We start from the raw sequence: 56855 nt of genomic DNA on the forward strand, positions 1-56855 counted from the left end.
CGAGGAGACGAAAGCCAGTTCCAGCCGCGGATGGGCGGCCACCAGCTTGATCAGCTCGGCGCCGGTATGGCCGCGGGCACCGACGATGCCAAGGGTAAAGGTCGAATCGTTCATGCGTGGCTGTCCAGGCGGTACTGCAGGTGGCGCCTCACGCCCTGCCATTCCGCGTCGATGATGGAGAAGATGACGGTGTCGCGCGGCGTGCCGTCGGCATGCCGCTTGTGGTTGCGCAGCACGCCATCCTGCTTGGCGCCGAGGCGGGCGATGGCAGTGCGCGAGGTGGCGTTGAACCAGCTGGTTTCCAGCACCACGCTGATGCAGCCCAGCGTTTCGAAGGCGTGCTGCAGCAGCAACAGCTTGGCTTCGGTGTTGGCACCGGTACGCTGCACGCGCGGCGCATACCAGGTGTAGCCGAGGCTGAGTTTCGGCACACCGGCATCCATGTCATAGAAACGGGTACTGCCAACGATTCCGCCAGCCGCATCACGGATCACGAACGGCAGCACCTTGCCTTCGCTCTGCGCCTGCAGCGCGGCCCGCACATAGGTCTCGGCCTGTTCCGGCGACGGCACCTGGGTGTACCAGAGCTGGTCCAGGCCGCTGCCTTCAAGCGCATCGCGCAGGCCGGGCACGTGTTCCATCTGCAGCGCCTGCAGGGTTACGTGCTGGCCGCGCAGGGTGGGAACCGTGTTCCAGGCATCGAGGTTGCTCATTGCTCAGCCCTGCAGGCTCGGGGTGCGCTGCGCGCAATGATCGACATAGGTCTTGATCCGGTCGATGCCATCGGCGCCGAACCAGAATACCTTCCAGTGGTCCTGCTTGTAGCAGCCGTCGGATTCGGCGTAGTAGAAGTGATTGATCGGGTTGCCATGGCGCGAGCGCCAGAACAGCTGCGGCGTCTCTTCCAGCATCACGTTCCAGACCGCACGGCCCAGGCCCTCGCCCTGCGCGTCGTCGAGCACGGCGAACTTGTCCAGGTACACGCCCTCTGCCTCGTCGGTGAGGATGACCGCGGTGCGGTAGTTCTCGCTGACGTAGGCACGCAACAGCTTGGTCTTCTCGAAATAGTCCGGCACCAGCGCGCGGCCGAAGCTGGATTCGATCAGGCCCTTCAGGCGCGGCAGGTCCAGTTCGTTCCAGGCGGTGGCGCGCAGCACCTTTTCACCCTTGCGCACCAGCGTGCCCGAACCCTTGTGGGTGAACAGTTCCTTGGCCAGGTCGGCCGGGCGCGTGATCGACACCGACGATTCCAGCGGCAGGCGGTCGAGCAGATCCTTGATCTGTTCGATCTTCACCTTCATGCCGCCGTGGATCCACGGCTGCGCGATCAGGTGGTCGTACTCGGTGGACAGGTTGATCGAATCGATCACGTTGCCCGCCTCGTCCAGCAGGCCGCCCGTGCCGGTCAGGAAGATGATCTTGTACGGCTGCAGTTCCTGCACCAGCTCGTTGGCGGCGAAGTCGGCGTTGACGTTGAGGATCTGGCCGCCGGCGGTCTCGCCCAGGCTGGTGATGACCGGGATCGAGCCGGCGCGCAGGCTGGCCTCGATCGGTGCCAGGTTGACCTTCTTCACCTCGCCGACCAGGCCGTAGGTATCCACATCCAGGTACTCGGCTTCGAACACGCCGCCGGTGATCGAGGTGGCGCGCGCGCCGTTCTGCTGCAGCGCCTCGACCAGCCGCAGGTTGGACTGCTGGAACACCCGGCGCACGATTGCCAGCGCTTCCGGCGAGGTCACGCGCAGGCCGTTCACGGTCTGCTTCTCGATGCCGGCGGCCGACAGTTCGGCATCCAGCTGCGGGCCGGCGCCGTGCAGCACGATCGGCGTCAGCCCGACTTCCTGCAGGAACGACAGCGAAGAGGTCAGCGCGTCGAGGTCGTCGCGCAGCACCGCGCCGCCGACCTTGACCACGGCGAAGCGCTTGGCATCCAGCTGCGAGAAGCGCTTGAGGTACTGGCTGATCTCCTTCGCGCTGGCCATGCTGGAAAGCAGGCGCACGATGGTCTGGCGGGTCTGGCGATGGGGCTGGAGGGCAGGAGACATTTCGGTTTCGTCGGAAAGGGAAGAATCAGGCGCCGGCGGCGATGATGCGATGCACGGCGTCGGTGTAGCGCTGCAACTGCTCCAGCGTCACGAACTCATCGGCGGTGTGGGCCTGGGCGATGTCACCCGGGCCGAACACCAGCGTGGTGTAACCGCCGGCCGAGAACAGCGAGGCCTCGGTCCAGAAGTCCACCGCGTTGCCGATCGGCAGTTCCAGCGCATCGGCCACGTCACGTGCCAGCAGGCGGCGGTTCTCGGCTTCGGCGATGTCGCCGGCCGGCAGGCTGGGGCCACGGAAGGTTTCGGTGAATACCGCCGCTTCCGGCTCGGCGAAACCGGCGAAGGTGGCCAGCAACGCGTCGATGTTCATCGACGGCAGCGGCCGGAAGCCGAAGCGCACTTCGGCAGCGGGCGCGATCATGTTGGCCTTGATCCCGCCTTCGACGCGGCCGATGTTGAAGCGCAGGCCCGTCAGCCCACCGAAGCGCGCCGAAGCCAGCGATTCCACATGGTCCAGCGCGCGGTTGCCCCAGCGCATCGCCTGGTGCAGCGCGCTGGCAGCCGCATCCTGCTTGCCCGAGGCGTGCCCTGCACGACCGGCGAACTGCATCAGCACCGAGCTGATGCCGCGATGCGCCAGCACCGCTTCGCTCATGGTCGGCTCGGCCACCAGCACCGCTTCGTACGGAATGCCGCGGGCCAGGAACGCGGCGATGCAGCGCGGATCGTTGGCTTCTTCATCGCTGGAGAACAGGAACGCGGCATCACCATCGCTGGCATTGGCCGCAGCCACCAGTGCAGCGGCCGCGCCCTTGATGTCACACACGCCCAGGCCGATCACCCGGTCGTCCAGGCGCCGCATCACATGCGGGTCGGCACTCCAGTGCGGCGAGTCCGGCACCGTATCCAGGTGCACGTTGAACAGGTACTTCGGCGTACCACGCACGGCGTACAGGCTGACCGCGCCCGCGCCATGGTCGATCACCTCGACGTTGAAGCCGGGCAGGTTCGCGCGCAGGTAATCGAAGATGCCACCGGTGGTGATCGCACGCGGCGGGTTGCGGGTGTCGAAAGACACCAGGGCCTGCAGGTGATCGAGCGTCTGTTCAAGCATGTGTCTGAATATCCGTAGGGTTCGAAATCGGTAGTGCCGGCCGCTGGCCGGCTCCGCAATGATCCAGCCGTGCCACGAGCCGGCCAGCGGCCGGCACTACCCTCCATCGACGTTGCGAGGCGCCGGCCAGCGGCCGGCACCCCGTCACAGGTCAACCACGATTGACCTGCGCATAGACAGTGGAGCTCATGCCGAACAGCTTGATGAAGCCCTCCGCCTCTTCCACGCCCCAGTCGGCCGACTGCGCGTAGGTGGCACCCTTGGTGTTGAGCAGGTGCGGCGACTTCACCGCCACTGCATCGACGCGGCCACCGCGGGTTTCCAGCACCACTTCACCGTTCACCTTGGCCTGCGAGGACTTCAGGAAGGCTTCGATGTCGGTCTTCAGCGGATCGTGGTAGAAGCCTTCGTACACCAGCTCCACCCACTTGCGCGCCACGTCCGGCTTGAAGCGGTTCTGCTGCTTGGTCAGCACCGCATCTTCCAGCGCGCGGTGTGCGGCCAGCAGCGAAACCAGGCCCGGGGCCTCGAACACGATGCGGCCCTTCAGGCCGATCACGGTGTCGCCGGTGTACACGCCGCGACCGACGCCGTACGGGGCGAACAGCTTGTTGAGCTGGGCCAGGATCTGGTCGCCCGGCAGCGCCTTGCCGTTCAGTTCAACGGCTTCGCCTTCAACGAACTTCAGGGTGACGGTCAGCGCCTGCTCCGGCCACTCGCTGCGCGGTGCGCACCAGCCACGGGCGCCCTCGCCCGGGGCTTCCCAACGGTCGATCTCGCCGCCGGACATGGTCAGGCCCAGCAGGTTCTCGTTGATGGTGTAGGCCTGCTGCTTGGCGCGCACGCCGAAGCCGCGCTCTTCCAGGTACTTCTGCTCGTAGGCGCGGGTCTGGGTGTGTTCCTTCTGGATCTCGCGGATCGGCGCGATGATCTGGTAGTCACCCAGCGCCTTCACGGCCAGGTCGAAGCGGACCTGGTCGTTGCCCATGCCGGTGCAGCCGTGGGCGATGATGTTGGTGCCCAGTTCGGCGGCACGCTTCAGCGCGGCATCGACGATCAGGTAGCGGTCCGAGACCAGCAGCGGGTACTGGCCCTGGTAGCCTTCGCCGGCCCACACGAACGGCTTGACGAAGCCTTCCCAGATGGCCGGGCCACCGTTGACGGTGACGTGGCTGGCCACGCCCAGTTCGGCGGCGCGCTTTTCGATGAAATCGCGCTCTTCATCATCCACGCCGCCGGTGTCGGCGAACACGGTGTGCACATTGTAGCCGCGCTCCTGCAGGTACGGCACGCAGAAGCTGGTATCCAGGCCGCCGGAGAAGGCGAGAACGACGTCTTTGTTGCTCATGGGAGTCAGGTCCACTTGGGGGATGGGAATTCGGTAGAGCCGACCGTTGGTCGGCTGGAATGATGGATGCGCCGCTGCGGGAGCAGCCGACCAACGGTCGGCTCTACCCCTTGTTCGATCTAGCGCCCGGCAACGGCCGCCATGATCGCCTTCTGCACGTGCAGGCGGTTCTCGGCTTCGTTGATGGCGATGCACTGCGGCGAATCCATCACCGCGTCGGTGGCCTTCACGTTCCGGCGCAGCGGCAGGCAGTGGCTGAACACACCGTTGTTGGTCAGTGCCATCTTCCGCTCGTCCACGATGAAGTGCTTGAACTGGTCGCGGATCGGCTTCTCCGGCTCCCAGTTGCCGAAGAACGGCAGCGCGCCCCAGCTCTTGGCGTAGACCACGTCGGCGCCGGCGTAGGCGCTGTCGATGTCATGGCTGATCTTCAGCGAACCGCCGCTCTCGGCCACGTTCTGCTCGGCCCAGCCCATGTAGCGATCGTCGAGGATGTAGTCGGCGGTCGGGCACAGCAGGGTCACGTCCATGCCCATGCGGGTGGCGATGGTCAGTGCCGAGTTGGCCACGGCGGTGTTCAGCGGCTTGGGGTGGTAGGTCCAGGTCAGCACGTACTTCTTGCCACGCAGGTCCTGGGTGCCGAAGTGCTCCTGCAGGGCCATGATGTGGGCCAGCTCCTGGCACGGGTGGGTGATGGTCTCCATGTTGATGACCGGCACCGGCGAATACTTGGCGAAGCTGTTGAGGACGATGTCCTGGCGGTCGTAGGCCCAGTCGATGAACTTGGGGAACGCACGCACGGCGATGATGTCGCAGTAACGGCCCAGCACCTTGGCCACTTCCGCAATGTGTTCTTCGGTATCGCCGTCCATCACCGTGCCGAGGTTGAACTCGATCGGCCACGCATCCTTGCCCGGCTGCAGCACCACCGCGTGGGCGCCGAGCTGGAATGCGCCCAGTTCGAAGCTGGTGCGGGTGCGCATGGAGGGGTTGAAGAACACCAGCGCGATCGACTTGCCCTTGAGCTGGTCGCCGAGCTTGTTGCGCTTGAACAGCGCGGCCTGGGTCAGCAGCGCGTCAAGATCGCTGCGGCTCCAGTCCTGGGTGTTCAGGAAGTGCTTGGGGGACATCATCTTTCCTTGCGTGGCGGCGCCGGGTTCGACGCGGTGGAAGGGAAAAGCAGGAAGCAAAGGTGGATCGAAAAGGTTGCAGTTGCAGCTTTCAGCACATGCATTTTTTAAGCGCGGAAACGAAAAAACCCAGCCGGCGGGCTGGGTTTTTTTCGGACGAACAGCAGAAAGCTCCGGTTACCCAGCGAGGATGTGGGGTTCCGGTCGACGCGCACGCGAGGTCATGCCCGACGCCTGTCGGGCTGCGCTGCTGTCGTGCTGGAAGTCGGTGAGCTTCATGGCCGCCAATCTTTGCATGCGGCCGGGGCCGACGCAAGGGGCCGGGGTCGCAGAATCAGGGATTACCGGCGGCGCCCTGCTCGGGGCCGACCCAGGGGGTGATCGAAACCCGGATCTTCAGCCGGTTGCCGGGGTCTTCCGGCAGGCGCGACCGGTACTTGGTGCCCTTGTAGACGTAATCCACGTCATAGGCGATCGGCCGGCGGAATTCACGCCCGACCGGCACGATGCGGCAGTCGCGGGTCAGCATCGGGCCGTTGTTGGCCGGTGCCGGGGCGGGCGTCTCGGCGGCGGTCTCCTCGGAGACCTCTTCATCGCTGCGCTTGAACATCGAGCGCACCGAGTCCCAGAAGCGGCTGATCCGGCCCTTGTCCTCGACCGGCTCTTCACCGGTGACGTTGACCGGGGCCAGGGTGCGGGTCGAGATCGGCTCGCAATGCTCCTCGGTGCGGGTCGCGCGCAGGGTCTGGAACACCGGCTCGACGTTCAGCACCTGCGCATAGTCGAACTTCACGTTCTCGACGATCACCACCCGGTTGCGCGGCTCGGCTTCCTGCGCCTGGGCCACGGCGGCCGTCGCCGACAGGCAGGCCAGGGTCAGCAACGCGGTGGATTTCAGTGGCGACGGGAGCAAGGACACGGCAATAGTGTAGGCAGTGACGAGCGCAAGGGGCTGAACATTACCCGTCCACGCCGCTCCTGCCCACCCCACCTTGGGGGGAGCCGGCGTCCACCGGTGGCAATCGGCGCCCCAAAGCGGGCCGACACGTTCTAAAATCACGGGCTTGTCCCCCAGCCACAGCCCCATGACCCTGCGCCTGCACAACAACCTGACTCGCCAGCTCGAACCGTTCACCCCGCTCGATCCGGCCTGTCCGACCCTGTATGTGTGCGGCCCCACGGTCTACAACTACGTGCACATCGGCAACGCCCGTGGCCCGGTGGTGTTCGGGGTGCTGGCCGATCTGCTGCGGCGGCGTTTCGGTGGCCTGCGCTACGCGCGCAACATCACCGACGTGGACGACAAGATCAACACCGCTGCACGCGAGCAGGGGGTGCCGATCAGCACCATCACCGACAGGTTCGCCGCCGCCTACCGTGAAGACATGGCCGCGCTGGGCGTGGTGCCGCCGGACATCGAGCCGGAAGTGACTGCGCACATGCCGCAGATCATCACCATGATCGAGCAGCTGATCGCCAATGGTCATGCCTATGCCGCCGAAGGCCACGTGCTGTTCGCGGTGGCCAGCTTCGACGGCTACGGCAAGCTCTCGCGACGCGATCCGGAAGAGATGCTGGCCGGCGCCCGCGTCGATGTCGCCCCCTACAAGCGTGATCCGGGCGATTTCGTGCTGTGGAAGCCGTCCAGCGACGACCTGCCCGGCTGGGAATCGCCCTGGGGCCGCGGCCGCCCGGGCTGGCACATCGAATGCTCGGCGATGGCGGCCGCCCATCTGGGCGAGACCATCGACATCCATGCCGGCGGTGTCGACCTGCAGTTCCCGCACCACGAGAACGAGATCGCGCAGAGCGAATGCGCGCATGGCGGCAGGATCTTTGCCCGCTACTGGCTGCACAACGGCATGCTCAACTTCGGCGGCGCCAAGATGAGCAAGTCGCTGGGCAACATCGAGCGCGTACACGACCTGGTGCGCCAGCATCCGCCGGAAGCGCTGCGTCTGGCCCTGCTGTCGGCCCATTACCGGCAGCCGCTGGACTGGTCCGATGGCCTGATCGAGCAGTCGGTGCGCACCCTGGACCGCCTGTACGGCACGCTGCGCGAGCTGGCGTCGATCGAAGCCAGCGCGGTGATCCCGGCCAGCGTCGAGGCGACCCTGGATGACGACCTGAACACCCCGCAGGCGCTGGCCGAAGTGGCCCGCATCGCCGCCGATGCACGCCGCGCCACCGACCCGGCCGAACAGGCACGGCTGAAGGGCGAGCTGCTCGGCGCCGGCCTGGCGCTGGGCCTGCTGCAGGCCGATCCGGCGCAGTGGTTCGGTACCGCTGCGGGCGATGACGGCGACGATGCCCGCATCCAGGGCCTGATCGACGAGCGTGCTGCGGCCAAGAAGGCGCGTGATTTCGCCCGTTCCGATGCCATCCGCGACCAGCTGGCCGCCGAAGGCATCGTGCTGGAAGACACCCCGCAGGGCGTGCGCTGGTCGCGCAAGCGCGGCTGACCTGCCCTGCCCCGTGGCCGGCCCGCCGGCCACGCCCCCACTGTAGAGACTGTTGTGACCGACTCCCCGTTCCCGCTTGAACCTACCGCCGCCGAGGCCCAGACCGCCATCGCCGAGGAATTCGGCTTCTTCGGCGACTGGTCCGAGCGCTACCAGTACCTGATCGACCTCGGCCGCAAGCTGCCCGCCTTCCCGGACGAATGGAAGACCGAAGAGCACCGCCTGCTCGGCTGCCAGTCGATGGTCTGGATCGTGCCGGAAGGCAACGCGCAGTCGCTGCGCTTCCATGCCATCAGTGATTCGGCCATCGTTTCCGGCCTGATCTTCCTGGCCCTGCGCGTGTACTCCGGGCGCTCGGCACAGGAAATCCTGGACACCGAGCCCAGCTACATCCAGGACATCGGCCTGGCCCGTCACCTCTCCCCCACCCGCAGCAACGGCGTGGCGGCGATGCTGGCCTTCATCCGCGAGACCGCGCAGGCCCAGCTGCAGCGCGACCCGTCGTGAGCGAGCCTGCCACAGCCGAAGACACCGCGCTGGGCCTGCTGTCCCGGCCCGGTTTCGCCAAGCTGCTGGCCTACCGTATCTTCGCGATGCTGTCCTACCAGGTGGTGGCGGTCACCGTCGGCTGGCACATCTACGAAGTCACCCGCAATCCGTTCTCGCTGGGCCTGGTCGGCCTGGCCGAGGTGCTGCCGTTCTTCTGCGTGGCGCCGTTCGCCGGCTATCTGGTCGACCACCTGCCGCGCCGTCGGCTGGGCATGGTCGCCTGTTCCGGGCTGATCGCCACGGCGCTGGTGCTGACCAGCGTTGCGACGGGTTGGCTGCCGTTCGAGGGCGTGTGGCCGATCTATGCGGCCATCGCCCTGACCGGCATGGTCCGCGCCTTCCTGTCGCCAATCTACAACGCACTGTTCGCCCGCGTGCTGGCCCGTGACCAGTTCGCGCGTGGCGCTGGCCTCGGCGCCGTGGTGTTCCAGGCCGGCATGGTGGCCGGCCCGGCGCTGGGCGGCGTGCTGGTCGGCCTCGGCGGCAAGGGCCTGTCCTACGCGGTGGCTACGGCCTTTGCGCTGGTGGCGATGGCCTGCCTGGCCACGCTGAAAGTGGAGGAGCCGGTGCACACCGGTCCGGCCGCGCCGATCTTCAAGAGCATCGCCGAAGGCGCGCGATTCGTGGTCGGCAACCGGATCATGGTCGGCGCGATGGCGCTGGACATGTTCTCGGTGCTGCTGGGCGGCGTGGTGGCGATGCTGCCGGCCTTCCTGCACGAAATCCTGCACCACGGTCCGGAGGGCCTCGGCATCCTGCGCGCGATGCCGGCGCTCGGTTCGGTGTTCGTGGGCCTGTGGCTGGCCCGCCACCCGCTGCACCGCAATGCCGGCCGCGTGTTGCTGTTCGCGGTGGCGGGGTTCGGCCTGTGCGTGATCGGCTTCGGCCTGTCGCAGCACTTCTGGCTGTCGGCGCTGATCCTGCTGTTCTATGGGGCCTTCGATGGCGTCTCGGTGGTGATCCGCTCGACCATCCTGCAGTTGGCCACGCCGGAAGAAATGCGCGGACGGGTGTCGTCGATCAACGGCATCTTCATCAGTTCGTCCAACGAGCTGGGCGCGTTCTATGCCGGCACGATGGCCCGTCTGCTGGGGCTGGTGCCTGCAGTGGTGCTGGGTGGGTTTGCGGTGCTGAGCGTGGCCGGGATCACCGCGTGGAAGAACCCGACGCTGCGGAAACTGAATTTGCGTGATCTGCAGTAGCGTCGGCTCGTCGTTTCCGCGACAGCCGCTTTACGTGCGCCGACGCATTGGTAGCGCCGGGCCATGCCCGGCGGCCCTTTTCCGCGACCGCGGCGGGGTGTTACTTTCTTTTCGCGAAAAGAAAGTAACCAAAGAAACGCTCCGCCATCCGCGAGCCGGCGCTGCGCGCCGGTGCCCCGTGCTCCTCGGTGAATCAGGGGACGGCGCCGAACTCGCTGCGCTCAAACAGCGGCGCCTCTTCGCCCCTGATTCCCCTGCGGTGCTCGGCTCGCTACAAGGCGGACTCAACAGCCGCGAGCGCACGCATGACCGCTCTTGGTAGAGTCAAGCCATGCTTGGCTGCTTTTGCTTTCTGCTTTTGCTTTTCCTCTTCCTTGCCCTCCAGCTTCGGCCTGAGCCGAACGTGGGCTCGGCCCTACATCGGCCGCGCACGCAGGAAACCGTTGAGAGCCTGCGGGTGGGTCCGGGCAGGACCGTCCGCGGCATGGATGCCGCGGCCGAGCTTACAGGGATGTACTTGCAGCGTGTCCTGCCCGGACCCACCCGCAGGCTCCCTCTGACACGCGGAAGGCGCCGTTCTACCCAGTCAACCACCCCAACAAAAAACCCGGCCGAAGCCGGGTTTTCTGCATGACCATACAACGAGCGGGAATCAGTCGCCCTGCTGCTTCTGCAGGTGCTCCCAACGCTCCTGGGCGTCGATGGTGCGTTCGGCGGTGAGGCGCGCTTCCAGGCGTTCCAGGCCGATTTCCTCGCCGGTGTCGACGCAGTAACCGTAGTCGCCCGCTTCCAGGCGCTTCAGGGTGCTGTCGATCTTGCCGATCAGCTTGCGATAGCGGTCGCGGGTACGCAGTTCCAGCGAGTTCTCGGTCTCGCGGGTCGCACGCTCGGCTTCGTCGCCGATGTCACGCACTTCCTCGCGCAGGTTCTCGATGGTCTGCTTGGACTCTTCCACCAGGTCCGCGCGCCAGTTCTGCAGGCGCTGGCGGAAGTATTCCTGCTGCAGCGGGCTCATGTATTCCTCTTCCGAGGACGGCTTGTAGCCAGCCGGCAGGATCGGGCGGCCGGTGGCCTCGTCGGTCTTGTACTCGACCACCTTGTACTTGCTGCGCGGGGCCGGTGCCGCCGAGCGGGCGGCGACGGCCACGGCAACCTTGCCGACAGGGCGCGACACGGTCTTCGGGGCGGAATCGGATTTCACGGCGGTTTTGGCAGGCGATTTCGAAACGGGCACGGGATTCTTGGATTGCGGGGCCTTCGAGGCGGCAGGAGCGGCGGCCGGGGCCGGCTTGGAGGCCGGTTGGGCTGCTGCCACTGCCACGGTCTTGGCCGGGACAGGCTTGGCCGGAGCCGGCTTGGCAGCAGGCTTCGGTGCGGACTTCACTACTGGGGCCGGGGTCGGCTTTACGGCCGGCGCGGCAACATTCTTGGCAACCTTCTTTACAGCGGCAGGTGTGGCGACCGGCTTGGCCGCAGCGACCTTCTTTGCTGCGGGCTTGGCAACCGGCTTGACCGCAGCCTTCTTCACCACCGCCTTCGGCGCCGGCTTGGTTGCTGCCTTCTTCGCCACTGGCTTGGCGGCAGCCTTCTTCACCGGCGCAGCCTTGCTGGCGGCCTTCTTCACCACCGGCGCCTTCTTGCTGGCAGCGGCAGGCTTGGCCTTGGCGGGCGCAGCAGCCTTCTTCGCCACCGGCTTGGCTGCCTTGACCGGCGTTTTCTTTGCGGTGGCCTTCCTGGCCGCCGGTTGCGAGGACGCTGCCTTGGTCGCCGGCTTGCTGGCCGGTTTCCTGGCAACGGGCTTTGCCGCCAACTTCTTCACAACAGGCTTGGCGGTTTTCTTGGCGGCCGTTGCGGCCTTCTTTGCAGTTTTTTTAGCAGCCACGAAACGCTCTTCCTTGGATTCCCCGGGGCCCGGGAAAGCGGGCCTTTATAGCCTACCCGACCCGCAGCAGCAACCTCGGCACCCTGCTCCATTCAGTCCTGGAGTCAAGGCGCCCTTGGAGGCAGTCCGACGAACACGGACCGCCTTGCGCGGTACGGAACCTGGCCAGCACCCGCAGGTGCTGGTACCGGTCGCAGGCCATCGGCGACATGCGACCAACGGCCCATCCTGCACAAATGCGGCCTTCATGCCAACTGGCATAAGATGACTGGGTGATCTCGCGCCTGCTCATTGCCCTGCTGCGCTTCTACAAGCGCTTCATCAGCCCCTTGCTGGGGCCACGCTGCCGTTTCGTGCCGAGCTGTTCTGAATACGCGATGCAAGCCATCTCGCGGCACGGCCCGCTGCGCGGCAGCTGGCTGGCAGCACGCCGGCTCGGTCGCTGCCACCCGTTCCATCCCGGCGGCTTCGACCCCGTGCCCGAGTCTCCCAACGCCCCCTCTTGCCGTTGCACAGGAAAACACTGACATGTCCTCCACCCTCATCACCAACGCCCGGATGGTCAACGAAGGCCGCACCTTCGACGGCGACCTGCGCATCGAGAACGGCCGCATCGCGCAGATCGGCAGCGGGCTGGCGCCGCGCGACGGCGAGCAGGTGGTGGATGCGGCCGGACGCTGGCTGCTGCCCGGCATGATCGATGACCAGGTGCACTTCCGCGAACCGGGCCTGACCCACAAGGGCGACATCGCCAGCGAATCGGCCGCGGCCGTGGCCGGTGGCCTGACCAGCTTCATGGACATGCCCAACACCAACCCGCCGACGCTGGATTCGACCATCCTCGAAGCCAAGTACGAGCTCGCGCGCGGCCGCGCCTGGGCCAACTATGGCTTCTACCACGGCGCCAGCAATGACAACCTCGACGCGATCCGTGCGCTGGACCCGAAGAAGGCCCCGGGCGTGAAGGTGTTCATGGGTGCTTCGACCGGCAACATGCTGGTGGACAACCCGGAAACGCTGGATGCGATCTTCCGCGAATGCCCGACCCCGATCATCACGCACTGCGAAGACACGCCGATGATCGATGCCAACCTGAAGGCCTTCCAGGAAAAGTACGGCGATGCGCTGACCCCTGACATGCATCCGGACATCCGTTCGCGCGAGGCCTGCATCAAGTCGACCCGCCTGGCGATGTCGCTGGCGCGCAAGCACGGCACCCGCCTGCATGTGCTGCACATCTCCACCGCCGATGAGCTGGCGCTGTTCGAGAAGGGCCCGCTGATCCGCGCCGACGGCAGCCGCAAGCAGATCACTGCCGAGACCTGCGTGCACTTCCTGCACTTCGCGCGCCCGGATTACGCGACCAAGGGCAACCTGATCAAGTGCAACCCGGCGATCAAGGAAGTGTCCGACCGCGAGGCGATCACCGCTGCGCTGGCCGACGACGTGCTGGACGTGCTGGCCACCGACCACGCGCCGCACACCTGGGAAGAGAAGCAGAAGCCGTACGCGCAGGCACCGTCGGGCCTGCCGCTGGTGCAGTACGCGCTGGTGGCCGCGCTGGAGCGCGTGCACGAAGGCAAGCTGACCCGCGAGCAGGTGGTGCAGAAATTCGCACACGCGCCGGCACAGTTGTTCGACGTGGAAGAGCGCGGCTTCCTGCGCGAAGGCTACTTCGCCGATCTGGTGCTGGTGGAAGACGTGCCGTTCACCGTCAAGCGCGAGGACGTGCTGTCCAAGTGCGGCTGGTCGCCGTTCGAAGGCACGACCTTCCGTTCGCGCGTGGCCTCCACCTGGGTCAATGGCCAGCTGGTGTGGGACGGCAGCAAACTGGTGGGCGAGCCCGCCGGCCAGCGCATGACCTACGACCGCTGATGCGCGCGGCTCTATTTACCGGGGCGCTGCTGCTGGCGGCGCCCATGCTCAGCGTACCGTCGGCTCACGCGCAGGATGCCATCGGCAGCCTGATCGACAGCCGCGTGGTGTTCCCGGCCAGCGCGTCGCAGGGCGCACTGGTGATCGGCAAGGTACCCGCCGGCAGCCGCGTGCAGTACGCCGGCCGCCAACTGCGGGTGAGCGGCTATGGCAGCGTGGTGTTCGGCATCGGCCGCGACGAGAAGGGTCCGCTGCGCGTGCAGGTGCAACGCCCTGATGGTGGCAGCGAGACCGCGACCATTGCGGTGACCCCGCGCGACTGGCCCACCGAGCGGGTCAACGGCGTGCCGCCGAAGACGGTGAACCCGCCGCCGGCGATTGCCGAGCGGATCAAGCGCGAACAGGCGCAGGTGACCGCGGCACGTGCCCGCGATGACGACCGCACCGACTTCACCCAGACCTTCATCTGGCCGGTGCAGGGCCGTATCAGTGGCCGCTTCGGCAATGCGCGCGTCTACAACGGGCAGCCCGGTGCCGGTCATTCCGGCATGGACATCGCGGTACCGACCGGCACGCCGGTGAAGGCACCGGCCGCCGGCATCGTCACATTCGCCGGGCCGGACCTGTACCTGACCGGCGGTACGCTGCTGCTCGACCACGGTTTCGGGGTCAGCTCTAACTTCCTGCACCTGTCGCGCATCGACGTAAAAGTTGGCGACCGTGTGGAACAAGGCCAGGTGATCGCCGCGGTCGGCGCCACCGGCCGCGCCACCGGCCCGCACCTGCACTGGGGCATGAACTGGTTCGATACCCGTATCGATCCGCTACTGGTACTGGAACGCAAGTAACGCGCGCAATGCGCTTTGGTGGGTGCCAACCTTGGTCGGCACAACCTCACAGAGCGTGCGGACCAAGGTCCGCACCCACCAGAAGCAGTCAACAGCGCCGATCGATCAACCGCGCGCGGCCCACCACACGCGCAACAAGGTGCGCACCGGGGTCGCTTCAATCGGCTTGCCTGCGGCCTGCGCGGCAACGCGGGCGCGCGCCAGGCTGGACCACACACGGCGCGGGCGCGGGCCGGGCACGCGGCTGCCCCAACCCTTCAACAGATGCTGCGCCCAGCGCTGTGCAGCCGTGCTGGCATCACCGTCCAGCAGGCTGCGCGGTACACCGGCCACGCCGGCATCCTGCAGGCGCTGGGCCAGGGTCTGCAGCTGCACCGCACGGCCGGCACCGGTGCGCGGCTTGTCCGCGAACAAGGCCGCCTCGACCGCGGCCACGGCTTCAGCGTAGTTGGCCAGCGCACGCTCGGCACTGGCGGCGTCCAGCGCGACGGTGCGTGCTTCAACCAGATCCGGCAGCGCCTCGGCCAACTGCACCCACGGCGCACGCACCGGCTCCAGCAGACGGCCCAGTGGATGGCGCGAACGATGCCCGGCCCAGCTGCGCAGCTCCTCGCCCCACCATGCCAGCTTGGCATCGGCCGGCAGCGGATCGCCGCCGGTATTGAGCATGTCGTCGAACTCCTGCAGCAGCGCAAACCACGCCACGGCAAGCTCGCGTTGCGATTCGGCCACGAACGGGGCGGCCACCGACCATTCCGGCCAACGGCTGCGCCACTTGTCGAGGAAACTGTCCAGCGCGGTACTGCTCACTACGTGATTCCTTACGGCTGGGCCGGGGCTGCCGGCCGGGTCGGCCAGAGACTGGCCAGTTGCAGAAGTTCGGCGTTCTCGACCAGCACGTCGGCCTGCCAGGCCAGCGGGTCGTCGCTGTGCAGGCGGTAGCCCCACAGCGCCGCCACCGACGGCATGGCGGCAGCGCGTGCGGCGATGATGTCGCGCTCGTCGTCACCCACGTACACGCAGTCTTCGGCGGCAATGCCAATGGCCTGCGCAGCGTGCAGCAGCGGCAGCGGGTGCGGCTTGCGTTCGGCCAGGCTGTCACCGCCGACCAGCACCGCGCAGCGCTGCTGCCAGCCGTGCTGCGGCAGGATCAGGCGCGCCAGGTACTCGGGTTTGTTGGTGACGATGCCCCACACCGTACCGGCCTCATCCAGCGCGGCGAGCATGCCGGCCACGCCGTCGAACAGCACTGCGTGCTGGCCGATCAACGCTTCATAGCGCTGCAGGAATTCCGGGATCAGTGCATCGCGCGCAGCGGCATCCAGGTCCGGGAACGCGGCCGAGACCATCGCCCGCGAGCCCTTCGACACCACCGGGCGCAGTGCGGCCGGATCGATGGGTGCACGACCACGTTCGGCCAGCATCGCGTTGCAGGTGGCGACGAAGTCCGGCGCGCTGTCCAGCAACGTGCCGTCCAGGTCGAACAGCACCGCACGCGGGAAGCGGGCGGAGGTCATGCCGGCTTGACCGCGTAGGCCAGGTAGTTGATGTCGGTGCGGCTGCTCAGGCGGGCGTGGTTGCGCCACGGCTCGTAGGCCATGCCGCTGACGTCCACCAGCTGCATGTCGGCCTCGCGCAACCAGCGCGCCAGCTCGGCCGGCTTGATGAATTCCTGGTAGTGGTGCGTGCCCTTGGGCAGCAGCCGCGCCACGTACTCGGCACCGACAATCGCCACCGCGAACGCGGCAGCGGTGCGGTTGATGGTCGACAGGAACAGATGGCCGCCGGGCTTCAGCAGGCGCTTGCAGGCCTCGATGATCGCGCCCGGGTCTGGCACGTGCTCCAGCATTTCCATGCAGGTCACCACATCGAAGCTGCCCGGCTGCTCGGCGGCCAGGTCCTCGGCGGCCTGCACCCGGTAATCGACCTTGGCGCCGCTTTCCAGCGCATGCAGGCGCGCGACCTTGACCAGCTCCGGGGCCAGGTCGATGGCGGTGACGTCGGCGCCGGCCTGGGCCAGCGCTTCGCTCAACAGGCCGCCACCGCAACCGATGTCGAGTACGCGTGCGCCGCGCAGCGGCACGCGGTCGGCCACGTATTTCAGGCGCACCGGGTTCAGCGCATGCAGCGGCTTCTGCGGGCCGTCAGCGTCCCACCAGCGGTTGGCCAGCGCGGCGAACTTGTCCAGCTCGGCCTGATCGAAATTGGAGGAAGCGTGGGGGGCAGTCATGAGGGAGTCCTTGCGGCGCCGGGGTTCAGGCGCGGATATGACGGATGCGCTCGCGCCACTGGCGCGCGTTGGCGATGATGCCCGGCAGGTCCATGCCGACCAGCTCGCGCTGCACCAGCTTCGGCTTGCCGGCGATCCAGACGTCGCTGACCTGCTGACGGCCGGTGGCGTACACCAGTTGCGACAGCACGTTGTGCAGCGGCTGGGTTTCCAGTGCGGACAGGTCGACGCAGACCAGGTCCGCCTGCTTGCCAACTTCGATCGAACCGATGCGCTCGCCGAAGCCCAGCGCGCGGGCACCGCCCAGGGTGGACGCGCGCAGCGTGGTCGCCGCGTCCAGCGCGGTGGCGTCATCGGCCACGGCCTTGGCCAGGATCGCCGCGGTGCGGTTCTCGCTGAACATGTCCAGGTCGTTGTTGCTGGCGCAGCCGTCGGTGCCGATCGCCAGGTTCACGCCGGCGCGCTGCAGGGCGCAGGCCGGGCAGAAACCGGAGGCGAGCTTCAGGTTCGATTCCGGGCAATGCACCACGCTGACGCCACGCTCGGCGCACAGGTGGATTTCCGCATCGGTCAGCTGGGTCATGTGCACCGCGATCAGGCGGTCGTTGACCAGGCCGAGGCGATCCAGCCGCGCCAGCGGGCGCTGGCCGTGCAGCTTGATCGAATCGTTGATCTCCTGCGCGGTCTCGTGGGTGTGCAGGTGCACCTGCATGTCGAGCTGGTCGGACAGCATCCGCACCCGCTCGAAGTTGGCATCGTTGACCGTATACGGCGCATGCGGCGCGAACGCGGTGCCGATCAGCGGATCGGTGCGCCACTGGTCATGCAGTTCACCGGCCTTGGCGAAGTACTCGTCGTCGGTCTTGGCCCAGGCGGTGGGGAAATCGATGATGACCGCGCCGACCAGCGCGCGGAAACCATGCTTCTTGTAGACGGCGGCCTGCACATCGCCGAAGAAGTAGTTCTCGTTGGCGCAGGTGGTGCCGCCGCGCAGCATCTCGGCGATGGCCAGGGTGGTGCCGTCGGCGACGAATTCGGGGCCGATCACCGCCGCTTCCACCGGCCAGATATGCTGCTGCAGCCAAGTCATCAGCGGCAGGTCGTCGGCGACGCCGCGCAGCAGGGTCATCGGGTTGTGCGTGTGCGCATTGACCAGGCCCGGCATCAGCGCCGCCTCGGGGCGGCTGACCACCTGGGTGGCGCGGAACCGTGCGCGCGCCTCGGCACGCGGCAGGATGGCCACGATCTCGCTGCCACGCACGGCAACGGCATGGTCTTCCAGCACCACCGCATGCGGCTCGATCGGAACGACGTAACCGGCTTCGATGAGCAGGTCGCAGGCTTCGGGGAGGTGCGGGCTATCGCTCATGCGGGCTCACTGGCTGGGGGGCGGCGAGATACTTCTGGGGACACGCCCCTGAGTCAGGGGCTGCCGCGAAGCGGCGGGGTCTGGAGACCCGTGAAGCGGGGCCCATGATCTGCCGAAGCAGATCATGGGAGCGCCAGCGCGAATGCGATGGCGCGTATCCGGCCAGCGGCCGGCACTACCGTAATCCGGCTGCGCCGGATTACTTGACGCGTGCGGAGTATTCGCCCGAACGGGTGTCGACGCGGATCACTTCGTCCTGGTTCACGAACAGCGGCACGCGGACCACGGCGCCGGTTTCCAGGGTGGCCGGCTTGCCGCCGCCGCCCGAGGTGTCGCCACGGACGCCCGGATCGGTTTCGGTGATCTTCAGCTCGACGAAGTTCGGCGGCTGCACGAAGATCGGCTCACCGTTCCACAGGGTGACCACGCAGGACTCCTCGCCCTTCAGCCACTTCTCGGCGCCGCCCATGCCGGCCTTGGTGGCCTGGACCTGCTCGAAGGATTCCGGGTCCATGAAGTGCCAGTACTCGCCGTCGCTGTACATGAAGTTCATGTCGGTATCGACGACGTCGGCTGCATCCAGCGAGTCGGTCGACTTCATGGTCACTTCCTGGGTACGGCCGTCCTTGATCAGGCGGTACTTCACGCGGGTGAAGGCCTGGCCCTTGCCCGGCTTGACGTATTCGGTGTCGATGATGACGGCCGGTTGGTTGTTGACCAGGATCTTCATCCCGTTCTTGACGTCGTTCATGCCGTAGCTGGCCATGCGTAAACTCCTGAGTGGCAAAAACGCCGCGGGTGCGGCGAGCCGTTAGAATGGAAAGCCCACCGGATGCCGGTGGGCGACTGTTTTTCTGCCCCCATGATAACCGCAGGCCCCCTCTCCATGCAGCTTTCCGCCTTCCCCCGGCCCCAGTCGCCAGGCGCGCCCGCGCGTTGGCAGCAGCTCTGGCGCCAGGCACTGCGCGACCCGCAGGCGCTGCTGGCCCGGCTGGAGCTGGATCCGGCGGCACTGGGCGTCTCCGAAGCGGCCATGGCCCAGTTCGCGCTGCGCGTGCCGGAGGGGTTCGTGGCCCGCATGCGCAAGGGCGATCCGGCCGATCCGCTGCTGCGGCAGGTGCTGCCGATCGACGAGGAAATGCGCCCGGCGCCCGGGTTCAGCTTCGATGCGGTGGGTGATGGTGCGGCCAAGAAGGCCACCGGCGTCATCCAGAAGTACCGTGGCCGCGCCCTGCTGGTGGCGACGGGCAGCTGTGCGATCAACTGCCGCTACTGCTTCCGCCGCCACTTCGACTATGGCGCGGAGAACGCCGCCAAGGGTGGCTGGCAGGAGGCCGTAGCCGCCATCGCCGCCGACCCGGACATCGACGAGGTGATCCTGTCCGGCGGTGACCCGCTGTCGCTGGCCACGCACAAGCTGGTCGAGCTGACCGACGCCCTGCGCGCGATCCCGCATATCCGCCGCCTGCGCATCCACAGCCGCCTGCCGATCGTGCTGCCCGAGCGCGTGGACGATGAACTGGTCTCCTGGCTGGGCAGCCTGCCGTGGCCGCTGGCGGTCGTGGTCCACGCCAACCATGCCAATGAATTCGATGCCAGCGTGGACACGGCGATGGCCCGCCTGCGCGGCATCGGCGCCCAGCTGTTGAACCAGGCGGTGCTGCTGCGCGGGGTCAACGACAGCGTGCAGGCCCTGCAGGACCTGAGCGAGCGCAGCTTCGCCGCCGGCGTGCTGCCCTACTACCTGCACCAGCTGGACCGGGTCGAGGGCGTGGCCCACTTCGAAGTGGACGACACCCGGGCCAAGGCATTGATTGCCGGGTTGACCGCGCGCCTGTCCGGCTATCTGGTCCCGAAGCTGGTGCGCGAACTGCCCGGCGACCCGAGCAAGCGCCCGGTGTAATTCCGTAGCGGGGTCATCCCTTTTCCTGCGGAAAAGGGATGACCCCCGGCACAACGTCAATCGGTCAAACGCCCGATTCGATCATCCGCACCACTTCGGTGGCGGTGACCGGGTGGCTCAGCCAGTAGCCCTGCCCCAGATCGCAGCCGCGCTGCGCCAGCAGCTCGAACTGCGCCTGCTGCTCGATGCCCTCGGCCACCACCGTGATGCCCAGCGCGTGGGCCATGGCGATGATCGCCGTGGTCAATGCGAGGTCGTCGGGATCACGCTGCATGTCGGCCACGAAGCTCTTGTCGATCTTCACGCCGTCCACCGGCACCTGGCGCAGGTGGCTCAAGCCGGAGAAGCCGGTGCCGAAGTCGTCCAGCCAGACCTTCACGCCGGTGCGGTGCAGCTTGTCCAGCAGCTGCGCGGCGACCATCTCGTCACCGATCACCGCGGTCTCGGTCAGCTCCAGATGCAGGCGCGACGCTGGCAGCCCGGACTCATGCAGGCATTGCGCGACCAGCGCCGGCAGTTCGCCGCCGCGCAGCTGCCGCGGTGACACGTTCACCGACACGAACAGGTCGTCCCCGGCCGCCCCGCGTGGCCACTGCGAGGCCTCCATGCAGGCCGCACGCAGTACCTTCGGGCCGATGATCTCGATCAGGCCGCTCTGCTCGGCCACTTCAATGAACACCGACGGCGGGATCGTGCCCAGGGTCGGATGCTGCCAGCGCAGCAGTACTTCGACGCCGACCATGCGGCGGTCGCGCATGCGGAAGATCGGCTGGTAGGCCAGGCGCAGTTCGCCGCGCTCCCAGGCCCCGCGCAGTTCCTGTTCCATATGCACGCGACGCTCGACCGCGTGGTCCATCGCCCGGCTGTAATAGCGATAGCAGTTCTTGCCGGCCATCTTCGCCTGGTACATGGCGATGTCGCCGTTTTTCAACAGGGTGGTCGCATCGGCCGCATCGTCGGGGAACAGGGTCACGCCGATCGAGGTGCCCAGGAACAGCTCCCTGCCCTGCACCACCAGCGGCCTGCCCAGCTCGCGCACCAGCACTTCGGCCAGCAGCCGCGCGTTGGCGGCCACATCACCGTCGCCCACCAGGATCACGAACTCGTCACCGCCGAAGCGGGCCAGCAGGGCCTCGTCGCCGCCTGCCTCCGCAACGGCGCGGCCGATGCGCTGTGCGAACTGCAGCAACGCCTCGTCACCGGCCTCATGGCCAAGCGTGTCGTTGACCCGCTTGAAATCGTCGATGTCGGCGAACAGCAGGCCCAACCGGTGATTGGCGGCACGCGCCGCCATCAGCCGATGGTCCAGCGCTTCGCGGAATGCCAGCCGGTTGGTCAGCCCGGTCAGCGCATCGGTATAGGCCATGCGCCGCACTTCACGGTCATGGCGGGCGATCGCATCGCGCATGCGGGCGAAGCCGCGCACCAGCTCACCCACTTCGTCGTCACGGGTGTTCTCGGCCAGGGGCGTCTGGTAGTCACCGGCCTCGATGCGGCGCGCGGCCGCGGCCAGATCGCGGATCGGCGCGACCAGCGTGCGCTGCACGTACAGGATCACCACCACGCCGATCACCACCAGCAACCCCAGCATCAGCAGCAACCAACCCAGGTGGCGGCTGCCGACCAGTTGCAGGCGCTCGCCAAGGGTGGCGTTGGCCGCCTGTTCGCGTTGCTGCACTTCGTCCAGCGCCATGCCGACGCGGACGCCGCCGATGCGCTGGTTGCCGACCATGATCGGCATCGTGTTGTCCAGCACCTTCGGCGATTCCTGCACCAGCAAGGCCTGCGCCGCCGCAGCCTTGGGCGCCAGGGGATCGGCCATCGGCTGGCCGAATCCCGGGACCTCGACCGAGCCGTCGTGCACCAGCCGGCCGCGCTCGTCGAACACCAGTACATAGCGCACCACCGGCTGTCGCGCCGTGCTGCGCACCAGCACGCCGACCTGGTCCAGGTCGCGGTAATACAGCGGGTTGGCCAGCGCATCGGACAACTCGCGTGCCATCGCCTCGCCGCGGCTGCGCACGCTGCGGTCGAACAATTCATGGATGACGCCACCGCTGAGGGTGCGCACCTCGCTCTGCATCGCCGTCTGGCGCCCCAGCAGCACCGCCAGGATGGCGACCACCACGACCATCGCTCCGCCCATCGCCAGCAGGAACCGGGCCTGCATCCCCGAGCCGAGCCACTTCATTCCACTTCCATCCGCACGCGCGTCAATCCTTGTTTCAATTCATCCAACCGCTGCTGCGCATGCGCATCGACACGGTGGAAACCGGAAGTGCCAAAAAACCGATGCAACGCACCCTGTGCCTGCGGGTCGCTGGCGGCCTGCAGCAGGACTTCCTGCAGGCGGTCGCGCACCCGCGCATCGAGGTCGGCGCGGACCATCTCCACCGCACGCGGGTAGGGTTCGGTGCGCAGCAGTTCGCGGAAATCGCGCCGGAATGCAGCCGGCACCCGCCGCTCGTCGTTCCAGTCCACGCTGCTCACCGCCCCCACATCCGCCATCCCCTTGTGCACGTACGTCGCGATGTTCAACTCGCTGCGCGCGAACACATACCCCACGCTGTCACTCCCTGGCACGTCCCAGACCCCGGCCAGGATCTGCGGCGACAGGCCATGGTTCAGCAGAGTCATCACCGGCACCAGGTAGGCGCTGGTGGATGCCGTGTTCTGCAGGGCCAGGCGATGGCCGCGCAGATCCTGCACCCGCTGGATGGGACTGTCGCTGCGCACGAAGAACACCGTCTGGTATTCGCGCACCCCGTTGCGCTCGGTCAACAGCAGCGGCCGCGCGCCACTGCGCTGGCCCAGTGCCACCGCCGTACCGGAGGTTTCCGTGACCCAGTCGACCCGTCCCCGCCGCAGATAGCTGGCCATCTGCTGCGGGTCGCGGGCCATCAGTACCCGCCCCTCCTGGATGCCAACGTCATGCATGCGCGCCACCACGTAGTCCAGCAGGGGTTGCAGCTGCTCGTAGTGAGCCTGGGGGTCATCGCTGATCCGGCCCAGCACCAGCACCGGATCCGGTGCTGCATGCACGGCTCCGGCCAGCAGGACCATGGCCAGGCTCAGCAGTCCCCCCTGCATTGCCTTTCGCAGAGCCGACACAGACGTCATCCCCCCCTGGGTATCCAGACAGACTACCCGAAAAAATGAGAACGTCGTCAGCTGTCCTTGCTGCCGGCCTGGGCCAGACGCGCCATGCGCTGGGTGTCGGCGAGGATGCCGCGCAACAGGCGCACTTCCTGCTCGCTCGGCTCGCTGCGCAGGAACAGGCGGCGCAGCTTGCGCATCGCCGATTCGGGCGCGCGGCCCTTGTGGAAATCGATCTCGTCCAGAGTGTCGCCGAGTTGGGCGAAGAAGCTCTCCATCTGCTCATGGCTGGCGGCCTGTTCGCGGAAGCCCGGCTCGGCGTCGGCGGCCGGCTGCGCGCCCAGCAGCTGCATGCGCGTTTCGTACGCCAGCACCTGCACGGCGGCGGCCAGGTTGAGCGAGCTGAACTCCGGGTCTGACGGGATGTGCACTGCGGCGTGGCAGAGCTGCAGCTCCTCGTTGGTCAGGCCGGTGCGCTCGCGGCCGAACACCAGTGCGACCTCGGCACCTTCGCCCGCCTTGGCCACCGCACGGGCGGCAGCGTCGGCCGGCAGGTATTCCTCCAGCTGGACGCGGCGGGCACGGGCCGTGCAACCCAGTACCAGGCGGCAGTCAGCCACGGCCTCGGCCAGGGTGGCCACCACCGGAGCGTCCCCAAGCACGTCTTCGGCACCGGCCGAGCGGCGGAAGGCCTCCTCGTCCAGCGGCTTTTCGGGGGCGACCAGCACCAGGCGGGCCAGGCCCATGGTCTTCAGGGCGCGGGCGGCAGCCCCCATGTTGCCGGGGTGCTGGGTACCGACCAGGACGAATCGGAGGCGGGTGGCGGCGGGAAACTGGGACATGAACAGGGAAAAGGTCGAGCTGGACGATGACCAATGGTAAACTGTGCGGCCGGCCACTGCGCCGGACCCGCTCTTTTCCCCCGCCAGTCCATCTCTTCTGCCTTTCCGGGAGCCCACGCCATGCAGAAACCCGCCGTCACCGTCATGGTCAAGGCCGCCCGCCTCGCCGGCAACGTCCTGTTGCGCAACATCAACAAGCTCGAGGCACTGAACGTGGTGCAGAAGGGCCGGATGGACTACGCCAGCGAAGTGGATGCGGACGCGGAAAAGGTCATCGTCAAGGAACTCAAGCGCGCCTACCCGGATTACGGCATCTTCGGTGAAGAAGGTGGCGTGCAGGGCGAGCGCCGCCAGATGTGGGTCATCGACCCGCTGGATGGCACCAGCAACTACCTGCGCGGCGTGCCGCACTACTGCGTGTCGATCGCCCTGGTCGAGAACGGCGAGCCGACCGATGCCGTCATCTTCGATCCGCTGCGCAATGAACTGTTCACCGCCAGCCGTGGCGCCGGCGCCGTGCTGAACGACCGCCGCATCCGCGTGGCCGACCGCAAGGATCTGGAAGGCACGATGATCCACACCGGCTTCGCCCCGCGCGAACGCAGCCGCGCCAGCGCGCAGCTGAAGTCGGTCGACACCCTGCTGGTCCAGGCTGAGGACATCCGCCGCACCGGTTCGGCCGCGCTGGACCTGGCCTACGTGGCCTGCGGCCGCGCCGACGCCTATTTCGAAGCCGGCGTGAAGGCGTGGGACATCGCTGCCGGGCTGCTGCTGGTCCGCGAGGCGGGTGGCAAGGTCTGCGACTTCAAGGGCGCGACCCTGGGCCGGATGGACAACCGTGGCCCGGAGACCCACCAGATCGTTGCCGGCAACCTGAAGGTGGCCGAGTCGCTGCAGAAGGTGCTGGTGAACACTGGCTACGCGGCGGAGTTCGACGCGAAGTTCTGAGGTTTCGCGTAATGCGGTTCATGGAGACGGCGCCTGCGAGGGTGCCGTTTTCGTTTGTGCGCACGGAGAGTCATTTCCGCGACCGCGGAGGGGTGTCACTTTCTTTGCTCGTGCAGAGAAAGTAACCAAAGAAACGCTCCGCCAGCCGCGAGCCGTCGCTACGCGACGGTTCCCTGCGCTTCTCGGAGAATCAGGGGACGGCGCCGAACTCGCTGCGCTCAGACACCGGCACCTCTTCGCCCCTGATTCCCCTGCGATGCTCGGCTCGCTCAAGGCGGACTGGAAGGTCAAGATCAAGGGCAACAGCATGCACGCGTGGCATGGATCAACCGGGTGCCGCTGTGGCATTTGACCTTGGGTCCGCCTTGAGCGAGCCGAGCACCGCAGGTCTGGCGAGGGCGGAGAGGTGCGGGTGTCTGAGCGCAGCGAGTTCCCGCACCGTCCCTCGACGGGCCGAGGAGCGCAGGGTACCGGCGTGCGCAGCACGTCGGCTCGCGCCCCGGCGGCGTGTTTCTTTGGTTACTTTCTTTGCACGAGCAAAGAAAGTGACACCTCCCCGCAGTCGCGGAAACGATCCCCCGGGCACGATCCGGCATCAGCAATGCACCGCGCAAACAAAAACGCCCGGCGCGGGGCCAGGCGTTCCTGCACTACCGTAGAAGTACGGAGACTTACGCCACCGTCGACGCCCGCAGCGCGGCGATGCGCTCTTCCAGCGGCGGATGGCTCATGAACAGCTTCTTCGCCGTCGAACCGGCAATACCGAAGGCGGCAATCTGGGTCGGCAGCGTGCTCTGGCCGTGGTTCAGCTGCAGCCGCTCCAACGCGGCGATCATCTTCTGGCGGCCGGCCAGCGAGGCACCGCCGGCGTCGGCGCGGAACTCGCGGTGGCGCGAGAACCACATCGAGATCATGGTGGCGAACAGGCCGAACACCATCTCCAGCACGAACACGATGATGTAATAGGCGAAGCCACGGCCGCCGCCTTCGCGGTTGCCCGACAGCGCGCTGTCGATGATGCCGCCGACCACGCGGGCCAGCACGATCACGAAGGTGTTCAGCACGCCCTGCAGCAGCGCCATGGTGATCATGTCACCGTTGGCGACGTGGGCGATCTCGTGGCCCAGCACCGCTTCGGCCTCGTCTTCGCTCATGTTGTGCAGCAGGCCGGTGGACACCGCCACCAGCGCGTTGTTGCGGTTGGCACCAGTGGCGAAGGCGTTGATCTCCGGGCCTTCGTACACCGCTACTTCGGGCATGCCGATACCGGCCGCCTTGGCCTGGCGCTCGACGGTGGCCAGCAGCCAGCGCTCGGTCTGGTTGCGCGGCTCAGTGATCACCACCGCACCGGTGGAGCGCTTGGCCATCCACTTGGAGAGCAGCAGCGAGATGAAGGAGCCACCGAAGCCGAAGATCGCGGCCATGACCAGCAGGCCGCTCATCTGGCTTGGATTGACCCCGAGCAACGACATCACGATGCTGGCGAGAATCAGGACCGCGAAGTTGGTCGCCAGGAACAGGGCAATGCGGGTAAACATGGGAAAATCCGGCTCGGAAGGGGTCGATACCGGTCAATTTGCGGTGTGGTCAGCTTGAATTCAAGCGCCAACCTGACCGACGATTCAGCCAGCATGACCTCCCCCATTCCCTGCGGTCGTTTCGCGCCCTCGCCGACCGGCCTGCTCCATCCCGGATCCCTGCTCGCCGCCTTCGGCAGCTGGCTGCTCGCGCGACATAACGGCGGCTTGTGGCGGCTGCGCATCGAAGACGTCGATCCACCACGCACCGTGCCCGGCGCCGCCGAGTCACAGCTGCGGGCGCTGGCCGCGTTCGGCCTGGTCCACGATGGCCCGATCCTCTGGCAGAGCACCCGCGGCGAGGCCTACCAGGCCGCGCTGGACGTGCTGCTGGCCAGCGACCTGGCCTTTGTCTGCCACTGCAGCCGCAGCGACCTGGCCGCCAACGGCGGCATCCACCATCGTTGCGTCGCCCGGCAACCTCGACCGGACCCTGCCGTCCGCTTCCGCGTGCCACCGGGCAGCATCGTGTACTTCGACGATGGCCTGCGCGGCCCGCAGCAGCAGGACGTGCACGCCGAGGTCGGCGACTTCGTGCTGCGCCGCGCCGATGGCTGCTGGGCCTACCAGTTGGCGGTGGTGGTCGATGACGCCGCACAAGGAGTGACCGAAGTGGTGCGCGGCGCCGACCTGCTCGACTCCACCGCGCGGCAGATCCTGCTGCAGCAGGCATTGGGGCTGGCGGTGCCGCGCTACTGGCACCTGCCGCTGCTGCTGGATGCGCCGGGCCACAAACTGTCCAAGTCGCTGGCGGCGCTGCCGGTGGACAGTTCGCACCCGCTGCCCGTGCTGCGCCAGCTCTGGAAGCTGCTCGGCCAGGCACCTGGGGCGCTGGAACCTGCGCACGACCTGGATACGCTGCTGGCCACCGCTCGGCAGGCCTTCGACCCGGCACGACTGCCGCGGACCGACATCCTGTTGCCAGCCGGCGCACTTTCCGCGCCGATGTTGCAGAATCCCCCTTCCCCCACCCGACACCCGGACAACACTCCATGACATCTCGCGTCGCACTGGTCACCGGCGGAACCGGCGGCATCGGCACCGCCATCTGCCAACGCCTGGCCGACCAGGGCCACCGGGTCGCCACCAACTACCGCGACGAGGCCAAGGCCCGCGCCTGGCAGCAGGCAATGACCGAGCGCGGCTACAGCGTGTCGATCTTCCCGGGCGATGTCTCCGATCCAGGCAGCGCCGAAGCGCTGGTGCGCGCCGTCGAGGCCGAGCTGGGCCCGGTCGAGATCCTGGTCAACAACGCGGGCATCACCCGCGACACCACGTTCCATCGCATGCGCGCGGACCAGTGGCACGATGTGATCAACACCAACCTCAATTCGGTGTTCAACGTCACCCGCCCGGTCATCGAGGGCATGCGCCGCCGCGGCTGGGGCCGGGTCATCCAGATCAGCTCGATCAACGGCCTGAGGGGCCAGTACGGCCAGGCCAACTACGCGGCGGCCAAGGCCGGCATGCACGGCTTCACCATCTCGCTGGCGCGCGAGAACGCCGGCTTCGGCATTACCGTCAACACCATTTCGCCCGGCTACGTCGCGACCGACATGGTGATGGCGGTGCCGGAGGAAGTGCGCGCCAAGATCGTCGCCGACATTCCCACCGGGCGCCTCGGCAAGCCGGAGGAAATCGCTTACGGGGTGTCCTTCCTGGTGGCGGAGGAAGCCTCGTGGATCACCGGCAGCAACCTGGACATCAATGGCGGCCACCATATGGGTTGGTAAGCCGCGCCGGCGGCCTCGGCGGCGCACACCCGCCGCCCCTGCCGATGGTCATGCTGCGCAGCACGCAAACCCTTGTTGCGCAACATGATCCCCTGTGAAAGCCAAGCCTGGCGGGGGCTGAGGCGGTTGCAACGGCTGCTGCACTGCGCCATGCTTCGCATCTACTGTGACGAGTGACCGCTTCAATGGCTGCGACCCGCATCATCAAGAAGTATCCGAACCGCCGTCTCTACGACACCGAGATCTCCAGCTACATCACCATCGAGGACGTGCGCCAGCTGATCCTGGACGGTGAAGACTTCGAAGTCCGTGACGCCAAGAGCGGCGACGACCTCACCCGTTCGGTCCTGCTGCAGATCATCGCCGACCAGGAACAGGACGGCGAACCGATGCTGTCCACCCAGCTGCTGAGCCAGCTGATCCGCTTCTACGGCGATTCCCTGCAGGGCTTCATGGGCAACTACCTGGAGCGCAGCATGCAGGTCTTCCTCGACCAGCAGCAGCAGTTCCGCCAGCAGATGGGCAACCTGCTGGGCCAGACCCCGTGGGCGATGATGAACCAGCTGACCGAGCGCAACCTGGAGCTGTGGCAGGAATTCCAGCGCAGCATGGGCACCGGTTTCGGTGGTCCGCGACCGGGTGGCACCGGTACCGGCACCGGCAACAAGCCCAACGAACCCGGTACCGGCACCGGCGGCAAGACCCGCCGCTGAGCCGATGTACCGGCGGATACGAAAACGGCGCGCCCAATGGCGCGCCGCTTTGTTTTGTGCCCCGGGGGAGCATCAACGTTTCGCTTTGCACCCCGTGCATACGCGTTCGACCTTGTAGCCCTTCGCCTTCAGCTTCTCGACCACGCCGTCACCGCCCAGAAGGTGCAGCGTACCGACCACCACCAGCGTGCCACCCTGCCCGGCCTGCAGGTACGGCAGCAGCTTCGGTACCCACGCATCGTTGCGCCCGGTGTTGATGCGCTGGTAAAGCTGCGGGTACTGCTGGCGCATTTCCGCGGCCATCTTCGTCCACAACACGCGCTCATCGCCTCGCCGCCAGGCATCATGCAGCTGGCGCGCCTGCTCATCGCCCTTGCCCGCCTGATCCAGCGCCTCGGACAGCATCTGTCGCTGCTCCTGCACGGTCATGCCGTCGAGCATGCCGATCTGGGTATCGATGTCTTCCAACCCAGCGGTCCTGCGGCCGGTCTTCTGCGCGCGCTCCATGAAATGACGGTCCAGGCCCAGCGCCGGGTCCAGGCCCATCTTCTGCATCTGCCCGACCGAAATGCTCAGGCCGACGAACCAGGGCTTCATGCCCTGCATCTGTGCCAACGGAAGCTTGTTCTCGGATGCGAACGCCTGCAGCTTCTGCCAGGTGGCCGCGTCGAGATCGCGCTTGAGCTCGCTGCCATCGGTGCGCACTGCAGCCTGCACCATGCGGCTGGCCAGCTGCGGCGACTGCATGTCCTCCGGCGACAGTTCGAACACGACCCGCTGCGAGGCCTCGAAGGCCTGCTCGACATCGGGCGACAGCGGGTAGTCCTGCGGTTTCAACAGGTGGAATGATCCAAGCAGGTATACGCGTGAATCACCCGGGCCGGTCACCTTCCACAGCAGCGGCACCGGCGGCTTGGCCGCCGCCGTGGCAGCGGCGTCGGTGGCCGGTGCATTGCGCGCCGGTGCCAGCGGTGCGATTGCAAACGCTGCCATCAGCAGCGTTGCACGGAACAGTCCCTTCAACGGCATCTCAGCCCTCTCCTTCAGACAGGTGGTAGGCCTTCTCGCCCGCTTCCATGCGCAGGTCCAGCCGGTTTTCCGGCGGCGCCAGCGGGCACGTGGCATACGCGGTGAATGCGCACGGCGGGTTGTAGGCATGATTGAAATCGATGCGTAGCGTGCCGTCGGCTGCCGGCGCATCGGTATCCAGATAGCGCCCGGCCGGATAACTGCCGCGGCCACTGGTGCGGTCGGCAAAGATCAGGAACAGCGGCTGCCCGGTGGCTCCGATCGCCTCCAGCCGCCATGTGCGGCCGTCGCGTTCGAATTCGACCGCACCCGCATTGGGCATCTCGGTGGTCAGGCCGGTGATGTCGACAATGGGAAGGGTCTTGCCCGCCGGATGCGGGATGAAGCGTGCCTGCACCTGCCAGTCCGGGCCACCCGGCCAGTACTCCAGCCCGGCGAAATCACGGCGCGCCGGCGCATCGGCATGCTTGACCCGCAGCGCATCGCGCGGACCGCGCCGGATGATGCTGAGCTGGCCCTTGCCACCGTCGAAGGCCAACAGGGTTGGCTGCGGATCCTTGTCGGTGTCGATGCGGATACGGCCGCGCACCGGCTGGCCATCATGGCTGACATCCACACCGGCTTCGGGCGTGAACCACCACTGGCTGCCCTCGCGACGCAGCAGGCCCAGCTTGTCCGGGCCAACCGTCAGGCGGATGCCGTTGGTGGCACCACTGCCGACAAAGTGTGATTTGTTCTGCAGCCAGTGCAGGCCGACCAGGGCCGTCCAGCCATCGGGCCGGGTCAGGTCCTGGTAGCGGGCCACCCGCCATTGCTGCTGCGCGGCCGCATAGGCCGGATCTTCGGTAACCTTCGGCGCCGGCGGTGTTGCCGGACTGCACGCGGCCAACAGCAAGGCGGCCAGCAGGCCGCCCATTCCCCGATAACGCATCGATGCTCCCCTCAACGTCCGCGCAGGAACCAGCGGTCGATCTCCGCCAGCGAAAAACGGGCCCAGGTCGGCCGGCCGTGGTTGCACTGGCCAGACCGTTCGGTGATTTCCATGTCGCGCAGCAGCGCGTTCATTTCCGGCACGGTCAGGCGCCGGTTGGCACGCACCGCACCGTGACAGGCCATGGTCGACAGCAGTTCGTCACGTGCGCTGGCCACGCGGCGGCTCTGGCCGTGCTCGCGCAGGTCGGTCAGCACATCGCGCAGCAGCCCCTCCGGTTCGGCATGCGCCAACAGCGCTGGAATACTGCGCACGTGCAGCGATCCGGGACCGGCACGGGTCACCTCGAAGCCGAGCGCCGCCAACGTTTCGGCTTCACTTTCGGCGGTGTCGGCTTCGCGCTCGCCCACGGCGAGTGTGATCGGCACCAGCAGCGGCTGCGACTGCAGGCCGATACCATCGTGCGCGTTCTTCAGGCGCTCGTAGCCGATGCGCTCGTGCGCGGCATGCATGTCGACCACGATCAGGCCTTCTGCGTTCTCGGCCAGGATGTAGATGCCGTGCAGCTGCGCGATCGCGTAGCCCAGCGGCGGTACGCCGGCGTCGGCACTGGTCACCGGCAGTCCGTTCTCGGTCGGCATCGGCGGCAGCGCAGCACCGCGTTCGGCACCGGCCGGTGCGGCATACAGCGCGGCATAGGCCGCCGGTGCATCGGCCACCTGCAGTCCAAGGGGCTGCTGCGGGCGCCAGCCGGAAAAACCACCACCACCGCCACCCGAGCCGGCACCGGGCGTAGGTCCACGCGCCAGCCCGAAACCCGATGCGCCCGCGCTCGATGCCATCGGTGCAGCAGCGGCGTCCACCGGATGCACCGGACCCGCACCGATCTCCTGCGCCGACATGCCGGCGCGGGTATCAGCCAGCGCGTCCTTCAGCGTGCGGTAGACGAAATCGTGCACCAGCCGCGAATCACGGAAGCGAACCTCGTGCTTGGCCGGGTGCACGTTGACGTCAACGCGGGTCGGGTCGAGCTCGAGGAACAGCACATAGGCTGGCTGGCGGCCGTGGTACAGCACATCGCCGTAAGCCATCTTCACCGCATGGGCGACGCTGCGGTCGCGCACCGAACGGCCGTTGACGTACAGGTACTGCTGGTCGGCGCTGGCGCGCGAATAATGCGGCTGCGCGATCCAGCCGTGCAGGCGCAGGCCGGCACCACTGTGGTCGACGCGCACGGCCTGATTGGCGAAATCCTCGCCCAGCGTTTCGGCCAGGCGCGCATCGGAATACAGATCGCCCGGCTTGTAGCGGCGCGAGGCCTTGCCGTTGTGCGACACGCGCAGTTCGACATCCGGTCGCGCAAGCGCCAGCGAACGCAACCACTCTTCGATATGGCCCAGTTCGGTACGCTCGGCGCGCAGGAACTTGCGCCGCGCCGGTACGTTGTAGAACAGCTCGCGCACTTCCACGGTGGTGCCCGGTGCATGCGCACGTGGCGTCACTTCGCCGATCTTGCCGCCTTCGATCTGCAGTGCCGAACCGTGTTCGTCATGCGCGCGACGCGAGGACAGGGTAAAGCGGCTGACCGAGGCGATCGACGGCAGCGCTTCGCCACGGAAACCGAGCGTGGCCACCGATTCGAGGTCGTCCAGATCGGCGATCTTGCTGGTGGCGTGGCGCGAGACCGCCAGCGGCAGCTGTTCCGGCGCGATGCCACTGCCATTGTCGCGGATGCGGATCAGGCGGACACCCCCCTCTTCAAGATCGATATCAACGCGGCTGGCACCGGCATCGATCGCGTTCTCGACCAGCTCCTTGACCACCGACGCAGGACGTTCGACCACTTCGCCGGCGGCGATCTGGTTGATCAGGATTTCCGGCAACGGCCGGATCGGGCGCGGTCCGGGCGCGCTCATGGGAGAGGATGGGCAGCAGACTTCATGGGTTGATGATAGCGGAGGCTGCGCATGTAGAGTCGACTGTCAGTCGACTGCCCTCCGCCGGGCGGCGAAAACCCCGCGCTGCGCGCGTAGTCGACTGACAGTCGACGCTACAGAAAGCAGCAACCTGCCTTCGGCGGGTTACTTGCTGCCGCCGGCCATGGTCCCGGCAGCGTCGATCTCGGCCTGGGCACGGGCTGCGTACAGCGTGCCCGGCGGTGGCTGGCGGCTGAAGAAGGTGTGCACGCCATCGAGCACGGCGCCGGCGATCTTGCGCTGGTAGGCCGGGTCGATCAGGCGGCGCTCTTCGTCCGGGTTGGAGATGAACGCGGTTTCCACCAGCATCGCCGGCATGTCCGAGGTGCGCAGCACGGCGAAGTTCGCACGTTCGATGTTCGGCTTGTGGTTGTTGCCGATCCGCTTCAGGCCGCCCAGCACGTGGCCGGCGGCATCTTCAGACGCCTTCATGTAACCGCTCTGGGCAAGGTCCAGCAGCACGTTGGCAAGCGTGTCTTCGGTCTGCTGCAGGCGCACGCCACCCACCAGGTCGGCCGCGTTTTCCTTGTCCGCCAGCCAGCGGGCGCGCTGCGAAGAGGCGCCCTTGGTCGACAGCACGTATACCGACGAACCAGTGGCCGAACGGTTTTCGGCCGCGTCGGCATGGATCGAAATGAAGATGTCGGCCTTGTTTGCACGTGCCTTCTGCGCACGCATCGGCAGCGGGATGAACACGTCGCTGTCGCGGGTCAGATAGGCCTTCAGGCCCGGCGTCGCATTGACCTGGCGGGCCAGCTCACGCGCCACCGCCAGGGTGACATCCTTTTCGCGCTTGCCGGTCGGGCCGATCGCGCCGGGATCCTGGCCACCGTGGCCGGGATCGATGGCGACCACCAGATGACGCATGCCGGCCTGCATGCGGATGCGCGAGGCATCGCTGGGCATGGCCGGGCGCGGCGGTTCCACCGGCGTCGGCGCCGGTGCAGGCACGGTAGCCGGCGGCGTGGTCACCACGGCGGCGGTGCGCTGGCCGGCCAGGATCGCGGCCGGCGAGGAAGAAGGTGAGCTGCTGGCCACGGTACCGGCCGCCGCAACCTGGGCCGGCGCGGTGGACGGCGCCGGGGTCGGCGTGGCCGGTGCGGCGGCAGTGGCACTGGCCTGCTGCCGCACCTGCGCGGTCAGCAGTGCGGTCGCACGTGCGGCATCGGAACGCGACTGTGCGCTTTCAGCCGGGGTCGGCCCGGGCGTGGCCACCGGTGCCTGCGGCTGCACCGCCGGTGTCGCTGCCGGACGGCTGGCGGCCATGGCCGGGCCATCGCCCGGCCATTCGATCACCAGCTTGGATTCATTGCCCTCCCGCTGCATCTGCGGGCGGAACGGCGCCACCGATTCAGCGAGGTCGAAAACGACACGGAAGGTGCCCGGCACCGGCTGTCCGGTGCGCACCGCCGTGACCACGCCCTGCGCAGCCGGCATCTTCAGGTTGCGTATGGCGCTGGAGTCAGGGAAGTCGACCACCAGACGGTTCGGACTGGCCAGAGAAAGCGTCTTGTAGCCGCCACTGCCGACCAGCGAGATCTCGGCACGGGTGCCGGTGGCGCCGGTATTCAGCAGGACCTGGCGGACTTCACCAGCCCACGCACTGACGCTCGCCAGACCCAGTCCGACGGCGGCACAGATAGCGGTGAGACGGTTCCCCGGGCGCATGGCTCAGGATTCAATCATCGCGCTGAACGGAATGCAACACCTTTTTCCTTAATAATCCGTAACCTGCCGGTCTTTGTTCTCGTCAGCCGACAGAAATGGCCTGCAAGTCGCCCCCTTGGGGAAGCCGCTTCAGCCACTCATGTCCGACGTCGCTGGCTCCGGTGAGACGGACGCGGCGCCCCTGCCCCTCGATCTCCAACGCCACCACCAGGTCGGTCGGCGGCAGCGCGCCAGCGCCGCGTTCCGGCCATTCCACCAGCCACAACACCGCGCTGCCCTCGTCCAGGCCCAGGAAATCGAGTTCGCCGGCCTGGCCGATCCGGTACAGATCCAGGTGCCAGGCTTCGCCGCCACTGGCCAGCGGATAACGCTCGACCAGGGTATAGGTCGGGCTGCGGATCGCGCCCTGCACGCCCAGCGCGCGCAGCAGTGCCCGGGCCGTTGTGGACTTGCCAGCGCCGAGGTCGCCGCGCAGTTCGATCAGCGCCTGGGGCGGTCGGGTCGCCGCCAGCCACTGCCCGAGCAGTTCGGTGGCATCGCTGTCGGCAAGGAAGAATTCAGTCATGAAGAGCGTTCCGGGTTGGCCAGTTGCCGCAGCGGCACCAGCAGATCAGTGGGAAGCATGCCGCGCGCGCCGTCGGCGGCCGCAGCGTCGCCGGCGAGCGCGTGCAGCAGTGCGCCAGCGGCGGCAGCGTCGAAGGCGGCCAGGCCCTGCGCGCGCAGGCTGGCAATGATGCCGGTGAGCAGGTCGCCCATGCCCCCCACGGCCATGCCGGGGTTGCCTGCAGCAATCAGCCGTGGCACCTGCCCGGGCGCCGTCACGATGCTGCCCGCGCCCTTCAGCACCACCACGGCGTGGAAGCGCTCGGCCAACGCCTGCGCACAGCGGTAGCGATCGGCCTGGATGTCAGCGGTACTGCAGTCGAGCAGACGCGCGGCCTCGCCCGGATGTGGCGTAAGGATCGCCTCCGGCAGCGCGCGCGGATTCTGCGCCAGCAGATTCAGCGCATCGGCATCAACCACCAGCGGTTTGTCGCTGTCCAGCACCTGCGCAAACATTGCGCGTGCCCATTCGTCCTGGCCCAGGCCGGGGCCGATCGCCACCACCCTGGCCTTGTCCAGCAGCGCCGGCAGCACATCGCCATCTTCAAGCGCATGGGTCATCGCCTCGGGAAGCCGAGCCAGCAATGGGCCGACGTGATCGCGCCGGGTGGCCAGGCTCAACAGTCCCGCGCCGGCACGCAGTGCCGCTTCGGCCGCCATCGCGATGGCCCCACCGCTGCCATGGTTGCCGCCGACGCACAGCACGTGCCCGGATTCGCCCTTGTGGGTATTGGCACGACGCGGCGGCAGCAGTGCCGGCAAGCGAGCCTGGGTCCAGTGCTCTGCGGCGGGTGACACGCCCTGCCATGCGGCCGTGGGTAGCTGCAGCGGCGCCAACGCCTTCCGCCCGCAATGATCCAGCGCATCGCCGGTATACAGCCCGCGATGCGGCACGATGAACTGCAGGGTCAAAGCAGCCTTCACCGCCTCGCCCGGTACGGCGCCCCGGTCGGCATCGACGCCACTGGGGACGTCCAGCGCCAGAACCGGTGCCGTCTGCGCGTTGAGGGCGGCGATCAGCGCCTGCGCCACACCTTCCGGCGCACGGTCGAAGCCCAGACCGAACAGGGCATCGACCCAGATATCGGCCTCGGGCAGCGCGCCGTCGAAATCGGTGATGGTGCCGCCGTCGGACGTGAATTCCGATGCTGCACGCTGTGCCAGCGACGTCGCCGGTGGCTTGCCCGGCAAGGCGATCACCGTCACCGCGCGCCCGGCCTTCCGTGCATGGCGGGCCAGCACCAGGCCGTCGCCGCCGTTGTTGCCTGCTCCGACCACCACGCCGATCCGCTGCGCCTGCGGCCAATGCTGCAGCAGGCACTGCCAGGCGGCCTGGCCGGCCTGCGCCATCAGGCCCCAACCACCCTCGGCGGCCAGCGCCGAAGCCTGCGCATCAAGCGCACGCGCGGCAGCGGAATCGAAAAGATCGGCAAGGTTGGCCATGCAGGGATTTTATACTGGTGCACATGTCCCCCGCCCCCATCCCTGTCGATCCGGCCCAGGCCGTGCAGCGCATCCGCGAACTGGCGCGTGCGCATGGCTTCCAGCGCTGCGGTATCGCCGGCATCGAGCTGGGCGAGGATGAGGCGCACCTGGCCGACTGGCTGGGCCAGGGCCTGTACGGCACGATGGACTGGATGGCGCGCCACGGCACCCTGCGCGCGCGCCCGGCCGAGCTGCTGCCCGGCACCGTACGGGTGATCTCGGTAGGCATGGACTACAGCCACAAGGACGACACCGAAGCCTGGGCAACCCTGGCCGACCCGGGCCGCGCCTACGTGGCCCGTTACGCCTTGGGCCGCGACTACCACAAGCTGATGCGCAACCGCCTGCAGAAGCTGGCCACGCAGATCAACGATGAAGTGGCACCGCTGGGCTACCGCGTGTTCGTCGATTCGGCGCCCGTGCTGGAACGCGCACTGGCGCGCAATGCCGGCCTGGGCTGGATCGGCAAGCACACCTGCCTGATCGACCGCCATGGCGGCTCCTGGTTCTTCATCGGCGAGATCTACATCGATATCCCGCTGCCGATCGATGCACCGGCCACGGCACACTGCGGCACCTGCACGCGCTGCATCGATGTCTGCCCGACCCAGGCCATCACCGGCCCGCAGCGGCTGGACGCGCGGCGCTGTATTTCCTACCTGACCATCGAGCACGACGGTGCCATCCCCGAAGACATGCGGCCGTTGATCGGCAACCGCATCTACGGCTGTGACGACTGCCAGCTGGTCTGCCCCTGGAACAAGTTCGCCAAGCGTACCGACGAAGCCGATTTCCGCGCGCGCAACAACCTCGACACTGCCCGTCTGGACCAGCTGTTTGCCTGGGACGAAGCTGAATTCCTGCGCCGTACCGAAGGCAGCCCGATCCGGCGCAGCGGCCATGAACGCTGGCTGCGCAACATCGCCGTGGCACTGGGCAATGCACCGTCCTCGGCCGAAGCGTTGGCCGCGTTGCATACCCGCGTCGATGATCCCTCGCCGCTGGTGCGCGAACACGTGCAATGGGCGCTGGACCAGCACAGGGTGCGCTGACGTGCGATCCTGAGCCCCCGTTCCGCCCGCAGCACGCCGTTCCCATGCAGCCACGCAACAACGACATCCTCACCCCCAGCCAGCTCAACACCCTGGCCCGCGACCTGCTGGAAGGCAGCTTCCCGGCGATCTGGGTCGAGGCCGAACTGGGCAGCGTGGCGCGTCCTTCTTCCGGGCACCTGTATTTCACCCTGAAGGACGCACGTGCGCAGCTGCGCGCGGCGATGTTCCGGATGAAGGCGCAGTACCTGAAGTTCGTGCCGCGCGAAGGCATGCGCGTGCTGGTGCGCGGCAAGGTGACCCTGTACGACGCCCGTGGCGAGTACCAGATGGTGCTGGACCACATGGAGGAGGCCGGCGAAGGCGCGCTGCGCCGCGCGTTCGAAGAGCTGAAGGCACGCCTGGAGGCCGAAGGCCTGTTCGACCCGGCACGCAAACGGCCGCTGCCGGCGCACGTGCAGCGCCTGGCGGTGATCACATCGCCCACCGGCGCCGCCGTGCGCGACGTGCTGAGCGTACTCGGCCGCCGCTTCCCGCTGCTGGAAGTGGACCTGCTGCCGACCTTGGTGCAGGGCAGCAGCGCCGCTGCACAGATCACCCGCCTGCTGCAGGCCGCCGATGCCAGTGGCCGCTACGACGTGATCCTGCTGACACGTGGCGGCGGCTCACTGGAAGACCTGTGGGCCTTCAACGATGAAGCACTGGCCCGCGCGATCGCCGCCAGCCGCACCCCGGTAGTGTCGGCGGTGGGCCATGAAACCGACTTCAGCCTCAGCGATTTTGCCGCCGACCTGCGCGCACCAACGCCGTCGGTGGCAGCCGAGCTGCTGGTACCGGACCAGCGCGAACTGGCCCTGCGCCTGCGCCGTACGGCCGCGCGCATGGTGCAGCTGCAACGGCATGCGATGCAGCAGGCGATGCAGCGTGCCGACCGCGCCCTGCTGCGCCTGAACGCACAGAGCCCGCAGGCGCGGCTGGACCTGTTGCGCCGTCGCCAGCTCGATCTGGGCCGGCGCCTGCATGCGGTCTTCAACCAGCAGCAGGAGCGCCGTGCCGCACGCCTGCGCCATGCGGCCGCGGTACTGCGCGGGCACCATCCGCAACGTCAGCTCGACGCGCTGCAGCGCCGCCTCGCCGCCCTGCGCGGGCGGCCGCAGGCAGCGATGCAGCGCCTGCTGGAGCGCGATGCACTGCGACTGCGCGGACTGGCGCGTTCACTGGAAGCGGTGAGCCCGTTGGCCACCGTGGCCCGTGGCTACAGCATCCTGACCCGCACTGACGATGGCACGCTGGTACGAAAGGTCGACCAGGTGCAGCCCGGTGACGCGCTGCAGGCCCGCGTTGGCGACGGCGTGATCGACGTGCAGGTCAAGTAAATGGGTGTTCGGCAGGGCTGCGCCCTGCACCTGCAGAGGCTTCAAGCAACGGCCGAAGCAACAGCCAAAGCGGCTCTGGATTGCTGATGGTTTGGCGGGGCGGTGTGGCTGTGCAGGACACGCCGTAAACCCATCCCTGGGGGCTCGATGGCGCCATCCATGGCGCCAACGGTCCTGCACAGCCACACCGCCCCACCCTCGACAGTTTCCCGATGACGGTCGGTAGATCCACGCCATGCGTGGATGAATCTCTGTCAGATATCGAATCAATTCGGGGTCAGATCCGTTTTCCGTAGGAAAACGGATCTGACCCCACGCCATTCCGACAGATCGCGAGAATCTGTCGAAGGCGGGGTGGGTCCGGTTGAGGGGGCGTGAGCCGCATGGATGCGGCGACCGAGCTTACGTGGACGTATTTGCAGCGTCCCCCGCAACCGGACCCACCCCGCCATCCCACGGAATGCACGCTGTTGCTGTTGCTGTTGCTTCGGCAGGTGCAGGGCTGCAAGCCCTCCCGCCCCCCCCCCCTACTTTGCCTGCTCGCAGAACTTCTGCCGGTACTCGAGCGCCTTTGGCATCAGCGCCTGCAGGTTCTGGATGCGGGTGCCCGGGTTCGGGTGGGTGGAGGCAAACTCCGGTGGCGACTGGCCGCCGCTGGCCTGGCCCATGCGCTGCCACAGCGGCACCGCCTCGCGGGGATCGAAGCACGCCGCTGCGGCCAGCATCAGCCCCACTTCATCCGCCTGTGTCTCGTGGCTGCGCGCATACGGCAGCAGGTAGCCATAGCCCATCGCCGACATCATCATCTGTTGCTGCTGCGCATCCATGCCGCTGGCGGCGCCGGCCACCTGCCCGATCTGGGTCAGCTTCTGCTGGGCCATGCGCTGTGCACCATGGCGCAGCAGCGCATGGGCGATCTCATGCCCCATCACCACCGCCATCGCATCGCGGGTGCGTGCTACCGGCACCAACCCGGTGTAGACCGCCATCTTGCCGCCCGGCAGGCAGAACGCATTGGCCTGGTCGGACGGGATCACATTCACTTCCCACTGGAAATCCCGCGCGAAATGCGCCGGCTGCACGCCGTGCTCCTGGGCCAGCGCGGTCTCCACCACATCGACCTTGGCAATCAAGCGCTGGGCGATATCGCGCACATCGCGCGCGATCGGTGCATTGGGGTCCATCGGCCGTTCCTGCGACAGGATCTGCTGGTAGGCCTGCAGCCCCAGCGCGGTTTCCTGGCGCGCGTCCAGGCTGCTGTCGATCATCACCTTCTCGCCGGTGTACGGATCGACCGTGCGGTTGGAGAACCAGTAGAACAGCGCATAGGCGGCGGCCAGCAGCAGCACCCACCAGCGGATGTTGCCGAACAGGCCACGCCGCTGTGGGCCTTGCGACGAGCGGGAGAAGGGATCGTTGCGCATCAGGGGACTTCCTGCTGGCCCCGCCGGCTGGCGGGCACGGCGCAATCTTAGTGCGCCGCTGCCCGCAGCGGGTGAAGCCGGGTGCCGCTCAGATGCCGCGCACCAGGCGGAAGCCGATGCGGGCGTTGGTAGTATCCGAATCCTGGGACTGCCGCCAGGCCGCGCGGGTCTGCTCGGGGGCATTGGCCCAGTTGCCACCGCGGATCACCCGCGACCGGCAGCCCGGGTTGAACCAGGCGACGCCATCGGACGGTGCGCGGCGGTAGCTGGCATGCCAGCAATCGGCCACCCATTCGCTGAGGTTGCCGCCCATATCGTGCAGACCGAAGGCATTGGCCTGGAAGCTGGCCACCGGCGCCGGCCCCCACCAGCCATCGCCGTACCCGATAAACGCGTTGTGCCAGTGCCGTCCCGAAGGCGAAACGTCCTTGCTGCCGGTGAAGTTGCCGCTGCCTGGCGGCGGCACGCCGGCATCGCCCCACGGATAGCGGCCACTGCTGCCAGCGCGCAGCGCGTACTCGAACTCGGCTTCGCTGGGCAGCCGGTAGCTGCGGCCGGTCTGCTCGGACAGCCACGCCGCATAATTCTCGGCATCACGCACACTGACGTGCATCACCGGCGAGTTGCCCAGCGCGCGACCGCCGTCGTAGTCGGAACGCCAGTCCACGCCGCTGCGGCGGATGAAATTGCCGCTGCGTTCGTCGTAGACCACCGAATGGCCACGCCGGGTCGCGCGCGGGCGCGCATTGGAGGCTTTCACGTAGCGCTCGAAATCGCTGACGGTGATCTCGGTGATCGCCATGGCAAAGCCGCGATCGAAGCGCACGTAGTGCGACGGACGCTCGGCATCACTCGAGCCCGGCTCGGCATCGCCTGCACCCATCTGGAAGCCACCGTGGGGCACCACCACCATCTGCGGTCCGCGCCCGCCATCGCGCATCGCATCACTGAACACCTGTCCCGGCCGGAAGCTCCCGTAATGGGTGGCCAGGTCGATGCGCTCGCGAAGCTGGCCCACCACTGCATCACCCGGCAGAGCGATGCGAAGCGCCTCGGCCAGCTTCTCGCGCGCCGGCTTCAGGCCTTGTGGCGTGGCAAGGTCACGCAGTCCGTCATCACGCAGCTGCAGCAGCGTGGCGGCGCGGATCTGCTCGATGCGTTCGAAGGCGTCGGCGATCGTCGGCGACGAATCGCGCACTTTGCTGGCTTCGGCCAGCCAGGTACCCGCACTGGCGAAATCGCGCGCCCGAGCAGCCTGTTCGGCACGGCGGATCAACCCGCTCTCGGCTGCGGCCAGGCCCTGCCGTGCGCGGCTGTTGTCTTCATCCAGCGCCAGCGCCTCACGGAAGTTGCCGATGGCACCGTCGCCATCCTCACCGATACGGTCCGAGCGCAGGTCCTCCTCGCCAGCACGGTTGTAGGCCACCACCCGTTGCGCCAGCTCCACCCGCGCCTGCAGCGCACGCACCTGCTCGTCCTTCGGCGACAGGGTCAGCAACACCAGTGCCTGGCGGCTGGCCTCGGCCAGCGCCTCGCGCTGCTTCAGCGGCCGCACCAGCAGGGCATCGGCCAGCTGCTGCAGTCGCTGGCGGGCACGCTGCAGGCCCAGCCGGGCCTGGCGGTCATCCGGGTCTTCTTCCTGCACCGCCAGCCACAGCGGAATGGCGGCATCCGCGTCTTCATAGAGCCGGCCTTCAGCGAACGCCTGCTCGGCGGCGCGCCGCAACTGGGCAAGGCTGCGGCCCTGGCGGTCCACCCGTGGCGGCGTCCACTGCTGTACGTCCTCGGCGGCATCTTCACCGGCGATGGTCACGCTGCCCTGCCCGGCCTGCGAACTGGCATTGGCGCCGGTGTCGGCGCCCTCGGACGCGCGCGCCTCTTCGCTGGCGGCCCGTTCCGCCGGCGCGGACGGCGACGGCGTGCAGCCGGCCAGGGCCACGGCCAGGGCGGTGCACAGCACGGGCGACAACGGAAAACGCAAGCAGAGCCTCCTTCGGCACAGACGCGGACCGACGTTAGGCTATTCTCCCCTGCCTGAGCAAACCCGAGTAGTAGGCCCTGACCCGTGGCAACCTGGATCACCACCCCCGCCGAGCTGGATGCGTACTTCCAGCAGCGCCCGACCCGCATCGGTCTGGACACCGAATTCATCCGTGAACGCACCTTCTGGCCGCAGCTGGCCCTGGTGCAGATGGCGGTCGGGCAGGACATCCTGCTCATCGACCCGCTGATTCCCGGCATGACCGAGGCGCTTGCGCATTGGCTGGCCGATGAATCCATCACCAAGGTAATGCACAGCGCCAGCGAAGACCTGGTTGCCTTCAAGTGGGCCTGCGGCGTGCTGCCGCGACCGCTGTTCGACACCCAGATCGGGGCGTCGCTGGCCGGCATCGGCGGCGGCATGGGCTACCAGAAGCTGGTGGCGGAGATCACCGGAGTGGCGCTGGCCAAGGGCGAGACCCGCTCGGACTGGATGCGCCGCCCGCTGTCCGAGTCGCAGCTGCAGTACGCCGCCGACGATGTCGAGCACCTGTTCGCACTGCACGACGCCATTGATGCCAGGCTGCAGGCGCTGGGCCGCCAGCAGTGGTTGCACGACGATGGCGAGCGCCTGCTGGCCAGCGTCGCCAACGATGAAGACCGCTGGCCGCACCTGGCGATGCGCTCGGCACAGTTCCTTGATGCCGCCGCACAGCACCGCCTGTTGCGCCTGCTGCGCTGGCGTGATGTGCAGGCACGCAGCAGCGACCGCCCGCGAAGCTGGATCCTGGACAACGAACTGGCCGCCACTCTGGCGCGCACGCCTCCGGCCGACGAGGCAGCGCTGGGCAAGCTGTTCGAGCAGTTCCCAAAGGCACCGCGCAAGCTGGCCAGCGCCGTGTGGCAGGCGCTGGCCACGCCGCTGGCCGACGAAGCCGACGCGCCGCTGGCGCTGCCGGCCAACGACAGCAACAAGCAGGCGCTGAAGAAGCTGCAGGATGCCGTGGCCGAACGCAGCCGCGAGCTGGGACTGCCAGATGGCATCCTTGCCTCGCGCAAGCACCTGGAAAGCTATCTGGAACGTCGCCAATGGCCCGCCGCACTGGCCGGCTGGCGCCAGCAGGAACTGGAGTCGCGCCTGCAGGCGCTGCTGCCGGCGAACTAGCAACCCGCATCGGCCGCCTCACGGGGCGGCCCTGCCAATGCTCGACAAAGACGTTGTTGCATGCCTGCTTGGCCCTCTTCCGGTATGTCACGATGGATGATCGGCTCGCTGCTGGCCAGCAGCACCCCTGCATGGATCACAGCAGCCAGCTCAACGCCTACGCGGCACTGACCGGCGGGCTGGATCTGGCCCGTTCGGTTCATTACCTCGCGCTTTCGGCACGCCTGATCGAACCGGCCCCCGCTGCCAGCGAGCAGGACAAGTTCGAACCCTGGCTGCATCCGCACGCCCTGATGCTCGGCTATTTCCCGGAATCGAGGCGTAGAGACAGGGCCAGGGCACACTCGCCTACCGGCCCGAGCTGCTGCTTGCCTTTCCGCTGCACATGGACGATCCGCAACGCGAACGCCTGTACCGGGTGACGGGATTCACCTTCAAGCCTCCTGCTGAATGCCATCGACACGGCAGCCGCATGTCCTGCTTGCCGCCGCTAGCGACCGCGCTTCTAATGTCCAGCCTCGTACTCGCTGGATTGCAGCAATGACAAACGGATTTGCAAAAGACGGGCTTTCCCCCGAAGACCTTGCCTGGCGCGTGCAGGCGCGCACTGCGCTGCAGGAACGGCGCTATGCCGAACTGGATGCGTTGCTTGCTCCACATGAGCTGGCCTGGCTGCAGGGAGAGAATGCGCTGCCCGGCATCCGCTGGCGGCTGCGCAACCTGCACGACGCCACGCTGACACTGGAAGCCCGCCTGCAACAGGCCCAGCAGTGGGCCTCGGCCGCCCCCGGCAGCTACTACGCCTGGCTTTGCCTGGGCGCCTGCTGGCAGGACGCTGCCGGCGAACTGCGCAGCGCCGACGTGGCCGCACTGGTCGAAGACAGCCAGTGGCTGGCGGCGCAGCTGGCCCGCGACCATGCCGTGCACGCCTACCTGCAGGCGATGCCGCTGTCGCCACGACCTGCGCTGGCGCTGGACGGCATCAAGCGCATCACCAGCTACCTGCGCGAACCGAACTGGCTGCGTGCGCTGCAGGCCGGGGAACCCGCCGCATCCGATGACGCCACGCTGGCCGAGCACTACCCTCAAGCCTGGCCAAAGGCATTGCAGCTGCTGTCGCGCTTCGGCACGCCGTTGCAGACGCTGCCGGATACGCTGCCCCCGTTGCTGCGCGAGCGCAGCCAGGACGATTTCGACGCACCACTGGCGTACTGGATGCGCCTGGTGCTGGAGCAGCGCCCGGACGATCTGGCCACGCTGGAAGACACCCTGTACTTCCTGTACCCGCGCTGGGGCGGCAGCCATGAGGCGATGGAGAACTTCATCGAGGGCAGCTGGTGCCGTGGCCTGGAACTGGCGCAGAGCAACGCGCTGCGGTGGCACAAGGAGCAGGACTGGATGGGCGATCTGCCCCACCGCGAGGATGCCGACGCCGTGGCCGCGCACGAGCGCGCCTACACGCAGATCCTCGACTGGCACCTGGACCGCCACCTGCGCGCGCAGGTGCTGGCCCAGCGCGCCGGGCTGCGCTACCGTCTTGGCCGCGTTGAAGACAGCGAAGGCGTCGTGCAGTGGGATCCGGACCACATGCAGGCGGTGCTTGAAGATCTGCAGCAGGCATGGACATTGGACCGCGATGTGGTCCTGCATGAGGGGCTCGGCAACCTGGAGGCCTGCGCCTGGTTCGCCAATGTCGACGGCGCCGGAGCACTGTTCGCACAGGTGGTGGACTATGCCGCGCGCGAAGGCGATTCGGCGATCGGCCTGCTGTGGGCCGCCACCGCCATCGAGCATGGCCTGCTCGGCCAGGCCACCGACCCGACACGCGCCAGTGTCCTGCTGCAGCGCGCGTTGAAGCTTGCGCAGCAGGACGACACCTCGGCGGTGACGTTCGCCGCCAATCTGTTCTGTGATGTTTCGCAAGCCGCAGGCCTGTCGCTGCTGCAGCGCATGGCGGACGATGGCGACGCCGGCGCGATGTCGGCACTGTGCGACCTTTACAAGGGCCGCCTCGGCGGCCGCGACCAACCGCAGTTCGCCGATGCGGAAAAGGCCGCCTTCTGGCAGGAGCGTGCGGTGGAAGGCGGCGACCTGATCGCCACCTACAACCTGGCCGTGCGCCTCGTCGCCGCAGGCGGCGCGGAGAATGAAGCGCGTGCGCGCGAGCTGTACCTGCGCTGCCTGGATGAGGCCGAGGCCGGCGAGCGCGTGTGGGGCCCAACCTGCCGCAACCTGGCCTGCCTGGCATTCGATGGCCGGAACGACGCGCACAAGCGCGAAGCGGTCGAACGCGCCTTGATTCCGCTGTGGTGGCGCGGCGACGACGACGACAAGCTGTGGGCTGCCAGCTATCTGGCCGACATCTACCACTTCGGTAGCGGCGTCCCGGCCAATGCATTCCTCGCCCTGACCTGGCTGCAGCGTGCCAGCGAGATCGATCCGGAGTATGTGGACGTGGTACGCATGGCACCGCTGATCAACGGCGAAGGCCGCTGGTTCGGTGCCAGCCGCGCACGCAAGCAGCAGGAACAGGACCGGCAGCAGGTGGACAGCGCCACCTGGGCCCTGACCTTCGGCCAGCGCAGCCAGGACAGCAACCTCACTGCGGTCTGAAGCAACGAGAAGGGCGGCCCGGTAATCCGGGCCGCCCTTCTCATTCCAGCAGCGCGATGGCGGGACGACCCGCCACCGCGACAGCGCATTACCAGTTCATGTTCAGCGAGACACCGACGGTACGCGGTTCGTTGTAGACCGCGGCCATGTAGTTCTCGATCACACCCTTGAGGTTCTTCTCATTGGTGATGTTGCGCGCGAACAGCGCCACTTCGTAGGCACCGTAGTTGCCCGAGTAGCCGATCTTCAGGCCACCCTCGAAATCGCCCTTGGAGTTGAACTCCTTGCTGTCGTACAGCACGAAGCTGGTGTAACCCTGCTTGTTCCAGTCGGTGGACACGAACATGGTGCCCGCGTCGCTGACCGGGAAGTCGTAGCGGGCGGCCAGGTTGACGTTGTACTTCGGCGCGTTCGGCAGCGGGTTGCCGTCGATCTGGGCGAAGGTGTTGGCACCGACCTTGATGGTCGGGTCATTCACCGTGCACACCACCTGGCCGTTGAGGCCGCAGACCTGCGCATACACGCGCTTGTCCTTGATCTCGCTGTGCAGCAGGCTGACGCCGGCGCTCAGGGTCAGGTTCGGGATCGGGCGCAGCTCCATGTCGGCTTCAAAGCCGTAAGCCTTGGCCTTGTCGGCGTTGAACAGCACGCCGTTGCCGTCCGAATCGTTGCCGTTGAGCTGGATGTCGTTGACGGTGTAGGTGAACGCGGTGGCGTTCAGGCGCAGGCGGTTGTCCCACAGGCTGCTCTTCACGCCCGCTTCCCAGGACAGGATGGTCTCGGAATCGGCGGTGGTGAAATCGGCGTTGAACACCGCCGAACGCCCTTGGATGGTCGGGCCGCGGAAGCCACGCGCGACCTTGGCGTAGACGCTCACGTCCGGCGTGATCTGATACATCGCGCTCAGATCCCAGCTCGGGGTGGTGTCGGACATCCTGACGTCGGTGCGGCCCTTGTAGGTGACCACGCCGGCGGCAGTGTCAGCGGTCTTCAGTAGGCGGGTGTGCTTCTCGTCCTTGGTCTGGCGCAGGCCGGCGGTGACGGTGAACTTGTCGGTGAAGGCGTAGCTGATCTGGCCGAAACCGGCCCACGAGGTGTTCTTGTTGCGCAGGCGCACCCAGTTGTTCGGGTTGCGGGCCGCGCCCTGCAGGAACCACGCGCGCTGGTAGAAGTCGGTGGTGTCACTACCATTGAAGTAGAACGCACCGGCCTGCCACTGCAGGGCGCTGTCATCATGGCTGGCCAGGCGGAATTCCTGGGTCCACTGGTCCAGGTCACGGATGCGGCCCATCGACTGGCCGTAACCGTTCGGCACGCCGTTGACCGGGAAGTTCACCGCGGCGCCGCCGTCGGTGTCGCCGCGGCTGTAGCCGGAGGTGGTTTCGTAGGCGGTGATCGAGGTGAAGTCGATCGCGCCGAAGTCATAACGCGCCTTCACCGAACCGCCGTAGGTCTTGTAGGCCTGCGGATTGTTGTCGGCTTCGTCGTAGGCGACCTTGTCGCGCGGCACGTCGGTCTTGTTCGAGCCCTTGGTCAGCGCACCGCGCAGGAACAGGGTCGAGGTGCCCTCGTAATCACGGGCGTGGGCCGAGGCCAGGATCGAGAACTGGTCGCTCGGGGTCAGCAGCAGCTGCGCGCGTACGTTGCGGTCATCGAAGCCGCCCATGGCGTTCTTCTTCGGGCTGACCGTGCCGTCGGCGCTCGGGCCCTTGTAGGTGTTGTCGACGTAGTCGTCGCGGTGCTGGTACAGGGCCGACACGCGGAACGAGGCGATGTCGTTGATCGGGCCGCCGAAGCCGCCGTCGATCGACACGCTGTTATAGGTCGCATAGCTGGCACTGACGCGGCCGGTGTAATCCTGGGTCGGCTTCAGGGTGTCGAACTTGACGATGCCGGCGGTGGTGTTGCGGCCGAACAGCGAACCCTGCGGGCCGCGCAGCACTTCCACCTGGTCCACGTCATAGACCGGGTTGGACTTCAGCACCACGTGCTCCAGCACTACGTCGTCCTGGATGATCGACACCGGCTGCGAGGCACCCAGGTAGAAGTCGATGTTGCCCAGGCCACGGATGTAGAAGCGCGGGAAGATGCGGCCGGTGGTGGTTTCCGCATACAGGCTCGGCACGCGGCCGGACAGCGCCAGCAGGGTGTCATCGCCGCCGGCGGTGAAGTCGCGCATGCGCTCGCCCTGCACCACGCCCACCGAGACCGGCACTTCCTGCAGGTTCTGCTCGCGGTGTTCGGCGGTCACGGTGATGGTGTCCAGCCCGGTCGGGGTCGGCGCGCTGTCCTGCGCGGCGGCACCGAAGCTGCCGACCAGGGCCAGGCCGGCACAGGCCAGAGCCAGCGGGTGGCGGCGGAAGGAAACAAGGGAAGACGACAGACCCGACAGGCGGCGGGAATCGGAATGGGAGGGCATGAAATGCTCTGAGGAGGCGTCCGTGCGGCCTGCGCGGGCCGGGCGGCAAAAAGGAGGAGAACTGCGCAAGCCGCCATTATCCCCCAAATTGTTACGATTTCGTTGCGCGGCGCCCAAACCCGGCGAAACAAGCGGTTTCGGCACAGTCACCCGCTGATGTGCCTCGCGCCTCGACATGAAATTCCTTTGATCGGCTTGGCAAGCGGCAGGCGCTTGGCTAGACTGAAGCCCTGCCGTGGGGCCATAGCTCAGCTGGGAGAGCGCGTCGTTCGCAATGACGAGGTCAGGAGTTCGATCCTCCTTGGCTCCACCACTATTCAGAAGAACCCGTAGATCTCCGTAATCTGCGGGTTTTTCTTTTCAGCGCCGGCAACTCAGGCCGGCTCCTGGTCGCCGTCCTTGCGCCGCGGGCCGCGTGAGTGCGCATCGCGCACCTGTTGATCGCGCTGCCCCGGCCGCTGCTTGGCCACATCGTCCTGCTTCCTGTCCTGGCGGCTTTCCTGGACGCCCTGCTTCGGGTCCTGATCCTTGTCTCGCTCGTTCATCGAAAACTCCCTCGTCGGCGGCAGGCCAACGCTGTGCACCACGCTAGAGGCTGGCGGGTAATCCACAGGTCAGTCCTGCGCCAACGTCATGTGCAGGCACTGGCTTGCCGCCACTGCCCCCGCGCAGCCAGAATCCGAGGAACAACGCCCACCGGTACGCCATGCCCTCTTCTGCCCAGCGCGCAGCACACGCCGTGCCGATGATCATTGATGCGACCGACGGCAGCATCCAGCTCGGCAATCTGCCGACTCTGATCGGCCCCACCCTGGCACGGGATGAGGCGCGTGTCGCCTTCGTCACGCTGATGCATGGCGAGCGCGATGTCGGCACCGGCTACGTCTGGCTCAGCCTGCACCGGCTCAGCCTGGGCGGCGCGCCCGCTGGCATCAGCCTGTGCTTCCACGGGCAACAGCTCGACATGGTGACGATGGGCGTCGATCTACCCGGTGCGACGTTGGAAGACGGCTGGCCGACCCAGGCCGCGATCGATGCCGAAGTCACCTTCATGCGCCGCACGCTGGGTGCGGCGCTGGGTCGCAAGCTGGCCGGCGGCCACGCCCGGTTCGACTGGGGCGAAGCCTGGGCCCGTTTCGATCCGAAGGGCTTCATGGCCAGCAGCGGTATCCGCTACGCGCCACACTCCTGACCCCGCTCAGGTCCGTGTGATCGACACTCCACCCTCCACGCGCATCGCGGTTCCGGTAACGAAACTGCTTTCATCGCTGGCCAGGAACAGCGCCGCGTTGGCGATCTCCTCCGGCTCGGCCATGCGCTTCAGTGCGTGCAGCGAGCGCACGAAGTCGCGCGCATCGCCGGTCGGTGCCGCCTGTCGGCCCATCTCGGTATCGGTGCCACCGGGCAGCAGCACGTTGCTGCGCACGCCGCGCGCACCGTATTCGGCGGCGATCACCTGGCTCAGGCCGATCAACCCGGCCTTGCTCGACGCATAGGCCGCCATGCCGGGGAAGCCCACGGTGTGGCCGACAAAAGTGCCAACGAACACCAGCGAGCCACCGCCGCGCGCCAGCAGTGCCGGCAACTGCGCACGTGCCGCATGGAAGGCCGCATCCAGATTGGTGGCCATCACTTCACGCCAGGCGTCCACCGGGAACTCCGCCGCCGGCACGCCCGGGCCGAGCATGCCGGCATTGTTGAGGGCGATGTCCAGGCCGCCGAAGGACCGCTGGGCCAGATCGACCAGCGTTTGTGCCGTGCCCGGGTCAGCCACGTCAGCGGCATGCGCCACGGCTTCGCCACCGGCGGCGCGAATCTGCTCGGCCAGCGCCAGCAGCGGCTCCGGCCGCCGTGCGTTGAGCACCAGCTTCGCCCCTTCGGCGGCGAAGCGCAGCGCGCTGGCGCGGCCGATGCCAGCGCTGGCTCCGGTGATGAGGGCGATCTTGTTGTTCAGGCGCATGGTGGCAGTACCGGTTGTGAAGTGGCCGCCACGATGCCGCGCATCTCCCCTGCCGACACTCCGTTTCCGGGCCTGGCCCGTCGGTGCAGGAAACGGAGTTTCCGCAGCACCGGCACGTGCCAGAATCCGGCCATGGACAGTACCGCCACCACCGCCTTCGATGCCCGCGTCGAACGGGTCTGCCGCCACCTTCAGGCGAGCCTCGACGAACCTTCGCTGCAGGAGCTGGCCGACATCGCCGGCTGCAGCCCAACGCGCCTGCATCGTCTGTTCAAGCAGGCCACCGGGCTGACCCCCAAGCAATACGCCGCCGCGCTGCGCGCCGACCGCCTGCGCACCGGACTGGAACAACAGGAGCGCATCACCGATGCCTTCCACGATGCCGGCTTCGGTTCCAGTGGGCGCTTCTACGAGAACGCACCGAAGTTGCTGGGCATGACGCCCAAGCAATGGCGCGCAGGTGGTCGCGGCGAAGTCATCCACTTCGCGCTTGCCGAAAGCTCACTGGGCAGCGTGCTGGTGGCCAGCAGTGCCACCGGCGTGGTTGCGATCCTGCTCGGCGACGATCCGGAGACGCTGCTGCAGTCATTGCAGCAACGCTTCCGCCAGGCCGAACTGGTCGGTGCCGACCAGGGCTATGAGCAACTGGTGGCACAGGTGGTGGGCCTGGTCGAGGATCCTTCGCGCGGCGCCACGCTGCCGCTGGATATCCGCGGCACCGCGTTCCAGCAACGGGTGTGGCAGGCACTGCAGCAGATTCCGCGCGGGCAGACCGCGTCATATGCGGATGTCGCCGCGCGCATCGGCGCCCCGCGCTCGAGCCGTGCGGTGGCCCGCGCATGCGCGAGCAACCCGCTGGCGGTGGCGGTGCCCTGCCACCGGGTCGTACGCCGCGACGGCGACCTGTCCGGCTATGCGTGGGGCGTAGCGCGCAAGCGCGAACTGCTGCGCCGGGAAAAGGCCACGACTGCCTGAAGCAGGTGCCGACCTTGGTCGGCACGCCGCCAAGCCCTCAATCCAGCTTCACCACCAGCTTGCCGAAGTTGCGCCCCTGCAACAGCCCAAAGAACGCCTCCGGCGCATTCTCCAGTCCTTCCACCACATCCTCGCGGTACTGGATGCGACCTTCGCGCAGCCACTGCCGCATCTCGCGTTCGAAGTCCGGCCACAGGTGGTTGAAGTCGTGCACGATGAAACCACGCACGGTCAGGCGCTGGCGCAGGATCTGGCTGAACAGTGCGGGCAACCGGTCCGGGCCGGGCTGCTCGATGCCCCGCTCGTTGTAGGTGGCGATGGTGCCGCACACCGGAATGCGGGCGAAGTCGTTGAGCAGCGGCAGCACTGCATCCAGCACATGGCCACCGACATTCTCGAAGTACACGTCGATGCCGGCAGGCACCGCCGCGCGCAGTTGATCGGCAAAATCAGCCGCGCGATGATCCAGCGCCACGTCCACGCCCAGCGTCTGCAGGTAGGCACGCTTGGCTTCGCCACCGGCGATGGCGACCACGCGCGCGCCCTGCAGCTTGGCCAGCTGGGCCACGGTCGCGCCCACCGGTCCGGTCGCGGCAGCCACCACCAGCGTCTCACCCGGCTTCAAACGGGCGATTTCATGCAGGCTGGAATAGGCGGTGAAGCCGGGCATGCCGTATACCCCCAGCGCGGTACTCAGCGGCAGTCCGGCCGGGTCCAGGCGGCGCCCCAATGCCTTGGCCGGCAGCACTGCGTGGGTCTGCCAGCCACCCGGCGCCAGCAGCAGATCTCCGACCGCCACACCTTCGGCGTTGGATCGCAGCACTTCGGCCACGGTCTGGCCCTCCATCACCGCGCCCACCGCCACCGGCGCGGCATACGAGGGGCCCTCGTCCATGCGTCCACGCATGTACGGGTCCAGCGACAGGTAGCGGTTGCGCAGCAGCACTTCGCCATTCCCCAATGCCGGCAGCGCAGCCTGTTCCAGACGGAAGTTGGCCGCGCTTGGTGCGCCCTGCGGACGCGAGGCCAGCACGATACGGGAGGTAGCGAGGGAATCGGACATGGTGACCGGCTCTGCTGTTGCCAGCATCAGGAAAGGAATGCCGACACTACGCCGCAACGATCGCCGGCAACGGCCATGAAAACAGTGTTCCATGGACCCGCGCGGCGCGGGTCCGGCGCAGCCCTTGCCCTTCCAGCTTTGGCGATCGCGGCGATCTGCTGATTTCCACCGCAGACGATGATCGACTGACCACGCCCCCCGTCCACAACGGAGGATCAAGCACTTGCGAGCCCACAGACGGCAATGTGAAGAAATCTTGGCAAAACGCTTGCCGAAGGCAGCCGACCTCCGTAATATACGCGTCCTTGGCAGCGACCTCGCTGCAACGAAACATGTGGCCGAGTAGCTCAGTTGGTAGAGCAGGGGATTGAAAATCCCCGTGTCGGCGGTTCGATTCCGTCTTCGGCCACCACTTTCGAAGGCCTGCAGAAATGCGGGTCTTTTTTTTCCGGAAACCGGGTTTGATCACGGTTGCCACACAATTTGGCCGAGTAGCTCAGTTGGTAGAGCAGGGGATTGAAAATCCCCGTGTCGGCGGTTCGATTCCGTCTTCGGCCACCATCTTCAGAGACCTGCAGAAATGCAGGTCTTTTTTTTTGCGTGCGGCCTGCCATCCACGCATGGCGTGGATCTACCTGGCGCTGGCTCCTTCCATGCCCTCGATCCATGCCGGGCCACCGCCGTCTGGTTGACGAAACATTTACACCGGTACCCGCCGCGGCACCTACGCTGCAGATTCCTGCCGGAGCCTGCCGATGCAATTGCGCCCCACCCTGCTCGCCTGCCTGCTGCTGGCCGCCGCCCCGGTGATCGCCGCCGAACCGGTGCGTGCAGTCGACACGCTGGACATCGACCGCTATGCAGGCCAATGGCACGAGATCGCTCACCTGCCGGTGTCATTCCAGAAGCAGTGCGTCGGCGGGATCACCGCCAACTACGGGCTGCGCCGCGATGGCCGCATCAGTGTCACCAATGCCTGCCGCAACGCCGACGGAGAACGCGTAATCGCCGAAGGCGTTGCACGCCCGGTGGCTGGCCATCCCGGCCAACTGCAGGTGCGCTTCGTTCCGGACTGGCTGAGCTGGGTGCCACTGGTCTGGGCCGACTACTGGGTGCTGGCGCTGGACCCGGACTACCAGTGGGCCCTGGTTGGTGAACCGGACCGGAAATACCTGTGGATCCTCTCGCGCCTGCCGGAAATGGATCGCGCCCGGTTCGAGCAGTTGAAGGAAAAAGCCGAAGCCATGGGCTACGACCTGCGCCCGCTGCGCCTGATGGCCCCGCTTCGCGATACGCCCGCCGATTGAGCCGCAGTTCAATCCGTACGCGCACCGTGCGCCCGAAGATCCAGCGCTGCGCACGCCCCGCCGCCATCTTCACGCGCTACCCTCTGCGACGGCTCGCCACAGGCGATCCAAACGACCATACGCCGTAGTATGCTTATTCCAACGCACCGCCTCCAGAGGACCTGCGCCCATGCTCCACCGTTTCCGTATCGCCTTGATCGTCCTGAGCACCTTCGCCCTTGCCGCCTGTGGCAACGGCATCGTCAAGCGTGTTTCGGAACCGGCGGCCAGCCTGCAGCAGCTGACCGTGCGCGCCGACGGCAACTGGACCGTGGCCCTGCGCCTGCAGAACTACAGCTCGATGCCGATGACTTTCGATGATGTGTCGCTGGCGCTGACCGTGGGCGATGCCGAGGCCGGCACCCTGCAGGCCAAGCCCGGTATCTCCATCGGCGGCACCTCCGCGGATGTCATCAATGTCGACCTGGTGCCCAGTTCGGCCGCACGCCTGGTGGTGGCCGATGCACTGGCCGGCAACCGCACCCTGGCCTATGGCCTGAAGGGAACGGTCGCGGCCACGCCGCAGGAAAAGAAGCAGCGCAGCTTCGACATCAGCAGCCGCAGCACCCTCAACCAGGCCCCGGGCCTGCCGGGCGTGCTGCGCTGATTTCCACCTTCCGTCGCGGCGCCTGGCGCCGCTCTCCCCTGCCCTGATCAAATCGAGACGTACCGATGAGCAGCTACACCGCCCCGCTTTCCGACCTCCGTTTCGCCCTGCACGACGTGCTCAAGGTCGAACCCCTGTTCGCCCGCCTGGGCTTCACCGACGCCACCGCCGACGTGGTCGATGCCGTGCTGGAAGAAGCTGGCCGTTTCAGCGCCACCGTGCTGGCCCCGCTCAACAGCGTTGGCGATGAGATCGGCTGCGTGCTCGACCAGGCCACCGGTGAAGTGACCACCCCGCCCGGCTTCAAGCAGGCCTACGACCAGTTCGTCGATGGCGGCTGGACCGGCCTGACCGCCTCGCCGGAACTGGGTGGCCAGGGCCTGCCGCACACCCTCGGCGTGCCGCTCAACGAAATGATCAACGCCGCCAACCTGGCGTGGGGCAACTTCCCGCTGCTCTCGCACGGCGCCATCGAAGCGCTGAAGCAGCACGGCGAGGCCTGGCAGCACGAGGCCTTCCTCAAGCCGCTGATCGAGGGCCGCTGGACCGGCACCATGTGCCTGACCGAGCCGCACTGCGGTACCGACCTGGGCCTGCTGAAGACCAAGGCCGAGCCCAACGCCGATGGCAGCTACTCGATCACCGGCACCAAGATCTTCATCACCGCCGGCGAGCACGACCTGACCGAAAACATCGTGCATCTGGTGCTGGCCAAGCTGCCCGACGCCCCTCCGGGCGCCAAGGGCATCTCGCTGTTCGTCACGCCCAAGTTCAAGGTCGACCGCGAGGGCAATGTCGGCGAGCGCAACGCACTGCGCTGCGGCTCGATCGAGCACAAGATGGGCATCAAGGGTTCGGTCACCTGCGTGATGAACTTCGACGGTGCGCAGGGTTACCTGGTCGGCCAGCCGCACAAGGGCCTGCAGGCCATGTTCACCATGATGAACACCGCGCGCCTGGGCGTCGGCCTTCAGGGCATCGGCCTGTCCGAGCGCGCTTACCAGAACGCACTGAAGTACAGCCGTGAACGCCTGCAGTCGCGCGCCCTGAGCGGCGCCAAGTTCCCGGATAAGCCGGCCGACCCGATCCTGGTCCACCCGGATGTGCGCCGCATGCTGCTGACGGTGAAGTCGCTGGTCGAAGGCAGCCGCCTGCTGGCCCTGCACGCCGCCACCCTGATCGACGTCGCCCACCATGCCGAGGATGCCGCCGAGCGCGAGCGCGCCGACACCCTGGTGAGCTTCCTAACCCCGATCTCCAAGGCCTGCCAGACCGAATGGGGCATCGAGAACACCTACAACGCCCTGCAGTGCTTCGGTGGCCACGGCTATATCCGCGAACACGGCATGGAACAGCTGGCCCGCGATGCCCGCATCACCACGCTGTATGAAGGCACCACCGGCATCCAGGCACTGGACCTGATCGGCCGCAAGACCGCGTCCAGCCAGGGCGCCGGACTGAAGCTGATGCTGGCCGAGATCGAAGCCTTCGCCAAGGAACACGAAGGCAACGAGGCGCTGGCCGAGTTCATTACCCCGCTGCGCGCCAAGGCCGCCGAATGGGGCAAGCTGACCATCGACGTGCTGCAGCGCGCGGCCGGCAATCCGGACGAACTGGGCGCAGCCAGCTACGACTACCTGTTCTATTCGGGTTACGTGGTGCTGGCCTACTGGTGGGCCCGCAGCGTGGCCGCCGCCGATGCCAGCGCGCACGGCGCCGCCTTCGCCCAGGGCAAGCGCGAAACCGCTCGCTTCTACTTCGCCCGTGTGCTGCCGCGCACGCTCAGCCACGCCGCCGCGATCCAGTCCGGCGCCGCCCCGCTGATGACGATGGACGACGAGCGCTTCGGCGCCTGAGCCGGCTGCCGCCCGGCACCCGCGGTACCGCCGGCCGCTGGCCGGCAACCGCAATAGCAACAGCTGGATCCCGGTGGATGGCGGGGCGGTGTGGGCTGGCAGGACACGCCGTAAACCCCGCTCCGCGATCCGGCCCAGCCGCTGGCGACTGTGCGTTCGGGCGCTTGCGAAGCAGTGCTTCGCAAGCAAAGCGCCCTCACCCCGGGGGCTCGATGGCGCCTTGCTCGTGTGCGCTGTCCTGCGCACACGGCAAGACCGGGGTTGGGGCGTCCTGCCCAACCCGCCCGAGGCATGCCTCGGGCCCATGGCGCCAACGGTCCTGCCAACCCACACCGCCCCGCCTCTGACAGTTCCCCGCGATCTGCGTAGATCCACGCCACGCGTGGATGAGAACCCCCTAAATCCCTCTGGAGAAGAGCCCCCTTTTGTTAAAGGGGGCGCGCCGACAGGCGCGGGGATTA

At 67.4% G+C, this 56855-nt stretch carries 50 protein-coding genes and 3 tRNA genes (1 of these 53 running past the window's edge); 24 read left to right on the forward strand and 29 right to left on the reverse strand.

Translation table 11 applies throughout. From position 1 onward, the window contains the following. The 7 genes from argC to AC5P60_RS08160 all read right to left on the reverse strand — a co-directional run. Nucleotides 1–114 carry the 5' portion of an N-acetyl-gamma-glutamyl-phosphate reductase gene (gene argC, locus AC5P60_RS08130; protein ID WP_111108401.1) on the reverse strand. The gene continues 840 nt to the left of window position 1, outside the view, so 114 of the gene's 954 nt are visible here — the first part of the coding sequence; its start codon is at nt 112–114; its stop codon lies off the left edge, out of view. After that, nucleotides 111–713, reverse strand: coding sequence for a GNAT family N-acetyltransferase (locus AC5P60_RS08135; protein WP_033834677.1), 603 nt, complete (start codon nt 711–713; stop codon nt 111–113). The genes argC and AC5P60_RS08135 overlap by 4 nt, the downstream gene beginning before the upstream one ends. A 3-nt stretch (nt 714–716) precedes the next feature. Beyond that, complete coding sequence (locus AC5P60_RS08140) at nt 717–2045, reverse strand: acetylglutamate kinase (protein ID WP_005410366.1); 1329 nt, start codon at nt 2043–2045, stop codon at nt 717–719. Nucleotides 2046–2070: 25 nt separating this feature from the next. After that, nucleotides 2071–3159: an acetylornithine deacetylase gene (locus AC5P60_RS08145; protein WP_111173149.1), complete on the reverse strand. Its 1089-nt coding sequence runs from the start codon at nt 3157–3159 to the stop codon at nt 2071–2073. Between the two features lie 151 nt (nt 3160–3310). Further along, on the reverse strand, nt 3311–4507 hold the full coding sequence (locus tag AC5P60_RS08150; RefSeq protein WP_005414009.1) for an argininosuccinate synthase: 1197 nt from the start codon (nt 4505–4507) through the stop codon (nt 3311–3313). A gap of 119 nt (nt 4508–4626) precedes the next feature. Beyond that, on the reverse strand, nt 4627–5637 hold the full coding sequence (locus tag AC5P60_RS08155; RefSeq protein WP_014037861.1) for an N-acetylornithine carbamoyltransferase: 1011 nt from the start codon (nt 5635–5637) through the stop codon (nt 4627–4629). 334 nt (nt 5638–5971) lie between these two features. Then, on the reverse strand, nt 5972–6535 hold the full coding sequence (locus tag AC5P60_RS08160; RefSeq protein WP_024958440.1) for a glycine zipper 2TM domain-containing protein: 564 nt from the start codon (nt 6533–6535) through the stop codon (nt 5972–5974). A gap of 187 nt (nt 6536–6722) precedes the next feature. Between AC5P60_RS08160 and cysS the strand changes: the two genes are divergently transcribed. Genes cysS through AC5P60_RS08175 form a run of 3 tightly spaced genes read left to right on the forward strand, consistent with a single transcriptional unit; the run spans nt 6723 to nt 9850 of the window. Next, nucleotides 6723–8099, forward strand: a complete 1377-nt coding sequence (cysS, locus tag AC5P60_RS08165) for a cysteine--tRNA ligase (RefSeq protein ID WP_005410371.1) — start codon at nt 6723–6725, stop codon at nt 8097–8099. Between the two features lie 54 nt (nt 8100–8153). Continuing rightward, nucleotides 8154–8606, forward strand: a complete 453-nt coding sequence (locus tag AC5P60_RS08170) for a SufE family protein (protein ID WP_005410372.1) — start codon at nt 8154–8156, stop codon at nt 8604–8606. After that, on the forward strand, nt 8603–9850 hold the full coding sequence (locus AC5P60_RS08175) for an MFS transporter (RefSeq protein ID WP_033834680.1): 1248 nt from the start codon (nt 8603–8605) through the stop codon (nt 9848–9850). Before AC5P60_RS08170 ends, AC5P60_RS08175 begins: the two co-directional genes overlap by 4 nt. A 652-nt stretch (nt 9851–10502) precedes the next feature. Here the strand turns inward: AC5P60_RS08175 and dksA are convergent. Beyond that, nucleotides 10503–11732: an RNA polymerase-binding protein DksA gene (gene dksA / locus AC5P60_RS08180; protein ID WP_483693318.1), complete on the reverse strand. Its 1230-nt coding sequence runs from the start codon at nt 11730–11732 to the stop codon at nt 10503–10505. A 272-nt stretch (nt 11733–12004) separates the two neighbouring features. Between dksA and yidD the strand changes: the two genes are divergently transcribed. From yidD to AC5P60_RS08195, 3 genes are read left to right on the forward strand one after another with little or no spacing between them, the layout of a single operon-like run. Next, nucleotides 12005–12259, forward strand: coding sequence for a membrane protein insertion efficiency factor YidD (gene yidD, locus AC5P60_RS08185; RefSeq protein WP_080240779.1), 255 nt, complete (start codon nt 12005–12007; stop codon nt 12257–12259). 1 nt (nt 12260) lies between these two features. Beyond that, nucleotides 12261–13607 carry a dihydroorotase gene (locus AC5P60_RS08190; RefSeq protein WP_012480835.1) on the forward strand — a complete coding sequence of 449 codons (1347 nt, stop codon included), beginning with the start codon at nt 12261–12263 and terminating at the stop codon, nt 13605–13607. After that, nucleotides 13607–14455 (forward strand): M23 family metallopeptidase, encoded by an 849-nt coding sequence (locus AC5P60_RS08195; protein ID WP_049404643.1) that lies wholly within the window; start codon nt 13607–13609, stop codon nt 14453–14455. Before AC5P60_RS08190 ends, AC5P60_RS08195 begins: the two co-directional genes overlap by 1 nt. A 105-nt stretch (nt 14456–14560) precedes the next feature. Here AC5P60_RS08195 and AC5P60_RS08200 read toward each other — a convergent pair whose 3' ends face one another. The 5 genes from AC5P60_RS08200 to efp form a co-directional block, all read right to left on the reverse strand. Beyond that, nucleotides 14561–15265, reverse strand: coding sequence for a squalene/phytoene synthase family protein (locus AC5P60_RS08200; protein WP_033834682.1), 705 nt, complete (start codon nt 15263–15265; stop codon nt 14561–14563). Nucleotides 15266–15276: 11 nt separating this feature from the next. Next, nucleotides 15277–15972: a phosphoglycolate phosphatase gene (locus tag AC5P60_RS08205; protein ID WP_005410378.1), complete on the reverse strand. Its 696-nt coding sequence runs from the start codon at nt 15970–15972 to the stop codon at nt 15277–15279. Further along, nucleotides 15969–16685, reverse strand: a complete 717-nt coding sequence (gene ubiG / locus AC5P60_RS08210) for a bifunctional 2-polyprenyl-6-hydroxyphenol methylase/3-demethylubiquinol 3-O-methyltransferase UbiG (RefSeq protein WP_005410379.1) — start codon at nt 16683–16685, stop codon at nt 15969–15971. Before ubiG ends, AC5P60_RS08205 begins: the two co-directional genes overlap by 4 nt. Nucleotides 16686–16710: 25 nt before the next feature. Continuing rightward, nucleotides 16711–18054 (reverse strand): TRZ/ATZ family hydrolase, encoded by a 1344-nt coding sequence (locus AC5P60_RS08215; RefSeq protein ID WP_005410380.1) that lies wholly within the window; start codon nt 18052–18054, stop codon nt 16711–16713. 199 nt (nt 18055–18253) lie between these two features. After that, complete coding sequence (efp, locus tag AC5P60_RS08220) at nt 18254–18820, reverse strand: elongation factor P (protein ID WP_005410381.1); 567 nt, start codon at nt 18818–18820, stop codon at nt 18254–18256. Between the two features lie 120 nt (nt 18821–18940). On the opposite strand from efp, the gene epmB reads away from it, so the two are divergent. Beyond that, on the forward strand, nt 18941–19957 hold the full coding sequence (gene epmB / locus AC5P60_RS08225; RefSeq protein ID WP_033834684.1) for an EF-P beta-lysylation protein EpmB: 1017 nt from the start codon (nt 18941–18943) through the stop codon (nt 19955–19957). Nucleotides 19958–20021: 64 nt separating this feature from the next. Here the strand turns inward: epmB and AC5P60_RS08230 are convergent, their stop codons facing one another. From AC5P60_RS08230 to AC5P60_RS08240, 3 genes are read right to left on the reverse strand one after another with little or no spacing between them, the layout of a single operon-like run. Continuing rightward, nucleotides 20022–22148 (reverse strand): putative bifunctional diguanylate cyclase/phosphodiesterase, encoded by a 2127-nt coding sequence (locus AC5P60_RS08230; RefSeq protein WP_005410383.1) that lies wholly within the window; start codon nt 22146–22148, stop codon nt 20022–20024. Beyond that, nucleotides 22145–23077: a phosphate/phosphite/phosphonate ABC transporter substrate-binding protein gene (locus AC5P60_RS08235; protein ID WP_051187982.1), complete on the reverse strand. Its 933-nt coding sequence runs from the start codon at nt 23075–23077 to the stop codon at nt 22145–22147. The genes AC5P60_RS08230 and AC5P60_RS08235 overlap by 4 nt, the downstream gene beginning before the upstream one ends. A 47-nt stretch (nt 23078–23124) precedes the next feature. Continuing rightward, nucleotides 23125–23895 (reverse strand): RNA methyltransferase, encoded by a 771-nt coding sequence (locus AC5P60_RS08240; RefSeq protein ID WP_005414025.1) that lies wholly within the window; start codon nt 23893–23895, stop codon nt 23125–23127. 120 nt (nt 23896–24015) lie between these two features. Here AC5P60_RS08240 and AC5P60_RS08245 point away from each other — a divergent pair, with 120 nt between their 5' ends. After that, a complete protein-coding gene (locus AC5P60_RS08245) occupies nt 24016–24843 on the forward strand; it encodes an inositol monophosphatase family protein (RefSeq protein ID WP_005410386.1) in 828 nt (275 codons plus the stop codon). Nucleotides 24844–25514: 671 nt separating this feature from the next. Here the strand turns inward: AC5P60_RS08245 and htpX are convergent. Continuing rightward, entirely contained in the window at nt 25515–26381 is an 867-nt protein-coding gene (gene htpX / locus AC5P60_RS08250; protein ID WP_005410387.1) for a protease HtpX, read from the reverse strand. Nucleotides 26382–26474: 93 nt separating this feature from the next. On the opposite strand from htpX, the gene gluQRS reads away from it, so the two are divergent. The 3 genes from gluQRS to phaR all read left to right on the forward strand — a co-directional run bounded on the left by gluQRS (nt 26475) and on the right by phaR (nt 28866). Further along, a complete protein-coding gene (gene gluQRS, locus AC5P60_RS08255) occupies nt 26475–27416 on the forward strand; it encodes a tRNA glutamyl-Q(34) synthetase GluQRS (RefSeq protein ID WP_049404636.1) in 942 nt (313 codons plus the stop codon). After that, complete coding sequence (phbB, locus tag AC5P60_RS08260; protein WP_414497982.1) at nt 27413–28153, forward strand: acetoacetyl-CoA reductase; 741 nt, start codon at nt 27413–27415, stop codon at nt 28151–28153. Before gluQRS ends, phbB begins: the two co-directional genes overlap by 4 nt. A 185-nt stretch (nt 28154–28338) precedes the next feature. Then, nucleotides 28339–28866: a polyhydroxyalkanoate synthesis repressor PhaR gene (gene phaR, locus AC5P60_RS08265; RefSeq protein WP_005410391.1), complete on the forward strand. Its 528-nt coding sequence runs from the start codon at nt 28339–28341 to the stop codon at nt 28864–28866. A gap of 72 nt (nt 28867–28938) precedes the next feature. Here phaR and AC5P60_RS08270 read toward each other — a convergent pair whose 3' ends face one another. The 6 genes from AC5P60_RS08270 to AC5P60_RS08295 form a co-directional block, all read right to left on the reverse strand. Next, a complete protein-coding gene (locus tag AC5P60_RS08270; RefSeq protein WP_024958298.1) occupies nt 28939–29895 on the reverse strand; it encodes a TraB/GumN family protein in 957 nt (318 codons plus the stop codon). 1 nt (nt 29896) lies between these two features. Continuing rightward, nucleotides 29897–30826 (reverse strand): DUF1684 domain-containing protein, encoded by a 930-nt coding sequence (locus tag AC5P60_RS08275; RefSeq protein WP_005410393.1) that lies wholly within the window; start codon nt 30824–30826, stop codon nt 29897–29899. An 11-nt stretch (nt 30827–30837) separates the two neighbouring features. Further along, nucleotides 30838–32742: a DNA mismatch repair endonuclease MutL gene (gene mutL / locus AC5P60_RS08280; RefSeq protein ID WP_049404634.1), complete on the reverse strand. Its 1905-nt coding sequence runs from the start codon at nt 32740–32742 to the stop codon at nt 30838–30840. Between the two features lie 165 nt (nt 32743–32907). Continuing rightward, a complete protein-coding gene (locus AC5P60_RS08285) occupies nt 32908–34470 on the reverse strand; it encodes an N-acetylmuramoyl-L-alanine amidase (RefSeq protein WP_495201723.1) in 1563 nt (520 codons plus the stop codon). Between the two features lie 82 nt (nt 34471–34552). Beyond that, entirely contained in the window at nt 34553–35035 is a 483-nt protein-coding gene (tsaE, locus tag AC5P60_RS08290) for a tRNA (adenosine(37)-N6)-threonylcarbamoyltransferase complex ATPase subunit type 1 TsaE (protein WP_033834691.1), read from the reverse strand. After that, on the reverse strand, nt 35032–36516 hold the full coding sequence (locus tag AC5P60_RS08295; protein ID WP_483693315.1) for an NAD(P)H-hydrate dehydratase: 1485 nt from the start codon (nt 36514–36516) through the stop codon (nt 35032–35034). Before AC5P60_RS08295 ends, tsaE begins: the two co-directional genes overlap by 4 nt. Nucleotides 36517–36539: 23 nt before the next feature. On the opposite strand from AC5P60_RS08295, the gene queG reads away from it, so the two are divergent. Together queG and xseA are read left to right on the forward strand one after the other, a co-directional pair. Further along, nucleotides 36540–37610 carry a tRNA epoxyqueuosine(34) reductase QueG gene (gene queG / locus AC5P60_RS08300; protein ID WP_033834693.1) on the forward strand — a complete coding sequence of 357 codons (1071 nt, stop codon included), beginning with the start codon at nt 36540–36542 and terminating at the stop codon, nt 37608–37610. 44 nt (nt 37611–37654) lie between these two features. Next, nucleotides 37655–38986: an exodeoxyribonuclease VII large subunit gene (gene xseA / locus AC5P60_RS08305; RefSeq protein WP_483693314.1), complete on the forward strand. Its 1332-nt coding sequence runs from the start codon at nt 37655–37657 to the stop codon at nt 38984–38986. A 527-nt stretch (nt 38987–39513) separates the two neighbouring features. Here xseA and AC5P60_RS08310 read toward each other — a convergent pair. Together AC5P60_RS08310 and AC5P60_RS08315 are read right to left on the reverse strand one after the other, a co-directional pair. After that, nucleotides 39514–40410: a M48 family metallopeptidase gene (locus tag AC5P60_RS08310; protein WP_005410400.1), complete on the reverse strand. Its 897-nt coding sequence runs from the start codon at nt 40408–40410 to the stop codon at nt 39514–39516. 88 nt (nt 40411–40498) lie between these two features. Continuing rightward, nucleotides 40499–42391, reverse strand: a complete 1893-nt coding sequence (locus AC5P60_RS08315; RefSeq protein WP_049402433.1) for a formylglycine-generating enzyme family protein — start codon at nt 42389–42391, stop codon at nt 40499–40501. An 84-nt stretch (nt 42392–42475) separates the two neighbouring features. On the opposite strand from AC5P60_RS08315, the gene rnd reads away from it, so the two are divergent. The 3 genes from rnd (at nt 42476) to AC5P60_RS08330 (ending at nt 46168) form a co-directional block, all read left to right on the forward strand. Next, nucleotides 42476–43555: a ribonuclease D gene (rnd, locus tag AC5P60_RS08320; RefSeq protein ID WP_033833243.1), complete on the forward strand. Its 1080-nt coding sequence runs from the start codon at nt 42476–42478 to the stop codon at nt 43553–43555. Nucleotides 43556–43686: 131 nt separating this feature from the next. After that, nucleotides 43687–43977, forward strand: a complete 291-nt coding sequence (locus tag AC5P60_RS08325) for a hypothetical protein (protein WP_242898862.1) — start codon at nt 43687–43689, stop codon at nt 43975–43977. A 118-nt stretch (nt 43978–44095) separates the two neighbouring features. Continuing rightward, nucleotides 44096–46168, forward strand: coding sequence for a DUF4034 domain-containing protein (locus AC5P60_RS08330; RefSeq protein WP_033833219.1), 2073 nt, complete (start codon nt 44096–44098; stop codon nt 46166–46168). 88 nt (nt 46169–46256) lie between these two features. On the opposite strand, the gene AC5P60_RS08335 is transcribed toward AC5P60_RS08330, so the two are convergent. Beyond that, nucleotides 46257–48587, reverse strand: a complete 2331-nt coding sequence (locus AC5P60_RS08335; RefSeq protein WP_033833220.1) for a TonB-dependent receptor — start codon at nt 48585–48587, stop codon at nt 46257–46259. 237 nt (nt 48588–48824) lie between these two features. Between AC5P60_RS08335 and AC5P60_RS08340 the strand changes: the two genes are divergently transcribed. Next, a tRNA-Ala gene (locus tag AC5P60_RS08340) sits at nt 48825–48900 on the forward strand. A gap of 61 nt (nt 48901–48961) precedes the next feature. Here the strand turns inward: AC5P60_RS08340 and AC5P60_RS08345 are convergent. Next, nucleotides 48962–49132: a hypothetical protein gene (locus tag AC5P60_RS08345; RefSeq protein ID WP_169448320.1), complete on the reverse strand. Its 171-nt coding sequence runs from the start codon at nt 49130–49132 to the stop codon at nt 48962–48964. A 161-nt stretch (nt 49133–49293) separates the two neighbouring features. Between AC5P60_RS08345 and AC5P60_RS08350 the strand changes: the two genes are divergently transcribed. Then, the gene (locus AC5P60_RS08350) at nt 49294–49779 is read left to right on the forward strand and encodes a hypothetical protein (RefSeq protein ID WP_483693311.1); all 486 of its coding nucleotides are present in this window, start codon (nt 49294–49296) and stop codon (nt 49777–49779) included. Nucleotides 49780–49785: 6 nt separating this feature from the next. Here the strand turns inward: AC5P60_RS08350 and AC5P60_RS08355 are convergent, their stop codons facing one another. After that, nucleotides 49786–50547: an SDR family oxidoreductase gene (locus tag AC5P60_RS08355; RefSeq protein WP_033833222.1), complete on the reverse strand. Its 762-nt coding sequence runs from the start codon at nt 50545–50547 to the stop codon at nt 49786–49788. Nucleotides 50548–50679: 132 nt separating this feature from the next. Here AC5P60_RS08355 and AC5P60_RS08360 point away from each other — a divergent pair, with 132 nt between their 5' ends. Beyond that, entirely contained in the window at nt 50680–51522 is an 843-nt protein-coding gene (locus tag AC5P60_RS08360; protein WP_033833223.1) for a bifunctional transcriptional activator/DNA repair enzyme AdaA, read from the forward strand. Nucleotides 51523–51559: 37 nt separating this feature from the next. Here AC5P60_RS08360 and curA read toward each other — a convergent pair whose 3' ends face one another. Next, nucleotides 51560–52585: an NADPH-dependent curcumin/dihydrocurcumin reductase gene (gene curA / locus AC5P60_RS08365; protein ID WP_483693310.1), complete on the reverse strand. Its 1026-nt coding sequence runs from the start codon at nt 52583–52585 to the stop codon at nt 51560–51562. Nucleotides 52586–52921: 336 nt separating this feature from the next. Between curA and AC5P60_RS08370 the strand changes: the two genes are divergently transcribed. From AC5P60_RS08370 to AC5P60_RS08390, 5 genes are all read left to right on the forward strand, one after another. Then, a tRNA-Phe gene (locus AC5P60_RS08370) sits at nt 52922–52997 on the forward strand. A 73-nt stretch (nt 52998–53070) separates the two neighbouring features. Beyond that, a tRNA-Phe gene (locus AC5P60_RS08375) sits at nt 53071–53146 on the forward strand. A gap of 194 nt (nt 53147–53340) precedes the next feature. Next, entirely contained in the window at nt 53341–53892 is a 552-nt protein-coding gene (locus AC5P60_RS08380) for a lipocalin family protein (protein WP_483693309.1), read from the forward strand. 169 nt (nt 53893–54061) lie between these two features. Next, nucleotides 54062–54538, forward strand: coding sequence for an LEA/WHy family protein (locus AC5P60_RS08385; RefSeq protein WP_099485093.1), 477 nt, complete (start codon nt 54062–54064; stop codon nt 54536–54538). 65 nt (nt 54539–54603) lie between these two features. Beyond that, nucleotides 54604–56394: an acyl-CoA dehydrogenase C-terminal domain-containing protein gene (locus tag AC5P60_RS08390; protein WP_483693308.1), complete on the forward strand. Its 1791-nt coding sequence runs from the start codon at nt 54604–54606 to the stop codon at nt 56392–56394. The last annotated feature ends 461 nt before the right edge of the window (nt 56395–56855 follow it).

The organism is Stenotrophomonas sp. YJH_SMC_120, from assembly GCF_059368675.1.

Coding starts and splice junctions, on each gene's coding strand:
- AC5P60_RS08135 (WP_033834677.1), bottom strand. CDS start 713: ATGAGCAACCTCGATGCCTGGAACACGGTTCCCACCCTGCGCGGCCAG.
- AC5P60_RS08140 (WP_005410366.1), bottom strand. CDS start 2,045: ATGTCTCCTGCCCTCCAGCCCCATCGCCAGACCCGCCAGACCATCGTG.
- AC5P60_RS08145 (WP_111173149.1), bottom strand. CDS start 3,159: ATGCTTGAACAGACGCTCGATCACCTGCAGGCCCTGGTGTCTTTCGAC.
- AC5P60_RS08150 (WP_005414009.1), bottom strand. CDS start 4,507: ATGAGCAACAAAGACGTCGTTCTCGCCTTCTCCGGCGGCCTGGATACC.
- AC5P60_RS08155 (WP_014037861.1), bottom strand. CDS start 5,637: ATGTCCCCCAAGCACTTCCTGAACACCCAGGACTGGAGCCGCAGCGAT.
- cysS (WP_005410371.1), top strand. CDS start 6,723: ATGACCCTGCGCCTGCACAACAACCTGACTCGCCAGCTCGAACCGTTC.
- AC5P60_RS08190 (WP_012480835.1), top strand. CDS start 12,261: ATGTCCTCCACCCTCATCACCAACGCCCGGATGGTCAACGAAGGCCGC.
- AC5P60_RS08195 (WP_049404643.1), top strand. CDS start 13,607: ATGCGCGCGGCTCTATTTACCGGGGCGCTGCTGCTGGCGGCGCCCATG.
- AC5P60_RS08205 (WP_005410378.1), bottom strand. CDS start 15,972: ATGACCTCCGCCCGCTTCCCGCGTGCGGTGCTGTTCGACCTGGACGGC.
- ubiG (WP_005410379.1), bottom strand. CDS start 16,685: ATGACTGCCCCCCACGCTTCCTCCAATTTCGATCAGGCCGAGCTGGAC.
- AC5P60_RS08215 (WP_005410380.1), bottom strand. CDS start 18,054: ATGAGCGATAGCCCGCACCTCCCCGAAGCCTGCGACCTGCTCATCGAA.
- efp (WP_005410381.1), bottom strand. CDS start 18,820: ATGGCCAGCTACGGCATGAACGACGTCAAGAACGGGATGAAGATCCTG.
- epmB (WP_033834684.1), top strand. CDS start 18,941: ATGCAGCTTTCCGCCTTCCCCCGGCCCCAGTCGCCAGGCGCGCCCGCG.
- AC5P60_RS08230 (WP_005410383.1), bottom strand. CDS start 22,148: ATGAAGTGGCTCGGCTCGGGGATGCAGGCCCGGTTCCTGCTGGCGATG.
- AC5P60_RS08235 (WP_051187982.1), bottom strand. CDS start 23,077: ATGACGTCTGTGTCGGCTCTGCGAAAGGCAATGCAGGGGGGACTGCTG.
- AC5P60_RS08240 (WP_005414025.1), bottom strand. CDS start 23,895: ATGTCCCAGTTTCCCGCCGCCACCCGCCTCCGATTCGTCCTGGTCGGT.
- AC5P60_RS08245 (WP_005410386.1), top strand. CDS start 24,016: ATGCAGAAACCCGCCGTCACCGTCATGGTCAAGGCCGCCCGCCTCGCC.
- htpX (WP_005410387.1), bottom strand. CDS start 26,381: ATGTTTACCCGCATTGCCCTGTTCCTGGCGACCAACTTCGCGGTCCTG.
- gluQRS (WP_049404636.1), top strand. CDS start 26,475: ATGACCTCCCCCATTCCCTGCGGTCGTTTCGCGCCCTCGCCGACCGGC.
- phbB (WP_414497982.1), top strand. CDS start 27,413: ATGACATCTCGCGTCGCACTGGTCACCGGCGGAACCGGCGGCATCGGC.
- phaR (WP_005410391.1), top strand. CDS start 28,339: ATGGCTGCGACCCGCATCATCAAGAAGTATCCGAACCGCCGTCTCTAC.
- AC5P60_RS08270 (WP_024958298.1), bottom strand. CDS start 29,895: ATGCCGTTGAAGGGACTGTTCCGTGCAACGCTGCTGATGGCAGCGTTT.
- AC5P60_RS08275 (WP_005410393.1), bottom strand. CDS start 30,826: ATGCGTTATCGGGGAATGGGCGGCCTGCTGGCCGCCTTGCTGTTGGCC.
- mutL (WP_049404634.1), bottom strand. CDS start 32,742: ATGAGCGCGCCCGGACCGCGCCCGATCCGGCCGTTGCCGGAAATCCTG.
- AC5P60_RS08285 (WP_495201723.1), bottom strand. CDS start 34,470: ATGCGCCCGGGGAACCGTCTCACCGCTATCTGTGCCGCCGTCGGACTG.
- tsaE (WP_033834691.1), bottom strand. CDS start 35,035: ATGACTGAATTCTTCCTTGCCGACAGCGATGCCACCGAACTGCTCGGG.
- AC5P60_RS08295 (WP_483693315.1), bottom strand. CDS start 36,516: ATGGCCAACCTTGCCGATCTTTTCGATTCCGCTGCCGCGCGTGCGCTT.
- queG (WP_033834693.1), top strand. CDS start 36,540: ATGTCCCCCGCCCCCATCCCTGTCGATCCGGCCCAGGCCGTGCAGCGC.
- xseA (WP_483693314.1), top strand. CDS start 37,655: ATGCAGCCACGCAACAACGACATCCTCACCCCCAGCCAGCTCAACACC.
- AC5P60_RS08310 (WP_005410400.1), bottom strand. CDS start 40,410: ATGCGCAACGATCCCTTCTCCCGCTCGTCGCAAGGCCCACAGCGGCGT.
- AC5P60_RS08325 (WP_242898862.1), top strand. CDS start 43,687: ATGGATCACAGCAGCCAGCTCAACGCCTACGCGGCACTGACCGGCGGG.
- AC5P60_RS08330 (WP_033833219.1), top strand. CDS start 44,096: ATGACAAACGGATTTGCAAAAGACGGGCTTTCCCCCGAAGACCTTGCC.
- AC5P60_RS08335 (WP_033833220.1), bottom strand. CDS start 48,587: ATGCCCTCCCATTCCGATTCCCGCCGCCTGTCGGGTCTGTCGTCTTCC.
- AC5P60_RS08345 (WP_169448320.1), bottom strand. CDS start 49,132: ATGAACGAGCGAGACAAGGATCAGGACCCGAAGCAGGGCGTCCAGGAA.
- AC5P60_RS08350 (WP_483693311.1), top strand. CDS start 49,294: ATGCCCTCTTCTGCCCAGCGCGCAGCACACGCCGTGCCGATGATCATT.
- AC5P60_RS08355 (WP_033833222.1), bottom strand. CDS start 50,547: ATGCGCCTGAACAACAAGATCGCCCTCATCACCGGAGCCAGCGCTGGC.
- AC5P60_RS08360 (WP_033833223.1), top strand. CDS start 50,680: ATGGACAGTACCGCCACCACCGCCTTCGATGCCCGCGTCGAACGGGTC.
- curA (WP_483693310.1), bottom strand. CDS start 52,585: ATGTCCGATTCCCTCGCTACCTCCCGTATCGTGCTGGCCTCGCGTCCG.
- AC5P60_RS08380 (WP_483693309.1), top strand. CDS start 53,341: ATGCAATTGCGCCCCACCCTGCTCGCCTGCCTGCTGCTGGCCGCCGCC.
- AC5P60_RS08385 (WP_099485093.1), top strand. CDS start 54,062: ATGCTCCACCGTTTCCGTATCGCCTTGATCGTCCTGAGCACCTTCGCC.
- AC5P60_RS08390 (WP_483693308.1), top strand. CDS start 54,604: ATGAGCAGCTACACCGCCCCGCTTTCCGACCTCCGTTTCGCCCTGCAC.